Below are 55279 nucleotides of genomic sequence, written 5' to 3'. Positions count from 1 at the left end.
GCCTGCGTTACTACGAGCGGGTTCTGGTCACCGGAGTCGGCAACGACGTCCAGGACGCCGACGGCCGGCTGCTCGTCCGGGCCCAGGAGCTCGGCATCACGGTCTCGGCGTTCGTCCACGTGGCGGTGGAGGGAGGCATGCTTTACACCGAGTTCGTCTCCGCTGTGCTGCCGCCGATCCAGGACCGCTACCAGCTCGGCGACACCCTGCGACCGGAACGGGTCGCGACCCGCGCCCTGCTGGACACCCTCCGGGACTTCCCCGCCGACGTCGCGGCGTCCGGCTGGCGGGCCGGGCGGCTGGCCTGGCGCATGGCGCTCACCCACTGGCGCATGTACCGCTCCCCGCGCACCGAGCGCGACCTGCGCATCCGCGACTACGGTGCGCGGCGCAGCGTCCGGGAGCTGGCGGCCGACCCGCTGATCGTCAAGCACCTGCAGGAGCTCGACGCGGCCAAGTACGCCAAGCTGATCGAGCGGGCGGCCGGCGACGCGGTACTGGGCTTCCTGTCCGAGAACGGCTACGACACCGCCGAGTTCGCGCAGCGCATCGCCCAGGTGCAGAACTTCCACACCACCGTGTTCGGCGGCCAGGTCGCCGTCGCCAGCACCGGCGGCATCTTCCAGCAGCATCAGTCCTGAACAGGAGCGCCCATCGATGACTGAACCCGCACGGCCGCAGCAGGTCTTCCACACCACCGTCCATCCGCACGCGCAGGCCGCCATCGCCAGCACGGGCGGCACGTTCAACCAGTACAACTTCCGAAGCGCCGAGTCGGCGGAAAGGTACCAGGAGCTGCAGGAGCTGCTCCGGAAGATCGAGGAGCGGCTCGACGAGCTGTCCGATCGCGACACCGCGCGCGACGAGCTGGACGCCATCACCGGCGAGCTGGGCAACGGCACTCCGAACCAGGGCCGGGTCCAGCGCGGGCTGGACCGGCTCAAGGCGCTCGTGACCAGCGGCACCGACCTCGCCGAGACGCTGGCCCGCGCCACCGACATCGTGACCCGGTACTGGCCGTTCTGACCGGGTCAGATGTGCTCGCGATCGCGTTGCCGCAATCCGAACCGGTCGGCCACGGGGTTCCACATCGCCAGGAAGTCGGACTTGTGCACGCCCGCCGAGCGGGAGTAGGCGTCGCCCTGCTTGCGGGCGTTATCGTTCGCGCCCGACCCGCACCCGTACCCGACCACCGACTTGCCCCAGACGACGTACTGCTCGTCGGCCTGCAACGACAGTTCCAGCGCCCGGCGCAGCGACTGGCGCAGCCGCGCGCCGTCGGGCAGCTCCGACAGGTCGAGCGCGTCGAGCCGCCGAAGCTGGTCGCGGCGCTCGTCGCCGACTCGGACCAGGTCGTCGACGGCTCGGGCAACCCCGGAGCACCCGCCCACCCGGCCGTTCGCGGAGATGAGGCGGGTGCGGCTGGTCACGCTGTAGTCGAGCAGCCGGTCCAGTTCACGGGCCTGCACGGCGGGGTCGGGACCGGGCATGGGCGCGGGCGGCGGGGAGAAGATGGGCGACGCACTCGCGGCGGCAGACGGGGCGGTGGTCGACTGAGCGTCCGGCGTGCCGCCCCCGTCGCGCCACAGCCACACCGTGGCGACGACGCCGGCCACGACGATGAGCGTCACCAGGACGGGTGTGCGCGCCCGGGAGCGGCGTCCGTTCGGGCCGCCGGCGGACGTCGGCGTCAGCAAGTCGGGGTGCGAGGCGGCGACCGGCAGGGATTCGGCCACCGGCTCGAATTGCCCGGCCGACAGCGGCGCGCCGCAGCGGGCGCACGTGGAACGGGACGGGTCGCTGTTGGTCTGGCCGCAGCTCGCACAACGCATAGACAGATCCTATTGATCCATTTATGAGAGGGAATACCGCCAACAGTGGTCTTCCGTGAACATTGCGGTGGTCCTGGATCGGATGATCGGCAGCAGGCGGGCGGATCACCAGTACAGACACGGAGATCTTTCTGTCAGAACCCCAGCACGGTACGGGCGTCCGAGGTGACCTGCCGGGGAGGCGAGTTCGGCCCACGAGGCGACCAGGCCCCGGAATGAGTTGTTTCAGCGCAAATAACCGGAGAAACGGATAGCTTGGGGCAATGTGGGCGCGGCTCGCTTTCCGTTCATCGACGGCAAGCGGGCTGCGGCTTGGCGGTTGGCGTGAAGGAGTGCGGGATGTATTTGACACCGCGGGAACTGGACAAGTTGACGATCTTGATGGTGGCGCGCGTGGCACAGGACCGCAAGGGCCGCGGTCTCAAGCTCAATCATCCGGAGGCGGTGGCTCTCATCTCGGCCGCGGCTCTGGAGGGTGCCCGCGAGGGCAAGACGGTCGAGCAGGTGATGACCGAAGCCCGTAGCGCGCTGTCCAGGGACGACGTGATGGACGGAGTCGCCGACATGGTGCCGTTCATCCAGGTCGAAGCGGTGTTCGCCGACGGCAGTCGCCTGGTGACCGTGCACAGCCCGATCCAGTGACCGCTCAGCCCGGCCCGTCGACGGCCGGCACTCGCATGGGGGAACGATGGCCAAGGACAAGCCCGTCAAGACGCAGGCGCACCCTGCCGCCGGCGGACATGAGCAGACGCAGCACAAGCGGATACGCCCGATCGGCGGCTATGTGCTCGCCGCCGGTGATCTGGAGCTGAACGCGGGCCGCCCGGTGACCACCGTCGAGGTCTACAACACCGGGGACCGGCCGGTGCAGGTCGGCTCGCACTTTCACTTCTACGAGGCGAACCGGATGCTGGAGTTCGACCGCGCCGCCGCGTACGGCAAGCGGCTGGACATCCCGGCGACCACCGCGGTGCGCTTCGAGCCCGGCGACAAGAAGACCGTCGACCTGGTGCCCTTCGCCGGCAAGCAGCGGGTGTTCGGATTCAACGGCCTGGTGCAGGGCTGGACCGGACACGGACCGACGCCCGGCTACAACCCTGACCAGGCGCTGGCGGGCGAGCGGGCCGCGCTGCGCGGCTTCAAGAACCGGCCCTCCGCCACCACCGGCAAGGACGCGGCCACCGGAACGGCCGCCGCGGCGAAGGACAAGGAGGCGGGCCGATGAGCCGGATCTCGCGCCAGCAGTACACCGACCTGTTCGGCCCGACCGTCGGCGACAAGATCCGCCTCGGCGACACGAACCTGTATGTCGAGGTCGAGCGCGACCTGCGGGTGCTGGGCGACGAGGCCGTCTACGGCGGCGGCAAGACGCTGCGCGACGGTATGGGCCTGGACAACCAGCTCACCAGCAGCGGCGGCGCGCTCGACGTCGTCATCACCAACGTGGTGATCATCGACGCGGTGCAGGGCGTGGTCAAGGCCGACGTCGGCATCAAGGACGGCAAGATCGTCGGAATCGGCAAGGCGGGCAACCCGGCCACCATGGACGGTGTAACGCCGGAACTGGCGGTCGGACCGGCCACCGACGCCATCTCGGGCGAGCACATGATCCTGACCGCGGGCGGTTTCGACGCCCACGTGCACTACGTCTCTCCGCAGCAGGCGTACGCGGCGCTGAGCAACGGGGTCACGACCCTGTGGGGCGGCGGTGTGGGGCCGACCGACGGCACCAACGGCACGACGATCACCTCCGGGGTGTGGAACCTGGAGCGGATGCTGCGCTCGGTCGAGGGCGTGCCGATCAACATGGGCTTCCTCGGCAAGGGCAACTGCTCGGGTCGGGCGCCGCTGGTCGAGCAGATCCTGGCCGGCGCGTCGGGCTTGAAGATCCACGAGGACTGGGGCACGACACCGGCGGCGATCCGCGCCGCGCTGAGCGTGGCCGAGGACTTCGACGTGCAGGTCAGCATCCATACGGACACGCTGAACGAAGCGGGGTTCGTGGAGGACACCATCGCGGCGTTCGAGGGCCGCACCATCCACACCTTCCACACCGAGGGCGCGGGCGGCGGGCACGCCCCCGACATCATGAAGGTCGCCGGCGAGCTGAACGTACTGCCCAGCTCGACCAACCCGACGCTGCCGTTCGGGGTGAACTCGCAGGCCGAACTCTTCGACATGATCATGGTTTGCCACAACCTGAACCCGAAGATCCCCTCGGACGTGTCGTTCGCCGAGAGCCGGGTGCGGGCCGAGACGATCGCGGCCGAGAGCGTGCTGCACGATCTGGGCGTCATCTCGATGATCTCCAGCGATTCACAGGCGATGGGCCGGGTCGGCGAGAACTGGCTGCGGGCGCTGCAGACCGCCAACGCGATGAAGGCCGCCCGGGGCAGCCTGCCCGAGGACGCGGCGGGCAACGACAACTTCAGGGTGCTGCGCTACGTGGCGAAGGTGACCATCAACCCGGCGATCACCCAGGGTGTTTCGCACGTGCTCGGGTCGGTCGAGGCGGGCAAGATGGCCGACCTGGTGCTGTGGGAGCCGGCGTTCTTCGGCGCGAAGCCGAAGATGGTCATCAAGGGCGGCATGATCAGCTGGGCGCTGATGGGCGACCCGAACGCGTCGCTGCCGACGCCGCAGCCGGTCATCTACCGGCCCATGTTCGGTGCGTACGGGGGCGCGCTGACCGACACGTGCGCGACGTTCGTCTCGCAGGCCGGGTTCGACGCCGGCGTCGCCGAGCGGCTGGACCTGCGCCGGCAGGTCATCCCGGTGAAACGGACCCGGACGCTGACCAAACGGGACATGGTCCGCAACGGCAACACCCCCCGGATCGAGGTCGACCCGGAGACGTTCGCGGTCAAGGTCGACGGCGAGCACGCCACCGTGCCGCCGGCCGAGACCGTCTCGCTCGCCCAGATGTACTTCTTCAGCTGATCGGAGCAGCCATGACCACAAGTGACGTGCGCACGGCCCTCATCGAGCAGGTGCTGGGCAATGCCGCGGACCCGCACTGGCGCGAACGGCTGGCCGGGGCGAGCGTGGACACGCTGGCGCTGGACCAGTGGGAGGCGCAGAAGAACCGGCTGCGCAAGGCCACCGTCGGCGGGGTGGAGGTGGCGGTGTCGCTGGACCGGGCCGCCCGGCTGCGCGACGGGGACGTGCTGCGCTGGGATCCCGACCGCAACGCCGCGGTGGTGGCCCGCATCGAGCTCGGCGAGGTGATGGTGATCGACCTCGCCCCGCTGTACGGCCTGGCGCCGCAGGAGCTGGCGCGCACGGCCGTGGAGCTGGGGCACGCGCTGGGCAACCAGCACTGGCCGGCGGTCATCAAGGGCTCGCGGGTGTTCGTGCCGCTGACGGTCGACCGGAAGGTGACATCGGCGGTGATGAAGACGCACAACCTGCCCGGGGTGGTATGCGAGTTCGTGCCCGGTTCGGAGGTGACGCCGTTCCTGGCGCCGCACGAGGCACGGCGACTGTTCGGCGGTGCGGCAGAGGCCTCCCACACCCATGACGACCCTCGCTGAGGGCCCCGAGGGCCTGGCCGCGGTCACGGGGGTGCTGCGGGCGCTGCAGTTCGGCGACTCGATGTTCCCCGTCGGCGGGTTCTCGTTCTCCAACGGCGTCGAGACCGCGCTGGCCGAAGGGACGGTGCACGACGCGGTCACGCTGTCGCGGTGGGTCCGCGCGGCGACCCGCAATGCCGCCACCGGCGACGGGGTCGCCGTACTGCACGCCCACCGGGCAGCCCTGCGTGGCGACCTCGACGGGGTGGCCGCGGCGGACCGGGCCGTGTACGTGCGCAAACTCAACGAGGAGACCCGCACGATGACAGTGCGTACGGGACGCAAACTCGCCGAGGCCGCCGCGCGGATCGTGCCCGGCCCGATGGTCGACGGGTGGCTGGAGCGGATCAGCACCGGGCAGACCGCCGGCTGCTACCCGGCCGGTCTCGGGGTGAGCGGCGTGGCGCTCGGCCTGGCCGAGACCGACGTGTTCGCGATGCACCAGTACAGCCTCGCCGCCACCATGGTCGGCGCCGCCGTGCGGCTCCTGCCGCTGCACCACCTCGCCGCCCAGGAGGTGCTGTTCGAGGTCAACGGGCACTGCGCCGGCGACTACCAGACGGCTCGCGGGCGGGAGCTGGCCGACATGAGCGGCTTCGCGCCGCAGGTCGACGTGCTGGCCGCCGTGCACGTGCGCGCCCACGTCCGCATGTTCATGAACTGACCGGATCACTGGAGGCGACTGTGAAGAAGATCAGCCGTATCGGCATCGGCGGGCCCGTCGGGTCGGGAAAGACCGCGATCATCGAAGCGATCGTGCCGCGCCTGGTCGCCGACGGGACGAAGATCCTCGTGGTGACCAACGACATCGTCACCACCGAGGACGCCAAACACGTCCAGCGCACCCTCAAGGGCGTGCTGCACGAGGACCGCATCCTCGGTGTGGAGACCGGCGCGTGCCCGCACACCGCGGTGCGCGAGGACCCGAGCATGAACCTCGCCGCCGTCGAGGACATGGAGTCGCGGTTCCCCGACACCGACGTGGTGCTCATCGAAAGCGGCGGCGACAACCTCACCCTGACGTTCAGTCCCGCCCTGGTCGACTTCTTCGTCTACGTCATCGACGTCGCCGCCGGCGACAAGATCCCGCGCAAGAACGGGCCCGGCATCGCCAAGTCCGACATCCTCGTCATCAACAAGACCGACCTCGCCCCGCACGTCGGCGCGAGCCTGGCCGTGATGGAGCACGACGCCGCCCTGATGCGCGGGACGAAACCGTTCGTGTTCACCAACTGCAAGACCGGCGAGGGCATCGACGACCTGATCGGGCTGATCCGCCGCGACGCCCTGTTCGACCTGGCGGTCCCCGCGTGAGCACCGCCGCCCCCGCCCCGCCGCGGCATCCGCTCGACGGGCTGCCGCAGCTGGCCGATTACCAGGACCAGCCGGCGCAGCAGCCGGCCGGGGCGGTGGGCAAGGACGCCTACCTGCGGTTGGGCTTCGCCCGCCGGGGCGAGCGCACCGTCCTGGCCGACCTGCACCGGCGCGCACCGCTGCTGGTCCAGCAGGCGCTGTACTTCGACGAGGGCATGCCGGACCTGCCGTGCGTGTTCATGATCTCGACCTCCGGCGGGATCCTGCAGGGCGACCGGTACGCCGTCGACATCACCCTGGACCCGGGGGCGCAGGCGCACGTCACCACCCAGGCCGCCACCAAGATCCAGCAGATGGACGCCAACTACGCGACCATGGTCCAGGACATCACCCTGGCCGCAGGCAGCTACCTGGAGTTCCTGCCCGACCCGATCATTCCGTACCGCGACAGCCGCTACGCCAGCCGCACCCGGCTGTGCGTGGCCGCCGACGCCACCGCCCTGTACGCCGAGATCCTGCTGCCCGGCCGCAAACACCACCGCGACGGCGAGATCTTCGCCTACCGCCTCTACAGCGCCGCCGTCCAGGGCGTACGCCCCGACGGCCGCGAACTGTTCGCCGAGAACCTCGTCATCGAACCCGGCACCTGGCCGGTCGACGCACCCGGGCTCATGGGCGGCTACCACGTGCTGGCCAACGCGATCCTGATGACCCCACCCGAGACCGCGGCCCGCGTCGCGGCACAGGCGCCCGTCGGCCACACCGGAACCGGCGACGACCGCACCGCCACCGGCATCAGCGTGCTGCCCAACGACGCCGGACTGATCTACAAGGTGCTCGGCATGGAGACCGAACCCGTACGCGCCCAGGTCCGCGCGTTCTGGTCGGTGGTCCGCCGCGAGGTGACCGGCAACGAGGTTCCCGACAACTTCCGCTGGCGCTGAGCGACAACCGATCCGACGGGAAGGCACCGGCGATGACGGGCACCACCACAGCAGCCCGGTCGGCACACCCGGCCCGGGCGTTCATCGACACGAACCTGCGCGGCGCCGGGCAGGTCATGTTCATGAACAACCCGATCACGGGCGCTCTCATCCTGCTCGCCGTCGTCTGGGGCGCGATCGCCGCCCGGATGCCGCAGGTCGCGATCGGCGCCGTCGTCGGCCTGATCGCAGGAACGCTGACCGCCATGGCACTGCGCGTCGACACCGCCTCCCTGCGCCAAGGCCTCTACGGGTTCAGCCCCCTGCTCACCGGCGCGGCCGTGCCCACGTTCCTCGACAACACCCCGCTCATGTGGACCTACCTGATCATCGGAGCGGCGACGACGACGGTGGTCACCCTGGCACTGACCACCGTGTTCAACACCTGGCGGGTGCCCGCCCTGACCTTCCCGTTCGTGCTGACCTCCTGGTTTCTGATGCTCGCCGCCTACCAGTTCCGCAAGGTCAGCATCAGCTCGCTGGCCCAGCCCATGCTGCCCAAGCCCGTCTCCGGCGACCGCCTGGACATGTCCGCCGCCGACCTGGCCACCAGCATGCTCAAAGGTGTCGCCCAGGTCTTCCTCATCGACAACTGGGTCAGCGGACTGATCATCCTGGTCGCGCTCGCCGTCAACTCGCGCTGGGCCGCCGCACTGGCCGCCGTCGGCACCATCGTCGCCACGCTGCTGGCCGCCGGGCTCGGCGCCGACGCCACCAGCGTCACCGCCGGGCTGTACGGATTCTCCGCGGTCCTCACCGCCGTCGCGCTCGGCTGCGTCTTCTACCACCCCACCTGGCCCGTCCTGCTGTACGCGCTGCTGGGCACGGTGTTCACCGTGTTCGTCCAGGCCGCGCTCAACACCGCCCTCGCCCCGATCGGCATCCCCAGCTTCACCGCCCCGTTCGTGTTCGCGACCTGGCTGTTCCTGCTCCCCAAACGCGACCTCACGCCCATACCGCACCACCGGCACATCGACGACGGCGTCATCGCCGGGACACACCCGAAAGCCTGAGCCAAAGGAGCATCCGCCATGCCCGCAACCGGCGTCGAACCCGGCGACACCGCGTGGGTGCTCACCTGCGCCGCGCTCGTGCTGTTCATGACACCCGGCCTGGCCCTGTTCTACGCCGGCATGGTCCGCACCCGCACCACCCTGGTCATGCTCCAGCAGAACATCATCCCCCTCGGCGTGGTCAGCATCGTATGGATCCTGCTCGGCTACGCACTGGCCTTCGGCAACGACCAGGGCGGAATCATCGGCGACCTGGAACTGTTCGGGCTGCACGGCGCCCGCGACACCTCCCCCGCCCCCGCGTTCCACATCGTCAGCGGCGCGATCACCATCCCCACCCTGGCGTTCGTCGCGTACCAGATGATGTTCGCGATCATCACCCCCGCGCTGATCACCGGGGCCACCGCCGACCGGCTGAAATTCGGCGGCTGGGTCGCGTTCGTCGCGGTCTGGTCACTGCTCGTCTACTCCCCCATCGCCCACTGGCTCTGGGGCGTCGGCGGCTGGCTGGCCCGGCTCGGCGCCCAGGACTGGGCCGGCGGCATGGTCGTGCACGCCAGCGCCGGAGCCGCCGTGCTCGCCGTACTGCTCGTCATCGGCCGCCGCCGCGGCTGGCCCCACGCCGGCAGCCTGCCGCACAACCTGCCACTGACCATCGCCGGAGCAGGCATCCTGTGGTTCGGCTGGTTCGGCTTCAACGCCGGCGACGGCCTGCAGGCCAACGACGTCGCCGCCCAAGCCCTGCTCAACACGCATATCGCCGCCGCCGCCGGGATGATCGTCTGGCTGATCATCGAAAAGTCCATCGACGGGCACGCCACCGTGCTGGGCGCGGTCACCGGCGCGGTCGCCGGCCTGGCCACCATCACCCCCGCCGCCGGGTACGTCACCACCCTGTCCGCCCTGCTCATCGGTGCGCTCGCCGGACTGGTCTGCCACCTGGCGCTGCGGCTCAAGTTCACGTTCCGCTTCGACGACGCCCTCGACGTGGTAGCCGTGCACTTCGTCGGCGGCGTGCTCGGCACCCTGCTGGTCGGCTTCTTCGCCAGCAGAGCCGTCAACCCGGTCAGCGCCGACGGCCTGCTCACCGGCGGCGGACCCGGACTGCTCGGCGACCAGGCCGTCGCGCTGCTGTCCGTCGTCGTGTTCTCGTTCTGCCTGACCTGGCTCATCGCCACCGGCGTGCAGAAGACCATCGGCCTGCGGGCCGACCCCGCCGACGAGCACAACCTCGACCAGGTCCAGCAGGGCATGGACGCCTACCACCTCGACGGCCCGGCCGCGCTGCCCGGCACCGCCCGGCCCCAGGGAACCAGCGTCGCACCGGCACCGGTGACCGCCGCCAAGGCTCTGCCCACCGGGCGCGTACAACTGGTCACCTGCATGATCGACCCGCAGCACCTGCGAGCCGACGAACTCGAGCAGGCCATGCTCGACGCAGGCGCCTCCACCATCGTGCTATCCGACGCACACGCGCGCACCCCGTCGCGGCGACCGCAGATCTACCGGGGACTGCGGCGGGAACAGGAATTCCCCGACCGGCTCCGCGTGGAGGTCCTCGTCGACGCCGACGGCACCGCCGCCGTGCTGGCCGCCCTGGACCGGCTGGCCGGCACCCGCGACCGCTACGTGCAAGAGGTGCAGCAGGCCATCGTGGACCGCGACGAACCAGCCCGCTGACCGACCCCGGCCGTGCTTGGTTCCCGACAAGGGTCGGAGATCGCCTGAAAGGGCACCAGCGGCGACACCGAACATGCCGGCTGGGTCACCTGCCATCGGCTCGGCGAGGTGGACATCCCGGGACAACTGACGCCTCATCTGAATCTCACGCCGCGGTTCGGCCGACAGGCCGAACCGCGGCTTTGCGCCGCTCTCTCCCGGTCTCCCGCACAGCCTCAGCCTCGCCCGCGCCTCTGTCCGGTCTGCCGGCCGAGACACCGGGCACAGCCACCTGACATTACGTTGGCACAGCTCAGCTAACGTACGGCGGCGCGATGCCCTGCCGATCAGGGCGGCAACCACGCCACGCCAACGGCATCGCGGATGAACGATTCACTCATCCCCCCGCCCCCGTGCTCACCACGCGGATCATCACTTCCGGGGATCGTCCGCGCCTGCGGCCGGAGCGTCTAGTGGATCTGTCCACCCGCCCCGACCGGGAGGTACCCGTGCTGATCCCGAACCGCGTACGCCGCCGCGCCCTGGCCCTGCCGATCGCGGCGGTGCTGGCCGCCCTTCCCTCGACGGCGGCTGCGGCCCCGCCCGTCCCGCAGACCCGGACGGCCCTGGCCTTCGGCGACAACCTGCTCGTCCGGCAGGCCGTCTTCATGTCCACGCACAACTCCTACTCCGGCGACCTCGGCGGCATGCACCGGGGCACCATCGAGCAGCAGTTGAACAACTGGGTGCGCTTCCTGGAGTTCGACGTCTACAACAACGAGTACGCGAAGCACCACGACTTCCGCATCGGCCACTGGGGCCCCGACAGCGAGGTGTACAAGGAGGGAACCAACCCCCGGACCGCCCTGCTGACGCCCTGGCTGAACCAGGTCCGCTCCTGGTCGGACAACAACCCTGGACACGCCCCCATCACGGTCATGCTCGACCTGAAGAGCAACATCTCCGCCGTGGTCAACAGTGCCGACGGCAACCTGAGCACACTCAACCAGAAGGTCACCGCCGCATTCGAGGACAAGCTGGTGTGGGCCGAGGGTCGCGAGACCGAACCCGGCAGGGTGGGCGAACTGCGAAACAAGATCATGGTCGTGTTGTCCGGGAACCAGACGTCACGGGTGTCCTACCTTCGCGACACCGGGGTCGGCCCCGCCGTCTCGGTCAACACCAAGGGCCAGGTCGTCCAGGTCCACGCGGACCGCGACAACAACCTCTGGTACTGGACCGGCCAGGTCAGGGCCGCCGACAAGAAGATCGAATGGCGCGCCCACGGCCGCTACGACAAAGGCAGGAACCCGGCTGTCGCGCTGCGACCGGACGGTCTGCTCATCGAGGTCCACCGATCACAGAACTTCGCGAACCTGTACTACCACGTCGGCGAGATCCTGCCCAGCGGCCAGATCAGTTGGGGGCCGAGCACGAGGTACCAGTCCAGTGCCGAGGACCCGACCATCCGGCTCGACCCGCCCCGCGCGAACGCCTTCCTGGAGATCGACACGCCTGTCGGCGGGACCCAGCGCTACGCGCGCGTCATGACCCTGGACCCGGCGAAGCGTACCGTCACCCTGGGCGGCCAGTCACCGACCAGCGAGCGCATCAGCAAGACCACCAGCATCGTCGCCGGCCAGCCCGAGGTACGCGTGTACACGCGCGGTGACGACCGGTTCCCGGCCGACACCCTGCGGTACACCCTGCGCAACCCCGACGGCTCCGGCCGGATCACCTACCGGCAGGTCATGTACGCCGAGCAGCAGGCCAGCGACTCGGTCGCCGACACCTCCCAGCAGTACTTCTTCGGCGCACCGGTCGGCGACACCACGGCACTGCGCTCGGCCCACGCGGCGCAGAAGGCCACCCGTGGCTGGCAGTTCCGGTCCCCGGCCAACGATGCGATCCCCTGGTACGTCAACTTCCCCGCGACCGACTACCCCGACGAGCGCGAGCTCAGGGCCTACCTGTACCGCACCCGGGCCTGGGTCCACTAACCGGCGCGGCCCGCGCCAGAATCGGTGTCGGCGGTAGGGGACGGCGAGGCGTCTGGCGAGTACTCGCCGAGCAGCGTCACGGTCGGCAGCGGCTACGGGCGGCGGCGGATGGTCGGCTTGATCGGCATCGGCCCGAGGTCGCTCACCAGCCGGACGAAGGCGCGCATCGACGCGGTCTCGGACGCGGTATGCCAGACCAGACCCCAGCTCAGCGGCGCACCATCGGTGATCGGCACGTAGGCGATGTCGGGACGCGAATGGTAACGCGCGGTGTGCGCGCCCAGGCTGTGCACGGCGTCACCGTTGCTGACATGGGTGAACATCTCGTCCAGGCTCGACATCGGCAGCAGCCGCTCGATGGTCCGGCCGGTCCCGGTGGCGAAGGGCAGGAAGGCGTCGACCCAGTAGTCCGGTCCGGGCGCGTCCTTGCCGAGCACCCCGACGTCGGCGAGCGCCTCCAGCGTGACGGAGGTGCGGTCGGCCAGCGGGTGGTCGGCGGCGGCCAGTAGCACCCGGGGCTCGGTGAACAGCACGGGCCCGACGGTGAGGTCCGGTTCCTCGACGGGCAGCCACACCACCAGGAGGTCGAGGTCGCCGCTGCGCAGCCGGTCGAAGCAGTCGTGGAACGGGGCATGGCGCACCTGCAGCGCCCAGTCGTGGTGGCGGTCGCGGAACGCCTGCCAGTACGGGCGCAGGTCGTAGGCGTTGCTGGAGACGACGCCGACACGTAGCGGGGTACTGGTCGTGTGGGCAGCCGCGCTGGCCCGGCGCATACCCTCGTGCAGGCTCTGGAAGGCCGGCGCCAGATCGGCGCGCAGCTGCTCGCCGAGCGGGGTCAGGGTGACGCTGCGGCTGGTGCGGTCGAACAGCGCCGCCCCGACCCGGCGTTCCTGCTTCTTGATCGCCTGGCTGACGCGCGCGGGCGTCACGTGCAGGCGCTCGGCCGTCCGGCCGAAGTGCAGCTCCTGTGCCAGGACCAGGAAGATCTCGATGTCGCGCAGCTCCACCAGGTCCTCCTTCGTTAAGCGCCGGGTTAACGGCCGTTTCGCGTTCGCCCGTTGATCACCGTAGCGCGGTGGCAGAACATGTTCTGAGCAGCCCTTCCCGACAACCCGAAAGCACACATCGATCATGCGTAAGTTGACCTATTACATCTCCGCCACCCTGGACGGCTACATCGCCGGACCAGGCGGCGAATACGACTTCTTCCCGTTCGAGGGCGAACCGGCCGCCGCGATCCTGGCCGAGTACCCGGAGACCATGCCCACCCCCGCCCGGGTGCCGCTGGGGGTGGCCGACCGCCCGGCCCGGCACTTCGACGCCGTCATCATGGGCCGGGGAACCTACGACCCGGGCCTGGCCGTCGGCTTGACCAGCCCGTACGGCCACCTGGAGCAGTACGTCGTCAGCCGCACCCTGACCGGCGTCGACCCGGCTGTCACCTTCGTCGCCGACGACCCGGTCGGCGTCGTCCGCGACCTCAAGCAGCGTGACGGCCTCGGCATCTGGCTGGCCGGCGGCGGCAGGCTGGCCGGCGTACTGCTCGACGAGATCGACGAGCTGATCATCAAACGGCACCCGATCGTGCTCGGCGCCGGCATCGCGCTGTTCGCCGGCCCGCACGCGCCGGTCAGCTTCACCCGGACCGGCGAGGTCTCCTTCGACAACGGGTTCACCATCACCAGCTACGCCAAGGCCGCGGCATGAGCGCCGACGACCTGGTCATCCGGCCGATCACCGGACCGGCCGAGATCGCGCTGTTCAACCGTCTCGACTACACCCTCAACCACGAGCTGGCCGACGACCTCGCCGAAGGCCGCCGCCGACCGGAGTGGATGTGGCTGGCGCAGCGCGGTGACACCGTACTGGCCCGGGTCGCCTGGTGGTCGCGGCCCGGTGGCGACGCGCCGGTGTTCCTGGACATCTTCGACCTCGACGACAGCGAGCCGGACGTCGCCCGGCGACTGCTCGCGGCGGCGTTCGCGGCCGTCGTGCCGACCGGTGGCCAGCCGCCCGAATACGGTCGCTACGTGCCGGGCGACTGGCGCGACGACCCCGCCGCCCGGCGGGCGGTCGAGACCCGGATGGCGCTGCTGTCCGAGACAGGTGCGAAACTCACCGTCGAACGCCTGCGCCTGCAGTGGGGTCCCGGGACCGCGGTGCCACCAGCCGCTTCGCGGTTGGCGTTCCGGCCGGCCGACGACCCGGCCGAGCTGATCGACCTGATGACCCGGGTGCTGGACGGCACGCTCGACCATCACAGCCGGGCAGACCTGGCTACGATGCCGGCCCGCGACACCGCCACCGCGCAGTTGCACGGCGAGTTCGCGAGCTTCACCAGCCCGCGTGACTGGTGGCAGATCGCGCAGCTGCCGGGCACCGGGGAACCGGTCGGGTTCGTCATCGCCGCCCGCAACTCCTACCACCCGATCATCGCGTACCTCGGCGTGCTCCCCGAACATCGTGGCCGCGGCTACGTCGACGCCATCCTCGCCGAAGGCACCCGCGTGCTGGCCGCCCACGGTGCCGCCTACATCAGGGCGGCCACCGATCTGGACAACGAGCCGATGGCCGACGCGTTCGCCCGCGCCGGGTACGCCACCTTCGAACGCGCCATCAACATGGCCTGGCATTGACCACCGGTTACCCGGTGCGGGCGCCTACCGAGGGCGCCACCGGGCCACCCACCGAGCCGTCATCGCTGTACGTTCCGGGGCGCGCTCACCGCCGACCTCCGCTGCCCGGATCAGCGGACCGGCAACGTCAGACGGTGCCGGTGTTGGCGTCGGAGGCGGCGTGCACGAACTCGCGTACCCGGGCGGTGGTGTTGGTCTCCAGCCAGACCAGGCCTCGTTCGATCGGCGGCGCGTCGTGGATGGGCACGTAGCTGACGTCGGCGCGCGGGTAGTACAACCGGGTGTGTTCGCCGACCGGCAGCACCCCTCTGCTCATGGCGACGAGGGTGAGCATCTCCGAGAACGTGTTGCCGGCCGGCCCCTTCGGTATCGGCCTGCCTGACGGGGTGTGGTCGGGCGTGCGGTCGCGTTTGAACACCGCCGAGGTGGCCGCCGGGTACTGTACGACCGGATGGTCGGCGAGAGCCTCCAGCGACACCGATGGCACTTTCGCCAGCGGGTGCGCGGAGGGGACCGCCAGGACCCGGTTCTCGCGCAGCAGCGTCGGGCCGCAGGCCATGCCGTCGAACGGGTACGAGGCGAGGAGCAGGTCGATGGATCCGTCGACCAGGCTGGCTCGCGAGTTGTACAGCTGAACCTCGTGCACGCTCACCTCGCACTCGGGGTGGCGCCGGTTGAACAGGCTGACTGCTTTGAGCAGCGTCGGCGCGGTCCACTCGCCGAGGAACGCGACCCGCAGGCGACCCGTGACGCCGCGGCCGGCTTCGACGGCCCGCCGCAGGGCGTGCTCCAGGCCGGCTACGGCGGGCGTGAGGTCTTCGGCGAACCGGTGTCCGATCGGGGTGAGCCTCACCACGCGGCTGGTGCGTTCGAAAAGTGGAGCGCCGATACGGCGTTCCAGCTTCTTGACCACGTGGCTGATGCGCCCGGTGGTGACGCCGAGCTTCTCGGCGGTACGCCCGAAGTGCAGCTCGACGGCGAGGGTCAGGAAGGTCTCGATCTCGTGCCGTTCCAGCATGTCCCGTCCAGTTCGTTGAATCCAGGTCAACGATCCTAGACCGATCTTGGCTTGGTCGCGGCTGTCGGCTGCCGAAGAGTAGGGGTCGTCACCCGGTGCCGCAGGAGCGCACCGGACCCGCACCCCACCCCTTGGAGCCGTCACACCATGACCGCACAGATCACCGACTACCTGGCCGGTCTCGACCACCCGCTGCGCGACGTCGCCGCCGCGATGCGTCCCGTCATCGAGTCCGCGCTGCCCGGCACGACCGGCGTCCTGTACCACGGCCACCCGGTCTGGGGCCTCGGCGAGCATCCGGGACGCAGACCGGTCTGCCTGCTCAAGGCGTACCCCGCCTACGTCACCTTCGGGCTGTGGCGCGGCCAGGACGTCACCGACCCGTCCGGGCGGCTGACGCCGGGCGCCCGCCGGATGGCATCGGTGAAACTCGCCACGGCGGACGACATCGATCCGGACCTGTTCACCGGCTGGCTGCGCGCCGCCCTCGACCTGGAAAGCCGGTGAACACGATGCGCGTGATCGCCTTCGACCACCTGGTGCTCAACGTCGCCGACGTCGAACGCTCCCTGGAGTTCTACTGCGGGCTCCTCGGTCTGGAACCGGTCCGTGTCGACGAGTGGCGGGCCGGGCAGGTCGGCTTCCCCTCCGTACGGGTCAGCACGGACACCATCATCGATCTGGTCAGCTACCCGCGGGGTGAGTCGAACGTCGACCACATCTGCCTGGTCGTGCAGCCACTGGCCTGGCAGGAAGTCATCGACTCGGGCAGCTTCTCCGTCATCGAGGGGCCTGTCGGCCGGTTCGGTGCGCGAGGTGACGCGACATCGATCTATGTCCGCGACCCGGACGGCAACGTCGTGGAACTGCGCTGGTATCCGCAGGATGCCAGCACCATCTAGGCCCCCATCCATATGCTGACCCACGGAGTAGCCATGACCGTCACCGTTCCCACTCTCCCCGCTCCCACTCCCGCCGCACCGAAGGACACGGTCGCGGCGCCGACCCCGGGCACCCGCGCACTGTTGGCCGGTGGCGTGTTGGCCGGCCCGCTGTTCCTGGCCACCGTCGTGGTGCAGCAGGCTGTCCGAGACGGCGTAGACGCCAGGAGCCAGCCGATGAGCCTGCTGAGCCTGGGTGAGGCCGGGTGGATCCAGATCGTCAACTTCCTCCTGTGCGGTGTGCTGGCCATCGGCTCCGCGTTCGGCATCCGCCGATTGCTGCGAGGTCGGCCCGCGGGCACCTGGGGGCCGATCCTCGTCGCCGCCTACGGCGCAGCGCTGGTCTGGGGCGGGGTCTTCGTCACCGACCCGGCTTCAGGCTTCCCGGCGGGCACGCCACAGGGTGCGCCTGACCCGTCCACGTGGAGCTGGCACGGCACGCTGCACGCCTTCGCGGCTCCGGCGATGGGACTGGCGCTGGTCGGCGTGTGCCTGGTGTTCTCACGCCGCTTCCTACGGCTGCGCCGGCCGGGCTAGGCAGTGCTGGCCTGGGCAGTGGTGGCCGGTTACGTCCTGCTGATGGGTGCCGGGCTCGGCGCAGGCGACTTCCGGCTGGTGGCCGCCGGCGCGGCGCTGCCCATGCTGTGGGTGTCAGCTGCCATCGCCGGCCTGCTCCGCGGCCGGTTCGCGCACTGAAGGCCACCTGGTCCCGGGCGTTGATCACCGCCCGGGACCAGGCGTACCTCTTCCCTTCCATCGACAGACATTGTTTACTGTGTCGTACGACGAATAACGGATGGAGTGGGTACGGATGGGACTGTGGAAACGGATGATCGCCCGGCTCATGTGTGGCCTGGCCGTCATCGTGACGCCACTGGTCGTGGCCCCGACGCCGGCGCAGGCCATCGGGGTACGAGCCGCCGTGGTGGATGCGGCCGAGGCCTACCTGGGGACGCCATACAAGCTCGCATACGGATGGACGTGCGGCACGCAGGCGGTGGACTGCGAATGCCTGAACCGCCACGCGATCTGGGACGGCACCGAGCGCGCGACCGGCCGCGGGCTGCAGTTGAACTACTGGTTGCAGGGCCAGATCAACCAGGGACGACGTGTCACGAATCCGCGGCCAGGTGACCTGGTCTTCTGGGACACCGACCCCGACGACGGCATCCGCTACGGCGGCGACCTGGACCACACGGGCGTCTACATCGGCAACAACCGGGTCGTCGACGCCAACGCCTACTACGGCTATGTCAAACGCGACAGCGTGACTCTCGGCGGCACCGAACCCGACCCCCTGTTCATCGACGTACTCACTCCCCACGGGTACTGAAGACCGCCCGGACCTCCCACCGGGCGCTGCGCACCGGCCGGTCACCGGCCGGTGCGCACCGGCCCTGCGCGGCGGCCTTGCCGTTCGATGAGGGTGATGGTGCCGACCCCGACGCCGGCCACGTCGGTCATCGCGTGTGCGGCCCGGGTTCGCCGGGCAGGTCCAGTCCCGCATGGCGGGCGCGGAGTAAGGCCGCCGATTCTCGTGCACAACGGCAGAGAACACGTCTCGGCGGACCCGGCCGACGGCGGCGGTACGGTGGTGCGCACGCATGCGACGGGAGAGAATGTGGCACGACCCAAGCGGCAGGACGCGCGCCGCGCCTACCTGTTGGCCGCCACCCGGTCTGCGATCATGGCGCGAGGCCTGGCACATGTGCGCGTACGCGACATCGCCGACGCGGCCGGCATGTCGCCCGGCACCGTCACCTACTACTTCCGCGACGTGCAGGACCTGTTCCAAGACGTCTACGACGAGGCCGTCGAACGTTTCTACCTGCACCGCAGTCACGCCGCCACACTCCACGACGACCCCACACGGCGCCTCGCCGCGATGATCGACTCCGGGCTGCCGTCCGGACCCGACGACGAGCTGTGCTGCCTGCTGTACGAATTCTCCCCCCAGGCCAGGATGCGCCACGGCGAGGCCGCCATGCGACGCAGCCTGTTCGACCGCCAAGCCGAACTCTACGAGCACATCCTGCGCGACGGCGCCGACCGGCAGGCCTTCCGGCTCGCGGTGCCCGCGGCCGACGCCGCCCGCAATCTGGTCGCCCTAGAGGACGCCTACGGCTACCACATCATCACCGGCACGTCGGTGAACCGGCATGACGCACTGCGCCTCATGACCGGCTACGCCGCGCAGGTCGTCGGCGTGGAGCTGCCGTCGTAGGCGAGCCGGCAGGCCACAACGCACCATCGCGGCGTGACCGACCAATCCCGAGGTCCGCGAGCGCACGGGGCAGTGAGCCTTTGAGCGAAAGGGCGGGCCGCGTCGAGCGGGATGAGTTTGATTCCACTTACATCGGGTAGACAAGAGTCTTGCGGTGTAGGCGGCCAGTACGCCGTATCCGCAGCTACCAGGCGTCACGGCCGGTATAGCTCGAGCACGGCACTCAGAGCGGTGAACGATGTGAATGTGGTGAGCAGACCTTTCGACCCGCCTCCGGCCGGCGTCCCCGTTCTGGTTTTCGACGTTGCCGGCGACCTCAGCCGAGTCCGGACATTCGCGAGCGAGTGCGCCCAGAGTCTCGGGCTGTGTGCTACACGGCTACCCGCGCTGGGGGTCGCGATCAGTGAGATCGCCACGAACGTTCTGCGCCATACGTCGCAGGGCGGTGCCGTTCGTGTGTGGAGCGAGACGGGCGCACTCATCAGCGAAGTCACCGACAGCGGCACCTTCGCGCCGCCCGGACGCTCCTCCGCATCGCCTGGCGGATGGGGACTGAGGATCGCCGACGAAGTATGCGACCGGGTCGACCTCTACAGCCGACCGGGAACGAACGTATGGCGGCTCGTGATGAACCTGAACGGCTGCGCATCCGCCGTCAGCGCCTGAACCAGGCTCGATCGTTCCATCAGCCACCAAGGACGGCGATGCGGTCACGCAGCGACGCCGGTGCCGGCCGCGCGATGCGCGTCGACGACCCGGTCTTCTCACGTGGCTGGTTGCGGCCTGACCGGTGTCACCCGATCCCCGGCCAGCCGCAGGTCGGAGGCAGGCGACGTCTTCGCCGACGCCCAGTCTTGCGGCAGGCTGTCGCACATGGCGGCAAGCCCGTCCAGGCCTGCCAGTTCGAGGACCTGGCGAGTGATCTCCGTCGATCCGCAGAGCGTTATCGGCACGTCCGGTAGCTGCTCCGAGACGTTGTAGAGGTAATGAATCAAGCCAGATCCGCCGAAGGTGACGCGCGCAAGATCCACGTACAGAACATCGCAGGACATGCCCACCAGCTGACGCTGAGCGACGTCCACATCGACAGGGTCGACCAAGTCGACGTCGCCGGCTATGGACATGCAGGCGATTCGCCCTCCAGGGCTACGAGCGACACTGATGCTCATGGGGTGCTTATCCACGTCCTCGCCTCTGGCTCGTCCAGCAAGCTGCCGAGGTCCGGGGCAGTGGAAGATCAATCAGTCAACGTGAAGATCCTACCCTTACGGCCGCGTGGTGTACCCCAGTCGCTCGACTGGGCACGTCTGACGCGACCTGAAACCGGCGGTCGGTCCACCGGCTCATCGTCGCGATGTGCGCCAGGCGCTCGCTCACAGCTCACGGTGACGGGGCCCGGACGTCCGCCAGGCGTGCCCGCGATTGAGCGGCAGCCGCTCAGACTGCACCCGGCGCAGCAGGTCGGCGTTCCAGGCACCACCGGTCAAAGCACCGGGCTGTTCGGCCAGGCGGAGCAGTTCGGCCGCTTGGCGGCGCTGGCGGGTCGCGGCTGACCTGGCGGTGCGCATCTCGTGCACTGCCGAGGACAGGAAGACGACGGTCGCCAGGGCGCCCAGCGCCAGCGCGACGGCTCCGACCACGAGCAGATCGACGAACGAGAACATTTCTTGGCCCATTGCCAGCCCTTCATTGACGACCGTGCGCCCATTGCCGCGCCGGGGTCGGCGAATCCGAGATGGACTGTGACGCCTGACACGTGGGTCCGGCGGTGCACCGCAGTCGTCGCCGCTTCGTCGGCCGTGGAGCTTCAGCCGACAACCCGGCCGCTTGCTCAGCTTCGATGCGGTCGTGCGGCTTCGATGCCGCAGCTGGCGAGACCCTCGCGATCACCGTCGGCAGGACCGGTTCGCTGGCCTGCGGAAGTACAAGGGTTCCGACGGTCGGCTACGCACCTCGGCACGACACATCGACCCGATCCTGTCTACCGAGGACGTCCCAGCGCACTCCTTCGACCGCGTCGACAAAATCTCCCCCGGCCAGGTCGTCGACATCGAGATCGACCTGCTGCCCATCGGGCTGCGGTTCAACCCCGGCGAGCAACTGCGGTTCGCCATCAGCGTACGCAACCTGCTCGGCACCATGATGGCCGGCATCGGCGAGTACGTCGGCGCCAACACCGGTCGACACGTCATCCACACTGGAGGCTCCACCCCGTCCTACCTGCGGTTGCCAGTCCGGAAGCGCTGAGTGCGGAGCTACGCGGCCAGCAGCGCGCCACACGGCTGCCGATCGTCACGGGTGAGGTGTGTGCGCCCTTCCAGGGGCTGGGTCCTGCCGGTTTAAATATGCGCGAATCGGGTAATAAGCCTTGGCGCGGTCACGATCTTGACCTGATGCCGAGGAGGCGTTCGATGAGCACGGTGACAGAATCCGTCGACGTTCATGTGCCGGTTCGCACGGCGTACAACCAGTGGACCCAGTTCGAGTCCTTCCCGCACTTCATGAAGGGCGTCGAGTCGGTCCGCCAGATCGACGACACCCACAGCCACTGGGTCGTCGACGTAGCCGGGGCAAAGCGGGAGTTCGACACTGAGATCACCGAGCAGCACCCGGACGAGCGGATCGCCTGGAAGAGCACCAGCGGTGAGACCGAACACGCCGGTGTGGTCACCTTCCACCGCCTCGGCGAGTCCGACACCCGGGTGACCGTCCAACTGGACTGGAAGCCCGAAGGGTTCGTGGAGAACGTCGGCAGTGCGATCGGCGCGGACAGCCGCCAGGTCAAGGCCGACGCCCAGCGGTTCAAGGAGTTCATGGAAGAGCGCGGCGCAGAGACCGGCGCATGGCGCGGCGAGGTGGACATCCCGGAAAAACGCGACTGACGCCTCATCTGCGCCTGACCCCGCGGTTCGGCCTGCCGACCGAACCGCGGGTCGCGCCACGCTCTTTCGCCTTCCCTGCGCAGCCGCAGCATCGTCTGCGCGCCGCTGTCAGATCTGCCAGCCGGGGCAGACGTCACTGTCGGGGCAGCTCTGGTCGAGGCCCTCGCGACGCCGCTACCCGCTGGCCCGGCTGACGATCGCCAGGATGTCGTCTCGGATGCCGGGGCTTACCGCGATGGTCGCTGTGTACCTGGTGGTGTGCTCGGTGCCGTCCGCGTCGAGGACCAGGGCTCCGGCTTCCCGGGCGATGACGACCCCTGCTGCCATGTCCCAGGCGTTGTTGCCCATCGTGACGCTCGCGTCGAGGCGGCCCGAGGCCAGCCAGACCAGGTCGATCGCGGCGGACCCGAGCATCCTGACCCGCTGCGCCCTTGCCGCCAGCTCTGCCGTGACCGCCAGCCGTACGCGGTTGTCGTCTGCGGCGTCGGGGCTGACCGAGTAGTCCCCCGTCGCCACTACCGCGCTACCGAGGTCGGACACCTGTGACACGGTCACCGGCATGTCGTTCTCGTACGCGCCGTGGCCTTCGACCGCGGTGAACCGGGCACCCAGGAGCGGTAGCTCGATCACGCCGAGGACCGGGCGGTCACCGTGCAGCAGCGCGAGGGACACCGCGCACAGCGGTAGCCCATGGACGAAGTTCACCGTCCCGTCGATGGGGTCGAGGACCCACATCCACTCCCCCGCGCTGCCGCTGAGCCCGTCCTCCTCGCCGAGGAAACCGATGTCCGGTGTCCGCTCGGCCAGGAAGGCGCGCACGGCGCGTTCGATCGCGTAGTCGGTCTCGGTCGCCATGTCCCGATCGCCCTTGGCGGTGGATCTGCCTCGGGGCACCGACCTGATCAGGTCCAGTGCGATGCCGGTCGCCTGGACGGCAGTGTTCATCAGGTCCGCTGGGTTGATCACCGTTGGTGTCCTCGTTCCCTGTGACGGTGGAGTTCTGGTCGACTACTGGAACCTCTTGACGACGCCGTCGGCGAGCGCGTCGGCAGCTCCGGCGAGGCTCACCCCGGCGGCGTCCAGCCGTCCGAGCAGCAGTGTCGCCTTGAGTGTCTCGGCGGTGAGCGGCTGGTTCAGCAGCTCGGCCAGGGCCAGCTGGTAGTGCAGCCGTACTCCCGGCTTCTTCGCCTGCAGCGCCTGCTGGGCCGCCTGCCGGGGAGCGGCCGCCAGCAGGTGGACCGCCTCGGTGAAGTGGTCCACGCTGGTGGTCAGCGCCTGCAGTATCGCCGAGTAGGACGGCTGGGGCGCGGCGTCGAACAGGTCGAGTTCGCGTACGAAGTCGCGCAGCGCGTCGAGGACGTCGTCGACGGACCGGGACAGCCGGAACAGGTCCTCGCGGTCGATCGGCGAGGTGATGCTCGCCTGCATCCGCAGCACCAGGGCGGCTCGCCGATCGTCTCCGTCGTGCTCGACCACCGTCATCCGGGTCCGGGCCTGCGCGGCGGTGATGTCTCCGCTGGTGGCCGCATGCGCCAGGCGCACGCCCCGCGCAGTCGCCGCCAGTTGCTCCACGACCAGGGCGACGAGCACCCGGTCGGTGCGGCCCGACAGGTCGCGCAGCAGACCGGCCAGCCTTCCGTCGCTCACCGGAACGCGCTTAGGGCTGCGCTTGCCGCGGCGGCGGCCACCAATGCGGTCGGCAGCGTCAGCAGCCATGCCGCGCCAAGACGTAGGACGGACCGCCATCTGACTCTCCTTGTCTTACGTGCCAGTCCGGTGCCGATCATGGCTCCGGACAGCGACTGCGTCATGCTCACCGGCGCGCCCAGGGCGGCTGTGCCCAGGACGACCGCCGCGCCCGACATCTCGGTGACCACCACCGCGTCCTGCTGGGCGCTGGCCAGTCCGCCGCCGATGGACGCGGCGAGCCTGCGTACGCCCAGCAGCGCTCCGGTCAGGAAGCAGCCGCCGATGACGACCTGTGGCCACAGCGCTGTGGCGTAGGACTGGGGGCTGGTCGCGTGCACCGCCGCGTACACCGCGAGCATCTTCTGGCCGTCGTTGGCGCCGTAGGCGACGCAGCAGGCGGCGAATCCGGCGATGTGCAGCCACCGCAGCCGCCGTCCTGCTCCGCGCGGTGCCGGGGTGCGGGCGACCAGCCGGCTGAGCAGCAGGGCGGCGAACCCTCCCACGAAGGGGGCCAGTGCCGCCATGACCAGCACGGTGCCGATCACCACCCAGTCGACGTCGGCGCGGGCCGCGATGCCCGCGCCGGAGATGCCGCCGATCAGGGCCAGTGTCAGGCTGGTGGGCAGCCGCCGCGCGGCCAGGGCCACGGTGACGGCGACCGCTACGGCGATGCCGACCAGCAGCGGTGTGCGATCCGAGCCGAACGACACCAGCCGGGTGGTCAGCGTCGTGGCGACCGCCGCGCCCAGGACCGCGGGCACCGCCACGACGGCGACCGTGAGCATCACCAGTGCGGCCCCCGGCCGCAGGCCCCGGGCGCGTAGTCCGATCCCGACCAGCGCGCCCGCGTCGTTGAAGCCGGTGAACAGTACGAACAGCGCTGCCGCCAGCGCGGCGACCATCAAAACGCCGCTTCCTGGATGCCGGCGAGGCGGTGCATGTGCTCGCGGGTGGCCGGGTACAGCTGCGTGTAGGTGCGGTAGAGCTCGTCGTAGAGCTCCCGGTTGGCCGGGTCGGGCGCGACGGTCGAGCCCGCCCGCGCCCAGTCGGTGTCCGCGGTGACCAGCCCGGCGCCGATCGCGGCCAGCAGCGCGTCGCCGTAGCTGGCGCCGATGGTCTGGTCCGGTACGAGCTGCTCGCGGCCGGTCACATCGGACACGATCTGGGTCCAGAGCCCGCCCTGGGTGCCGCCGCCGACCGCCATGATGCGTGTTGCGGGACCGGCTGCCTGGTCGAGGAAGTCCAGGATCTGCCGGATGCCGAAGGCGATGCCCTCGTAGACGGCCCGGTAGAGGTGGCCCCGCTGGTGCCGCAGGGTCAGCCCCGCGATCACGCCGCGGGCCTGCGGATCGAAGATCGGGGTGCGCTCACCGGCGAAGTAGGGCAGCACCAGCAGCCCGTCCGCGCCGGCCGGGGTGGCCGCCGCCTCGGTGACCAGCTCTGCGAAGCTCGCCCCGCCGGTCAGCTCACGTACCCAGGCGGTCAGGCTGCCCGAGGTGGCCATGCCCGCCGCCAGCGTGTACGACCCCGGATCCACCCCGGCCGTCGTCCACAGCATCGGGTGCGACCGCAGGCGCTGGAGCACCTGTACGAAGAACATCGTCGAGCCGTACATCAGCATCAGGTCGCCGGGGCGGCGGACCCCGGCGCTGAACGCCTCGGCCCACGCGTCGACGGTGCCCGCGGAGATCGGCGTGCCGACCGGCAGCCCCGTCTGTGCCGCCGCTTCGGCGGTGACCGTGCCGACGACGTCGCTCGGCCAGACCAGACGGGGCATCGCCAGGCCCGGGGCGATGTCGTCGGCCCAGTCAGCGGACCATTGCCGGGTGGTGATGTCGTAGAGCGGATCGCACTGGCTGGCCGTGTGGTGATCAAGCACGTACTCGCCGGTGAGTTTGGCGACCGCGTAGGACGACGAGTTGTACCAGCGGGTGGCGCGGGCCCAGGCGTCGGGCTCGTGGCGCCGTACCCACAGCATCTTCGGGCCGACGGCCTGTGTGGAAAGGGCCGTGCCGCCGCGCGCGACGATCCGCTCCGCCCCGTAGCGCCCGGTCAGTTCGGCGATCTCGGCGGTGGCGCGCATGTCGATGCCGTAGAGGATCGCGGGCCGCACCGGGCGCAGCTGCTCGTCGCAGAGCAGCAGGCACGGGCCGACGCCGCTCACGCAGACTCCGGCGATCCGGTGGCCCGCGGCCTGCGGCACCAGCTCCTGGCAGACGGCCACCACGTCGCCCCACCAGAGCGACTCGGCGTCCATCTCCGCCCAGCCGGGTCGGGGCAGCGACATCGCGTGCGTGCGGGAGGCGGTGGCCAGCACGGTGCCGTCGGGGGTGGCCAGCACCGCCTTGGTGCTGGCCGTGCCGATGTCGATGCCGATCAGCAGCTCGCTCATGGCAGCAGCGATACCTTGATCGAGGTGGTGCCGTCGCCGACCAGGTCCAGCCCGGCCTGGAAGTCGGCCAGGGGGAGCTGGTGGGTGCAGATCCGGTCCATCGGCAGCCGGCCGGACTCCAGCATGCGGACCGCGGCGGGCCAGCAGTGCGGGCCCAGGTGCGCGCCCCGGACGTCGAGTTCCTTGTCGTCGCTGATGATGCTCCAGTCGACGGTCACGTCGTCTTTGAAGACGCCGTACTCGACGAAGGTGCCGAGCTTGCGCAGCAGGTTCAGGCCCTGCAGCACGGCGGAAGGGTGGCCGGTGCCCTCGAAGTAGACGTCCGCGCCGTAGCCCTCGGTGAGGTCGCGCACGATCTGCGTCGGGTCCTGCCGGGAGATGTTGACCGTGACGTCGGCGCCGCAGAGTTTGGCCAGCTCCAGCTTCGTGTCGGACAGGTCCAGGGCGATGATCCGGGCGGGGAACTTCGCCGCCGCGCCGGCGATCATGCCGAGCCCGATCGGGCCGCAGCCCGCCACGACCACGACGTCGTCGAAGCGGATGCCACCGCGCTCGACGGCGTGCAGTGCGCAGGACAGCGGCTCCACGAAGGCCGCGTGGGCCGGCGGCAGGTCCTTGGAGATCTTGTGGACGAGGGCGTCCGCCGGGAAGATCATGTATTGGGCCATGGCGCCGGGGGTGCGCCGCTTGAAGCCGTAGATGTCGTGCGGGGCGCACATCCAGTACTGCCCGCGCTGGCAGTAGCGGCACTTCCAGCACGGCACGATCTGCTCCGAGGTGACCCGGTCGCCGACGCCGACCTTCCAGCGCGCGGCCGCCGCGTCGTCGAGCTGCACGATCTCGCCGACGAACTCGTGGCCGGGGATCACCTCGGTCTCGGCCCAGGCCGGGCGGGACGCGTCGCCCCAGAACTTCGTGGCCCCGTGGTAGCACTTCAGGTCGCTGGCGCAGATGCCGACCGCCTCGACCCGTACCAAAGCCTCACCCGGTCCCGGGGTCGGCACGGGCACCTCTTCGAGCCGGTAGTCGTGCGGCCCGTGGGACACCACGGCCTGCATCGTCTCTGACATGGTTCTCTCCTCTTCGCTTATGGCGAGCGGGCAGGGTGAACCCTCGGGTGGGCACCCTGCCCGCTGTGTTCGGCTTGGCCAAATGTGGGGTTACGGCTTGGTCAGCACCAGCGACAGGTTGTCGAAGTAGCCGTCGTTGTTGGTGCCGCTGTCGCGGGTGGACGTCACCACCACCGTGATCGTGCGGGTGCCGACCGGCACCGTTCCCGTGGTGGTGCGCTGGAGCAGACCGGTGACGTTGGCCCGGTCGGCCGGGGAGACCGGGCCGATCTGCGCCGTCCCGAGCGAGGTGCCGCCGCTGTTCTTGAACGTGACGACGACCTTGGCGTTGTCGGTCTGGGTCAGGTAGCCGCCCAGGTAGCCGGCCAGGCTGTAGTTGATGTCGGCGGCGTCGACGTCGGTGGCGAGCGTCGCGATGTTCGCCGTCTGGGTGAGGGTGGCGCTCGCGGCGGTGCCGCCGCTGAAGAACGTCGCACCGCGGGCGGCCGGGCCGGGGCTGGCCGCGGTCGGGTAACCGCCGCCGACGGCGTACCCGATGGTGCTCATGCCGCCGGCGACCGTCCAGCTGGGGATGGCCACGGTGGTGGGGTGGCCGGGTCCGGCGGTGCCGGACTCGGCGTTGGGGTTGGCGATGACGTTCACGCCCAGCGGCGCGGTGAGCACCGGGCTCATCGAGTAGACCCGGCGCGGGTTGTGGAAGCCGAGGTAGAGCTGGTTGCTCTGGGTGTTGATCGCCAGGCCCTCGCCCTCGTTGGTCACCGGCACGTTGATCGAGTAGAGGTTGGTGCCGGTCGCGCTGAACACCGTGATGGTGTTGTAGGCGTAGTTCGGCCCGGAGGTGTAGTAGAGGACCTGGTCTCCGGCGACCTCGATGCCCTGCGGCGTGCCGAGGTTGGGCAGGGTGAAGCTGGAGGTGACGGTGCCGCTGAAGTTCGCGAACGCGATCGTGTACGGGCCTCCGCTGGGCCCGGCGAAGACGACCATCCGGTCGTTCTTGTTGTCGATGCCGACCATGCCGTTGTTGCCCAGCGCGGTGAAGTTGTAGGTCTTCTTGATCACCGGAGTGGCCGGGCGCATGTCGACGACGTTGACGTAGGTCGGGTTGCTGCCGCCGCCGGTGGCCACGTAGAAGTTGCCGTCGGCCTGGCGGAAGCTGATCTCGGCGGCGTGGCCCAGGGCGAGCAGCCCGCTGCGCTTGATCTCGGTGCCGGTGGTGCTGTACTGCACGATCCGGCCCTGGTCGCTGCCCATGTCGAAGCTGACGTAGAGGCTGCCGTCGGCCCAGGCCAGGCCCTGCTGATTCTGCAGGTACGGGGTGTCGAAGATCTTGGTGAAGGTGTAGCTGGTGCCGGGGTCGGCCGCGGCGGGGGCCGCGCCGATCGCGGACAGGAGGAGGGATGCCGAGGTCAGGGCTGAAAGAACGAGCTTGGATCTCACAGCTGCTCCGTTCGGGGTGCGGCGGGGGGCGCCGCTTGGGTGTAGGCCACTGGCCCGGAGTGCACCGGCTGGAACAGGCCGAATGCGGTGTCCGGGTGGATCTCTAGACGGGCGAAGCTCGGCAGCGGCAGGCCCCGGTGCGTGCCCGGGGGCGGGAACGCCTCGGAGGTGTAGGCCACCGCGCCGGCGACCCACACGGGAATGCCGCGCAGGACACCGCCCATCGGCTGGTGGTAGTGCCCGGCCGCGATCAGCCGGACGTCGGTGCCCGCGACCACGTCGCCCAGCGCCGATCGGGAGGCCGGGTCGAGGGTGATCCGGTCGATCAGCGCGGAGGTGCCGGGCAGGGGTGGATGGTGCAGGGCGAGCAGGGTGCCGTGCTCGGCCGGTTCGGCGAGTTCGGCCGCGAGCCAGTCCAGCTGGCCGGCCGTGAGAGCCCCGCCGGTCTGGCCGTCGATCGTGCTGTCCAGCACGATGACGCGCAGCCCCCGGACGCGGTGCACCGCGTCGAAGGCGGACCGGTCACCGCGCAGCAGGGTCTGGGCGAATGCCTCCTTCTCGTCGTGGTTGCCGACGACGTAGATCGCCGGGACGCCGAGCCGGTCGGCGACCGGCTCGACGAGGCTGAGCAGGCGCCGATAGGCCGCGTCGCCGCCGTGTTCGATGAGGTCACCGGTGAGCAGGAGCGCGTCCAGCGGCTGACCGGACTCTTCGATGATCTCCAATGCCCGGGTCAGGTGCGCGGACGTGTCGAGGCTGCCGCGCAGCAGCTCGCCCTCGGGCAGCAGGTGCAGGTCGCTGAGATGAGCCAGCCGGTACGGTTCCCAGTTCTTCATGATTTATCGTCCCAACACGGCCGCAAGAAAGGCGCCGGTGTCGGTCAGGTCGTCCAGCACGGCGTCGGCCCCGGCCGCGCGCAGCTGCTCGGCGGTGATCTCCCCGGTGGCCACCGCCACCACCCGGGCGCCGTTGCGGTGGGCCGCGTCGATGTCGAGCAGCGAGTCGCCGATCAGGACGATCTGCTCGGCGCTGATCGGCAGCGGCTGCGCGGCCTCGGCCCGCTTACGGGCCACCTCCACCAGGGCCGGGCGGTGGGAGTCGTCGGAGCCGTACGCCCCGATGTCCAGGTCCAGGCTGCCCAGCAGCGCGTACGCCCCGAGTTTGGCCTCGGCGCCGGGCCGCTGGTTGCCGGTCAGCACCGACTGCAGCACGTCGGGTCGTCCCGCCAGGACCGCGATCGCCGCCAGCGCGCCCGGCATGGCCCTGCCCCGGCGGCGCAGCTCGTCCCGCCTGGCGGTCAGAAACTCCAGCTCCAGGCGCAGCGCGTCCGGCAGCAGCCGGTCGGCCTCGTCCGGCGTCGCACCGCGCTGGACCAGGATGGCGCGCAGCAGCTGCGGCGCGGTGCTGCCGGGCACCACCTCAGCGGGGGCGACAGGCAGTCCGAGCAGCTGCGCGCAGAGTGCGAACCAGATCTCCCGGTCCACCCCGCCCGTCTCCAGCAGCGTGTGGTCGAGGTCCCACAGCACCAGCACCGGCCTCATCGGTTGCCACCGGCGGTCCGCTTGTTGCGGACGGTGACCTTGCCCGGGCTCGGCCGCAGCGTTATCCGGTCACTGATCGCGGTGGACGAGGGCAGCTCGACGCTCAGCCGCACGTCGCCGCCGAACGGCTCGCCGTGCACGCGCACCACGTCGCCGAGGTACTCGCACTGGCGCACCATCAGCGTCAGCTCGCCGTGCTCGTCGGCGACCAGGTCACGAGGTCGCAGCACGACCTCCAGCTCCCGGTCGAGCCGGACGGTGTCCGCCCCGCCCAGCTCGCGCAGCGGCAGCCGCCATACGTCGGCCACCAGCACAGAACCGTCGCCGGCCGACTCGGCGGGCAGCACGTTGCCCCGGGCGATGAACGCGGCCACGAAGTCGTCGGCCGGGTCCTGCCAGATCTCGGCGGGGGTGGCGCACTGCACCAGCCGGCCGTCGCGCAGGATCGCGATCCGGTCGGCGAGCGCGAGTGCCTCGTGCTGGTCGTGGGTGACCAGCACCGTGGCCCGGCCGGCGGTGCGCAGCAGCTCGGCGAGCTCGGCGCGCAGCTCGTCGCGCAGCTGCGGGTCAAGGGCGGCCAGCGGCTCGTCGAGCAGCAGCACCCGCGGGTCGGTGGCCAGGGCCCGGGCCAGCGCGACCCGCTGGCGCTGCCCGCCGGACAGCTGAGAGGGGCTGCGGTCGGCCAGTTCGGTGACCCGGGCCAGGCGCAGCGCCTCCTGCACGGCGGTCCTGCGCTGGTCGGCGGGCACCCGCCGGGCGCGCAGGCCGTAGCCGACGTTGTCGGCGACGCTCATGTGCGGGAAGAGGCCGTAGCTCTGCGGCACCCAGCCGATCCGGCGGTGCTCCGGGCGGGTGCCGGTGGCGTCGACGCCGTCGAGGTGCAGCGTGCCGCCGTCCAGCGGCTCCAGGCCGGCGATCATCCGCAGGGTGGTCGACTTGCCGCAGCCGGACGGCCCGACCAGGGCGAGCACCTCGCCCTGGCCGACGGTGAACCCGACGTCGCTCACGGCGGGGCGGGCAGCGCCCGGGTAGCGGCGGGTCAGCCCGACCGCGCGCACCGCGGCATGCTGGTCGGCCGCTCCCCCGGTACGCGAGGACTGCTCGACGTTGACGGCTGTTGTCACTTTGACCTCTTTACAGCGAGCTTGCCGAGCAGTTGCAGCGCGACAGCGATAGGGACGACGGCGACGCAGTACCACAGCGTGAGGGCTGCGGCGTTGGAGGTCTGGCCGTAGATGAACGCGCCGAACAGCGACACCGGCAGGGTCGGCTCGGCGGGGTTGACGATGAAGTAGGTGAGGTTGAACTCGCCGAAACTCAGCGTGAAGATCATCAGCGCCGCGCTGAGCAGGCTGGTGCGGATGTGGGGCAGGGTCACCGTGAGGCTGCGCCGGCCGAATCTGGCCCCCAGCGTGGCGGCGGTGTGCTCCAGGTCGACCAGGTCCCGGTCGGCCAGCACCGGGGCGACCGCCGCGGTGAGGAACGGCAGGGTCACCACCACGTGGCCGGCGATCAGCAGCATGCCCGAGCTCTGCAGCTGCGGGTAGGTGGCCACCAGCGCCAGACCCACCGCGATGCCCGGCACCGCCAGCGGCAGCCCGGTCAGCCAGCGCAGCACGCCCAGTCCGGGCAGCCTCGTGCGGGCGAACGCCCACGCCAGCGGCAACCCGATGACCAGATCGATGGCCAGCGTGTAGAGGGCCACCTCGACGCTGGTGGACAGCCCGATGGTGAACTCGGCGAAGGACTCGCCGACCCACCGCAGGGTGACGCCGCCGCCCAGCGGGCCGTCGTTCCAGTTGTCGGTCAGCGCGGCCAGCAGGGTGACCAGGATCGGCGCGACGGCCAGTCCGACGGCCAGCCATGCCGCGCCGGCGGTCAGCCAGGGCCGCTCCCGCCGCGGGCGTCGGCGGGCCGCAGCGGGCTCGGCGGGGCCCGGCGAGGCGGGACGTTGCGCGATGAGCGTCATGAGGTGCGACCTCCTGTCGCGGCGGCGACCGCGGTGGCGGCGGCCGGCTTGGCACCGCGGCGCATGTGCCGCTCGGCGGCGTCGTTGAGCAGGGTCGAGATCAGACTGACCAGCGCGAGGACGATCGACATGGCACCGGCCAGCCGGGTGTTCTGCAGCATGGTGCCCTGCTCGGCGATGTCCAGCGGCAGCACCCGGAATCCCTCCGACAGTGCGGCGACCGTGCCGTAGGCGCCCAGCGAGCTGGCGATCGCCAGTGCCGTGGCGGCGAAGATGGCCGGTTTGAGGGCCGGCAGCACCACGGTGAAGGTGACGCGGGTGCGCGACGCGCCCAGCGTGCGGGCCACCGTCACCAGGTCGGGGTCCAGCGCCTCGGCTGCGCCGCGCAGGGTGCCCAGCACCCGGGGAAGCTGGAAGTAGAGGTAGGCCAGCAGCAGGCCGGGCATCGCGTAGGCCAGCACCAGTCCCGGTTCGCCGGTCAGCGCGGTCATCGCCGCCTGGGCGAGTCCGGAGCGGCCGAACATCACGATGATGAAGAAGCCGATGACCACTCCCGGCAGGGACAGCGGGAAGGTGAGCACCGCGTCCACGACGGTGCGGGTGCGTCCGCGCAGCCGGGCCAGGTGCAGGGCCGCGGGCAGCGCGATCAGCAGGGCCAGTGCGGTGGAGGCGATCGCCAGCCACACCGAGTTGAACAGCGCGGTGCGGTAGCGGGGCTCGGTGAAGATCTCCTGGTAGCTGCCCCAGGAGAACTCGCCGTCGATGCCGGTGAGGCTGCGGATGACGAAGGAGCACAGCGGCACCACCATCAGCAGCACCAGCAGCGCGATGGCGGGGATCGCCGCCAGGAGGGGGATCGTGGGTGCGAATCGGCGGCGCTGCCGCCGGCTCGGGCTGATCGCCTGAGCTGACATGAGCCACCCTTTCTGGTGGACGCGAGGGAGTGGAGAGGTGCCGGGAGCGGTCGTCGCAGGGTCGCCGCTCCCGGCGGCCGGTGCCGGACGGCTCAGCCGGCGACCTCTTTCTTGTAGAGCTCGTTGAAGCCGGCCTGCGCCTGGGAGAGCTTGACGAAGTCGACGCTGCGCGCGCCGTCGTACGCCGCCTGCGGAGCGATCTTCGCCGTCACCTCGGCGGGCATGGTGCCGCGCACCGGGTGCACGAAGAACTGCGCGAACATCTGCTGCCCCTTGTCGGAGAGCAGGAAGTCGATCCACTTCTTGGCGCCGACCGGGTTGGGGCCGCCCTTGACCAGGCCCACGGTGTAGACGACCTTCACGGTGCCGTCGGAGGGGATGACGACCTCGATCGGGGCGTTGTTGTTGTACTTCTGGTTGTAGCCGTTGAAGTCGGTGTCGATGAGGATCGGGTACTCACCGGACGCCGCCTTGGCGGGCGAGGTGTTGGTGGGAGCCTTGGCGCCGTTCTTCTTCAGGTCCTGGAAGTACTTGATGCCGGGCGCCCAGTTGTCCTCGGTGCCGCCGTTGGCGACGTTGACCGCGACCGCGGTGGAGTAGCCGATGGCCGCGCTGGCCGGGTCGGCGTAGAAGACCTTGTCCTTGTAGTCGGGCTTGAGCAGGTCGGCCCAGCTCTGCGGGACCGGCGCGCCCTTGAGCGCCTTGGTGTTGACCAGCATCGCCACGACGCCGTAGTGCACGCCGACCCAGCTGCCGTCGGTGGCCTTGAGGTCCGCGGGGACGTCGCCGACCCCGACCGGCTGGTAGGACTCCACCAGGCCCTTCGTCGCGGCCTGAATGCCGAAGGTGACACCCCAGTAGCCGACGTCGGCCTGCGGGTGCGCCTTCTGCTCCTCGATCGCGGTGATCGCCTGGCCGCTGTTCTTGATGTCGGCGGGCACCGTGATGCCCGACTCGGCCTTGAACGCGGCCCGGATCGCCTTGTAGTTGGCCCAGGCGTCGGCACTGTTGTACTGCACTACCGTGGTTCCCGCAGCGCCGTCGCCGGTGGCGCCTGCACCGTCGGTCGCGCCACAGGCCGAGACGGTGCCGAGCACCGCTACCGCGGCGACGAAGCTAAGCCGGAGCTTCATTCCGTTCATCTATGCACTTCCTGTCAACTGAGCGGTTCTGCGGACTCGGCGGAGCCCAAGTGTGAGGTATGCCGAGGTCAGAGCGGAATCCAGGTGATCGACACCGGTCCGGAGCCCGAGCGGTGGGTTCCGCTGACCAGGTTTCGGCGAGGTTACCGAGCGCCGCTAATGTAATCAGGATCGCGTTCTAATGACAAGATGTCGCACTGGATGTTTTTTTCAGTAGTCATATGTCCAGTTTTAGCAACATCTGACAGTGGAACATGTCGAAAACAACGGCTGTACAGACTGGACCGCATCGGCGGAGATGGCGTAGCGTGCGCCGATGACGAGACCGATCGGCAGCGACCCTTCGCTTGGCCACCGGCGTCGAACTCAGCCGACGAGGAGACCTGAACCCATGGCCAAGAAGGCCGGCGCGCGCGACCCGTCATCGCGCCAGCAGATGATCGCCGACCACGTGATGAGCGAGGGCACTGCCGTCGCCCAGGAACTCGCCGAGCAGTTCGGCGTGAGCCTGGTGACCATGCACCGCGATCTCGACGAGCTGGTCCGGCGCGGCATCGTGCGCAAGTACCGCGGCGGCGTCACCGCGCTGCCGTCGAGCGTGTTCGAGAGCAACGTGACCTTCCGGCTCAACACGGCCGTACCCGAGAAGCAAGCCATCGCCCAGCTGACCCGCAGCCTGGTCGAGCCGGGCATGTCGGTGCTGCTCGACGACTCGACCACCACCCTGGCCATCGCCGAGGCGCTGCGCGACATCAGCCCGCTGATCATCATCACCAACTTCATGCCGATCATCCGGCTCGTGGTGGGATGGGACGACGTGCACCTGATCTCGCTGGGCGGGGAGTACAACCCGATGCACGACTCGTTCATCGGCGTCCCCTGCGCCCAGGCCGCCCAGTCGCTGCGGGCCGACGTCGGCTTCTTCTCCTTCTCCGGCATCGACAATGCCGGCGTCTACCACCAGGAGCAGGAGGTCGTCTTCACGAAGCGGGCCATGATCGGCGCCGCCGCCCGGCGGATCGTGGTGGTCGACCACACCAAACTCAACCGGACCGCCCTGCACCGCGTCGCCCCGCTCACCGACTTCGAACAGGTCGTCACCGACGACAAGGCGCCCAGCACCGTCGTCGAGGGCCTACGCCGGCAGATCAACGTCCTCGTGGCGAGTCCGCCACACAGCTGACCCGCGCCGAAGGCAGGCGCGCAGCTCGGGGCGCTACCTGGGCTCGCTCCCCTGTGGTCCACCGCGCCCTCGCCGACGCCGCCTGCGCCACGCGTGGCGTGCTGATGGCGTACGCGCGCGAGGAGTCGGCCCGGTCCCACCCCGACCATCGGAACCGAACCGGCCTGAGCCACGCGACCCGCGGCATAAAGTGAGCTGGTGGTCGATGCGGGCATGCGGGACTTCCTGGCAGCGCTCGCAGCGACCGCGGGTGCCCTGACGGGTCTGCTGTTCGTCGCGTTGTCGGTGTCGCCCTCCGCGCCCCCCGGCCCCCTGGCACGCCTCGTCCGCCAGGTCCGGGCCGGGGCCGCACTGATCGCCTTCACCAACGCGCTGGCCGTCTCGCTCTACGGGCTGGTGCCCGGCACCAACCTCGGCCATCCGGCCGTGGTGCTCGGCGTGATCGGCATCCTGTTCTGCGCGGCCGGCGTCAAGTCGATGCGCGCCGTACTGCGCACAGCCGGACAGTGGTCACGTCAGGTCGGGCTGATCGTCCTCCTCATGGCGATCTTCGGAGTCGAGCTGGCGGCGGGGCTCGCGGCCATCGCAGGCGCACGCACCGCCACGCCCCTGCACCTCATCGGATACACCCTGGTCACATCCTTGATCGTCGGGGTGGCCCGGGCCTGGGAACTCGTCGGCGAGCGGGACACGGGCCTGTTCGCCTCACTGGCCGTGCTCCTCGGCCGCACTCCCCCGCCGCCGTACCCACTTGAGGACGCCCCCGGGGGCGACGACCCACACTGACCGGCCAGGCGGCTGCGGGCGGGCGGAACCCGACCGTGAGGCTCTCTGACGGAGGCTCGCGCCGGTTGGCGCGGGGCGACGGTCTGCGTGAGCAGATGTGCCCGGTGCGCCAGCTCGAGTCCATCGTGCCAGGCGAAGAGGTTGTACTGATGAGGGCGCGTCGGCTCGTGGGAGGCGACCCGCCCGAGTGTCCGACCTTCTTGCCCACTCGTGATAACTTGGCCCGTGCGCCGCTCGGGTTTCGTCGACACCGTCGACGGCTCAGTCTGCCATGATCACATCTGCTGGGTGTTCGACACACCTGAGGAGTTCCGGCAGCTGTCCGCGCGGTTCCTGATCGAAGGCCTCGCCGCTGGCCAGCAGGTTCTCTACCTGGAAGACGCGGCTCGGAAAACCGAACTCGACCATATCGACGGATTCGGGTCCGCGCGGCGCCGCGGCGCCGCCGACGTACAGGACCTGGCCATCTACGAAGCCGAGCTGCCGGCTGATCCCGCCGCACCGGCACGGGCCTTCGTACGGGCATGTCAACAGGCGGTCGCCGACGGCTACACCGGTCTACGGGTCGCCGCTGATGTCACCTCGCTGGTACGCGACCCCGGCAGGGCTGCCTCCTTCGCGCGCTACGAGCACCTGATCGACACGCACATGGCCCGCCACCCGCTGACCGGCATGTGCGGCTTTCACCGGGGCCGGTTGAACGCCACGACCATCGCCGAGTTGGCCTGCCTGCATCCGCTGGCCAGTAACGGATCGACTCCCCTGCGGCTGTTCTCCACGGCCCAGGCCGGTATCTCCGCCGTGCTGGCCGGTGAGGTCGACTTCTACGGCCGCAGCCTGTTGCACTCCGCATTGACCCGGGTCGACCTGACACCCGTCGGCGGTGAGGTGATCATTGACGCGCGGGAACTGAGCTTCATAGACCATCAAGGCCTGCTCGAGTGCGTCGAGCACATCCGCGGCAAGGGCGCGGCAACCGTGCTGCATCTTGCCGCCGACAGCTCCACCCGGCTGCTTCTGGAGTTGCTGCACCTGCCCGACGTGCGGGTGGTGATGTCGTGAGATCAGGTGTTCCCAACGGGCACGTGGGCGTCTTCCATGAGGCCACGTTCTACGACTCCGACGAGCAGTTCCTCGCAGTCGTTCTGCCGTTCCTGCGGCAAGGTGTAGCTGCGGGCGAACCGACGGTTTCCCTTTTCACCGCACACAACCAGCGATTGCTCCGCGATGCGGTGGGCCCGAACAGCGGCGTGGAGTTCATCGACGGCGACCCGCACTACTCACGGCCGGCTGTGGCGATCCACCGACACCGGCAGATGCTGGCAGGGTATGTGGCAGACGGCGCGACGCAGATCCGTATCGCCAGCGAGGTGCCGCATCCGGGCACCGGGGTCCCGTGGGAGTGGTGGGCCCGCTACGAGGCCGCCGTCAACGACGTCTACAACGACTACCCGATGTACGGACTATGCCCCTACGACCTGCGCATAACCCCTGACCAGGTCCTCCGTGACGCACGACGCACGCACCCCCACATCGTCGCGTCCGACGGCACCCGCGAGCGTTGCGGCACCTACCAACAGCCCGCAGATTTCCTGGCCGATGCGGTGATGGCCTGGGTCGAGCCGCTGGAAGCCGAGCCGCCCATGGTCGAGGTCGCCAACCCACAGCCTCACCAGGCCCGTCAGGCGGTCACCGCCCTGCAACCAGTGGCACGGCTGTCCACCGACGATCTGAACGGCCTGCTGCTGAGCACCAGTGAAGCGGTCACCAACGCATTGGTACACGGTCGCGCTCCGGTGCTGCTGCGGGCATGGGCCGTACCCGGCCGGATCGTGGTCACAGTCTTCGACCACGGGCCCGGCCCAGCCAACGTCGTGGCCGGCCTGGTGCCCGCGGCCGCCCCTGGCGGGCTGGGGCTGTGGCTGGCCCACCAGATGTGCGCGTACGTCTCTCTGCGCCGCAGCGCAGAAGGCTTCAGCATCCGCCTGGTGGCCGGCTGGCCGGTTGGGGTGTAGATCCAGTTGCGGCTGATGGCTGACCGGTTGAGTGCACACCGGCCCGGGACGATCAGGCCATAGCGGCTTGCGTCCCGGCCTCAGCTTCCGAGGCGCGAGAATGCTCCACTAGGCTGCGATCATGGTTCACGTTGCGCCCCCGACTCCTGAGCAAGCCTTCGAACTGCTGCTGGCAGGCAACCACCGCTTCGTTGTCGGCGCCCCAGAGCATCCGAACCAGGACGCCGCCCGCCGTACCGAGATCGCGCCCGGCCAGCGCCCGTTCGCTGTGGTGTTCGGATGCTCAGACTCCCGGCTGGCAGCAGAGATCATTTTTGATCGTGGTCTCGGTGATCTGTTCGTGGTCCGCACAGCCGGGCACGTGATGGGCCCGGAGGTGCTGGGCAGCATCGAGTACGGGGCGGACGTGCTCGACTGCCCGCTGGTGCTGGTCCTCGGCCACGACTCTTGCGGCGCGGTGGCGGCGGCGTGCGCCGCGCTGGAGAGCGGGATGCCCCCTGCTGGATATGTTCGCGACGTCGTCGAGCGGGTGACACCCAGCGTGCTCGCCGCACGGGCGGCCGGGCTCGTGGAGCCCGACGAGATCCTGGCCGAGCATGTCAGGCATACGGTCGAGCTGCTTCTGGACCGCTCGCGGGTGCTGGCAGAGCGGGTCGAAACCGGCCGTACCGCGGTCGTGGGTCTGTGCTATCGGCTGGCTGACGGCAGCGCGCAGGTGGTAGCAGCCCGCGGCCTAGAGGTGGTCGCCGACTCCACACGCTGAGCACCGCTCAGGTGCGGTCACCGGCAGGACGTGAACCGCACCAGTGTGCCGTGGTCGCCGCGCCCGATGAAACCGGCCCTGGTCAGCGGGCGCCCGCCCCGGCGGCGATCAGGTCCGACGCGACGGTCCAGGCGGCAAGCGGCGGAGGAGGGCTTCCTCAGCCGCCTGGACATCCGCGGCCTCCGCTGACCGCCTGACAATGCGGCTGCGCAGGCTCGACGGGCGCGTGGCTGCGAGGTGCCGCCGTGGTGGCCAGGGCGACGACCGCAGTGAGCCCGAGGCCTATCGCCGCCGCGGCGCAGTGGTGGGCCGTCCACTGTCGATCACCGCGCCGCCTGGCGAGCACGAGGCCGATTACCGGCAGGGCGACTGCGCCGGTCAGCGCGATGGCGAGCATGATCGGGCCCGCCGGCCCGTGGGGCGGCTGCAGGTTGCCGCGGTCATCGAGGTAGCGGGCGACGGCGGGCAGCAGGATCAGCGGCACGCCGTAGAACCAGATGTAGAACAACGCTCTCACAGCAGCCACACTCCGATGGCCACGATTGCCGTGGCCAGCCATGAGCTGGTGACTCCGAGCCACAGGCCCGAAGCAGTCCAGTGGCGTAGCGCCATGGTGATGAGCACCCCGACCACCAGCACGGCGAAGCTTGCCGGCAGCACGTAGGTGAACCCGATCACGAACGCCAGCAGTGACATCTCCGGGCTGGCCGGCAGCGACAGCAGCGCCAACAAGTACGCGCAGGGCAGCATGGCCGCCCAGCCGAGGACCATCCGGACCGCCAACGACGTCGATGGGCCGGCTTGCCGCACTTGTCTTACCTGATCTTCAGTGGCTAGGTGGGACACATGATCAGATTTGCCGACAGCCGCGCCCGTGTCCAACATCAAGTTCGTCTGGCGCGATAGCGGATCCGATATCGCCGCTGCTCAGCGTGGCTTTCCCGGCGTCGAAACCCCTGGTTCCCGATCTTGGTTCACGACTGCGTCGATCCCGAACCACCACCACCCACAGCGCAGTTCAGAGCTCGCAACCACCCGGGCGGTTGACCCACAGCCCCATCATTCGCGGCCCCGCTCGGCGGGACCGGTGCGCCCGTTCTGCCGTGCACGGCGATCGATTAAGGCGTGACCGACGGTGACGGAACCAGCGATGGTGACGGGACCAAGGTCGGCGAGGGCACCATGGTCGGAGAAGGCGTCGGAGCTGGTGCCGGGCTGTTGTTGCCACATGAGGCCAGCAGCCACCACAGCAGCCCCAGCACGACCAGCGCCAGGATCAGTGGAAGCAGCCAACGCGGCAGACCCTGCTTGGCAGGGGGCGTGACCGGAGTCCGCCGGACCTGGTCACCGGTGCCCGTCACGTCTCTTCCGTACTCGTTGCCCTTCGCGGACGCCTGCTCGCGCATCCGGCGCGCGCGTTCCTCGGGGTCGAGCGGACCGTCGTACCCGCTGCTGTTGCTCATCGGCACTCCCAGGTCAGGTGGCGGACAAAATTCACCATATGCGACCGAATGACTTGGCGAACCTCCTTCTCACACGCTCAGTCCCCCGGTACAGCCACGCCCGGTTGCAGCAGCCAAGAGCTCTCCTCATCATGTCGGCGTATGTGACCTGGATCTATCGTTAAACGGAGTCGACTCCGCTTAGTATCACGTAACGGAGCCGGATCCGCCTACTTCCTGACGGTGCCGCCCGGCACACCCATCCAGCAGGAGGAATACGTATGAGCGACCACATCACCACACCGTTCGGGGCCACGTCGACAGCAGCCGAAGTCATCGCCGGCGTCGACCTGACCGGCCATCGGGCGATCGTGACTGGCGGATCGTCCGGCCTCGGCGTCGAAACCGCCCGCGCGCTTGCCGATGCCGGTGCGGCGGTCACCCTCGCGGTGCGCGACGTGGCGGCCGGCGAACGGGTTGCCCGGGACCTGACCGCGGCGACAGGCAACAGGCAGGTCCTGGTTTCGCCATTGGACTTGGCGGACCAGGGATCGGTGGCCGCGTTCGTGTCGGCCTGGACCGGACCGCTGCACATGCTGGTCAACAACGCCGGGATCATGGCTCCCCCGCTGTCGCGGACACCGCAGGGATGGGAGGCGCAGTTCGCGACCAACCACCTCGGCCACTTCGCCCTGGCGGTCGGCTTGCACGATGCCCTGGCAGCCGCTGGCGGCGCCCGGATCGTGGCGGTCAGCTCGGTCGGACACGTCAACAGCGATGTCGACTTCGACGACATCAACTTCGACCACCGGCCCTACGACCCCTGGTTGGCATACGGGCAGTCGAAGACGGCCAACATCCTGTTCGCCGTCGAGGCCGCCAAACAGTGGGCAGCCGACGGAATCACGGCGAACGCGCTGAACCCCGGCCGGATCATCGGCACGAACCTGGGCCGTCACATCGGTGACATCGCGAACGCCCCTGCGTCGTTCGATCCGGCCAGCACCGACGTGTCCTGGAAGAACATCGAGCAGGGTGCCGCGACGTCGGTCCTGCTCGCCGGATCTCCGCTGGTGAACAGCGTCAGCGGACGCTACTTCGAAGACTGCCAGGAGGCTGGGCCGCACCAGCCGGGGGTACGCCGCGGAGTGGCCGGGTACGCACTCGACCCCGTGGCAGCCGCCCGACTCTGGCGGGTCTCCTCTGACATGATCGCCGCTGCGACGCGTTGAGACCGGCCCTGGCGGCCCAGGGTCCACGGTCACCTCTCCGGCGCTGCGAGTAGACGCTCGCCGATACGATCAAGCAAGATCGTGGTCCGCCCGCGGCGCCAGGTGATGTCCGTTCGGCAGTGCCGTCTGGAGGAAGCGACGGGCGACCGCGCCAAGAGGACGTTCGGCAGCCGCGAGTGCGATCTCGTAGGTCGGCGCATCGTTTCGTACTCGCAGGAATCGCAGGTCAGCGGAGTCGGTGGCGAGTGAGGTCGGGACGAAGGCGACTCCGAGGCCGAGCCGGACGAGGTCGAGGATCGTCGACAGATCGTTCATCTGTACGGTGATCCGCCGCCGCAGGCCCGCCGCCCTGAACGCGTGGTCCACGGCCCAGCGCATCCCCCAGCCGGGCGGGAAGTCGATGAACGGCTCATCGATGAGTTCGGCCAGTTCCACGCCGTCCCGGCCGGCGAGGACGTGGCCGGGGGCTGACGCGACCCGTTGACCGGCGCGCCCGTACGCTGGCCGCCCTGTTCATCACCGGCTACAGCGGCCTGGCCATCCCGGTGATCGGGCTCGGCTCCGCCAGCCAGCTCGCCGGCCCGCGCGGTGCGCTGGCCGGGTTCGCCGTCCTGACTGCGATCGGTCTCGCGGCGATCACTGCCGTACGTCTGCGCAACGAGCCGAGAGCGCACGCCCTGGCAACTTAGCAGCCCGTGACACTAATGCGCAGGCCAGCGCACCTGTCACCGCCTACGCTCGTACTGACCACCAACCGGGGGACGGTCGCGGCACCTCCGACCCCGGCAAGCTGTCGTCAGGTTCGGGAGAGGGGAAGGATGCGATGGATGCCGACGCCCGGATCCGGGCTGCCATCGAGGAACATTGGCGGGCCTCGGAGTCCGGTGAGACCGATGCGGAGCACGCCATCTACGCCGACGACGCGACCCTCAGCTATCCCCAGTCGGGAGAACGATTCCGGGGCCGAGCCACGATCCAGGCGCAACGCGGCGGGCACCCTGCCGATCGGCACTTCACCGTCGTTCGGATAACCGGCAGTCGAAACCTGTGGGTGAGCGAATGCATCATCACCTACGACGGCTCACCCACACACGCGGTGAGCATCATGGAATTCGACGGCGAGCGGGTGGTGCGCGAAACGCAGTACTTCGCCGACCCCTTCGTCGCTCCCGCCTGGCGAGCCGCGCTCGCCGAGCGAGGCCCGTGACGGGCTCGGTCGTCAGCTGCCTCGTCGTTGCGACGGCCGTCGGCGAATCACGCCGGCTCCATCATGCTGTGCCGTTCCGTCGTCGCTGTCACCAGCAAGTACCGGTTGGACAGGCCCACGGGTTGAACGGCGGAGCCACTCTCCCGTTCATGCCCGTCAACGGGTGATGCGCTGCCGCTCGTACAGGTCACGTAGGGTCGGGTCGTGATCGAGCCTTTGCCGATGCGCTGGCAGCTCCTTGATGAGTACAGCGGCAGCGCAGGCGACCCGGACCGCATTGTCGCCCACTGCGTTGACGTGCAGGGACTCTTCGCCGATCCACCTTCCCTGCCGTACGAGAGATACACGCTGCACGGCTGTCAGCCCACGGGCCGACTGGCGGCGGCGATCGACCGGAACGACCATCGGTACTGGCTGGGCAACGTCATAGTGGACAGCAAGCACGATCCTGACCGGCCGCCGCCGCCCGGCTGCGACTGCGCAACGATCCGGTGCAGCTGCATGGAGGAACTTGTCGACGTCACCGTGCTGGGCTGCCGTCCCTCTGCGCACGGTGACGGCCTGGTCGACATCGACCTGGAGGGCGGGGTCCGCCTCGACTCAGGGTATACCGACCGCACACCGGCCCGACGTCCGGACGCGATCGGCTTCCACCTGACCGGCCCCGACGATGACGGGGACCTGGGTGAGTGCCTCGACATCAGTGGCCTGTTCGTCGAGCGGCCCGGCGCTTCGTATCCCCCGGCGATCCTGGTGGGCTGCCGTCCCGAACCGCCGCTGCACGCCGCCCTGGCCGCCCTTGCCGGCGGCGGCTCCGCCCGGCGCCGCCTGGTTAGGGCGTCGCTGCTGGCCGTGGAGGCAGACGGAACCGTCGTTTCGGCGCTCTATCGCAGCATCTGCGCCACGGTGACGGGAGTCCAGCCGTCGTCCATCGGCAGCGGCCTGGTGGACGTCATGTTCGATGGTCCGGTCGGCGAGCCGCTGCCGGCCCGTGCGCGAGAAATCTGGGATCTCTGGTACACGGGCGGCCCCGCCGAGCGCAACGCCTGGGCGGGTTACGACGCTGCGTTGCGGCACGAGTGGGCCGGTGCCGCCCTCGCGCACCACCGCCACGGCGCGTCAGACCTTGACGCACGGCAGGTGTACCACCTCGACGGGCGGTTCGTCACCGACCTCGACGGCTTCTACTGCGCGATCGGCGAGGCGGTCAACGGCCCTGGCGGCTACTTCGGCTGGAACCTCAGCGCACTGCACGACTGCTTAACCGGTGGGTGGGGCGCGCGAACGCCGTTCACCCTCGTGTGGCACGACGCGCACGTCGCCGAGCAACACCTGGTGCCCGGCTACGACCGGCGGCGGTGGGCCACCGCAACGACCATGGCGTATCTGCTGGGAATGCTCAGCGAGCACGGAGTCGAGGTGGAGCTGCGCTGATGCGGCTCGGATGACCAGCGGTTGGTCCACCGGCTCCGCAGGTGGGCTTGGTCCGCAGCTTGGGGTCGGCGAAGGTGGACTCGACGGGGCCCGTGGTCCGCGCCGCGCTGCCCGCGCGGCCGGAGGCTCAGCGCGGCTCGGTCGGCCGCCACGCAGAACGTCACCGGCACCACCGCCACCATCGCGGGGCTGACCGTCCCGACCCGCACGAAAAGCGGGAGGCGCAGACCACGGCTGGCCGTCTAACCGGAGACGACCGTCGGCGGGACCACCCAGCCGCACTGGTGCGATCGGTACACCTGGGCCATCACCCATGGGTGCACCGTTCCCGCGCGACGCCGCAGATCGTCGTCCCACACCCAGAACGGTGCGGACAGGTCGAGGAAGCTGTCGTATTCGGCCCTGGGATCCCACGCCGACGTCTGCGGGATTTCGATGTGGTCCCGCCGATGGCTCTTGTCCTGGCTGGTGATCTTCAGAGCCTCGACATGGTCGGCGTGGGTGCGGATCACCAGGCAGGGCCGAACCTTGCCGCCGGAGCCGTCTTCGTAGGCCACGTATGCCCACCAGACCTCGCCCGGATGCGGTCGAGCCGCCCAGACCGCATCCGGGGGCTGCGGCACGATCTTCGGCCGAGCAGCCGACCGGCGTACAGCCGCCCACACACCGATGGCGACAGCGGCGAGCAGTGCCACCACGACCAGCAGGCAAACTGCCCCAGCGACCAGCTCTCCCAGCAGACTCGACCGCGTCCCCGGTTCCATCCTCGACTCCGATACGCCTCGTCGACAGTGACGAAGAACTATATGACGACATCGCCCGGAGCAGTGCCCCGGACGCCGCCCGGGCGGACCGCCGACCGGTGCGCGACCACCTGACAGCATCGCTCATATCGGTGGACGTTATATATCGTCGCCCGATATACTTGTCGGCATGGCGAGGCGAGGAGCGACGATGCGGCGACATGTCCTGGCGAGGCTGGCTGCGGCGCTGTGGGGGCTGGCGGTGGCGCTGAGCGGCTGCGACTCCGGGCAGCCGGGTGGCGGCGGCCTGGTGACGCCGCCGCCACCCGTGTCGCCGTCGCCGAATCCGAGCGCACCGCCGATCGGCGACCCGATCCGCACCGGTGTCACGATCGCGGGCAGTGAGCTGGTCGTCTACTTCTGGGGCAGCGCGCAGCCGTACCTCGACGAGTTCTGGTACGGCCCGAACGGCGCCGAGGACGGCCCTTACTCGACGGTGTTCGCCGGCGCGCACGGGCAGCCGTTCCTCGACATGCGCGAGATCATCGTGGGCGACGGCACACTGATCGACTACGGCTCGGTGCGCGGCCCGGTCGGGCGCCTGCATTGCGAAGCCGAGGGCGAGACGGTCGCGGCCAGCTTCACCCCGTGGAGCGCGGACCGGTCGGTGTACGTCTTCTGGCTCGTGCGCCACGGCAGGCCACTGCCTGCACCGACCCTCGTCCGGGAAGGTCTCTGGCTACCGCTGGCCGACGAGGACTACCCGCTCTGCACCGCGTACGACGCCGACGGGAAGGCTCTGGGCAACTCGCGGATCAAGCCGCCGGGAGCCGAGCAGAAGGGCGGGTGATCATCGTGCTCGACCGGACGGCGCAGGACCACCACATGGCGGTAGGTACCGATGACCCGCCGGGCAGGGCGTCGCCGGCCGCGCCTCCTCCGCTGTCAGCTCGTCCACATGCGGCTGGACGCCGCGCCACAGCTGCATGAACACGCCCAGCCGCGCCCACCCCCGGCCGGTTATCGCGTGGTGTCCCTGGTGCTCTCCTGCGGACGGAGTGCGGTCAGGAGGCGGTCGAGTTGGCCCCAGGCCCGCGCGCTGGCGACGTGGTCAATGTAGTCTCGGGACTCGACGATGAGCCCGTCGCGGATACGCATCACGAAGACGCAGGGCACCGTGAACGCCTCCCCAGTCTCGGCGACGCGCCCCTGATAGGCGAACTCGGCGACGATCACCTCCGGGTCCGCGGTTTCGTGAATCGTCACGTCGACCGGTTTACGGTTCAGTGTCCGGGCCACCGGAGGCGGCGAGGTGAAGTGCTCGTGCAGTTCGCTACGGCTCCGCAGCGGTGGCGGGTCGAGCGGGTGGAACGGATGCGTGACATGGGTCTGTTCGGCGTACAGGTCTGCCAGGTCTTCGTACGGACCGTCGCAGACACCGTTCACCAGCCGGAGGAAAGTCTCGCGTGGGCTGCTCATCCCGGGTCTCTCCGTTTTGGTAGACGTCACGTGGGGCTGACCGAGGACTAACCACGGCCGGTGCCCCATCGACGGCACCTTACCGAACGCGGCCTCGATGTGACTGCCCCGAAGTCATGGGGCTGTCCAGCACCCGCACCGATGCGCCGTCATCGATACAGAGTCGAGGCGCCGACCCACGAGCAGAGGTGAGCGGCGTCGAAACCTCAGCCGGAACCGGCAGCACGCCGGTCCCGGCTGAGCCGAAGCGTCTACGGCGTCAGCCGAGGGGCTCCCAGACGGCCAGCCAGGTGTCGTTGGGAGCGCCGAGCGGCTGGCAGGCGAACTGGATGATCCAGTTCCCGGCGCCGGTGCCGCCGCTGACGTTGACGCAGGAGCCGCCCTGCACACCGACGAGCTGGTAGCCGCTGCCCTTGGCGTTGAACGTCCACTGCGAATTGGCGAAACTGCCGCAGGTGAACTGCACGATCGCGGCTCCATTGGCGGAGCCGCCGCCGGCGACGTTCATGCACAGGCCGCTGTTGACGTTCTCGAACGCGTACGCTCCGGCCTGGTAGACCCGGGGCTTCCACTTGTAGTGCGGCTGGTCCTGCACCGGCCACTGGATGAGCCGCGCGCCGTTGGCCGTCGACGCTCCGCCGACGACGGCGACCTGCTGCGGGTCGGTGTTCAGGCGCAGCGTTACGGTGCCGGGAAGTTTCGGGTCACTGGTGCCCCGGTGTTCCCACACGGGCAGCCATACGTCGTCGGGGTTGCCGACACTGCTGCAGGCAGAGGTGACGGCAGCGCCGTTGGCCGCGGTCAGGCACCCGCCGTAGCGGCGGTCGACGAGCTGGTAACCGATGCTCTGGCGGACGAACGTCCAGCCGTCCTGCCAGGCGCAGTCGCCGCCCCCGACGGGGCTGGCGGCGCCGCGGCCGGTGTGTTCGCACAGGCCGTCGTGCGCGGACTTGAGCTTGACGAACTCGCCGTCGAGCAGGGGTTGCCAGAGCTCGTGTTCGCTGCCGGTCCACGGGCCGACGGCCCACGGGGTGCCGTATCTGGAGCCGTCCGGCACTCGCAGCACCTGTTGCGGGTCGCTGGCCAGTCGCAGTGTGATGCGCGCCGGTACCTCGTTCGGGTTGATGGCGGCTGCTGCGGGGCTGGAGTTGCCCGCTACAAGTGCGGCGATTACCGCCGCGGAGAGAAGTAGATGCCTGACCATGGCCAAAAGGCCCCTTTCATCCGGTTTGCCCTGGTCAAGGTAGCAACCGAGTTCCCTCCACGCTCACGGAACGCCTTACGTGAACAGCCTTCATCGGTGAGCTCCAGCGCCTGCATCTATGCGCCGCTCTACCACCCCCGATGGCGGCGAAGCAGGCGCTGGGCGACGATCGCGCCCCGCTCCAACGGTGACCGCACCCGACCCCCGGTCCGCCGCCCGGCTCCCACTGCCCCATCTGACCGTTGCCGTCGACTGCCAGGCTTACGCCAGTGACCCGCCTACGGTTCGGAGCGGCCAGGACGTCTTGCTCACCCAGCTGGGCCCGAACAGCTCAGCTGACGAACAGCGTCCAGTACCCCGCAGTGGCGGGCTTCTGGAGACAGTTGAACTGGCTCCACTGACCCTCGGCCTGCCCGGCCTGCCCGGCGGCCACACACTCCGCGCGACTCCCGTAATCCGCCCAACTCTCCCCGAGCGGCCACGCCTGGGCCGGGGCCGCGGCCGCACCGACCGCCGTCGCAACGACGAAACTTACGAGTAGCAGCTGACGTGTCCTCATGTCACTCCCCATCGATCGTCGAATGTCTATGTCTGACAGTAGTGTGCGAATCCAGATCCTTCAACCGGCTGATGTCGTCGGGCGTGGAGGGTTACATGCGGTGCCCCTTGGCGATAGAGCGGAGGGTAGCTCGATCAGCGAAGGAGACGATCATGGAACGTACGGTGTATCGGGTAGAGGCTGCAGGCGAGCAGTGGGAGCTGCGCGAGGGCGACAAGGTCGTGGCCTCCGACGCGCGCAAGGAGGATCTCGTCCACCGGGCGCGTCAGACCGCGCGTGACAACAAGCCCAGCCAGTTGATGATCCACGACAGTCAGGGACGGATCGAGGACGAGTCGACCTACCAGGACGACCCTTTCCCGCCCGCCGGCTGACAGAGCGGCCTGCCGCATTCGTTCGGCAGCTCCGGTTGCCCGCGAGGGGGCGTACCGACGGGATGCCGTCGCTTTCCACGGCATGGGGCCGGTGGTTGGTGCGGACAGATGCGAATTGAACGTGTACACCGCAGGCAGGCGGCTCGACCGTGATGGTCGGGCCGCCTGCCTGCGGTGGTGATGGTCAGCGGGAGCGTCGGGTTTTGACGCCGGAGGCTTCGAAGTCGTGGATGGTGTCGTTGATCCGCAGGCCGTCGACCGCGCCGACCCAGTTGAAGTCGCGACCCTTGCCCACCGCCGCGGTGTAGATCGTCGCGGCTTCGCCGCCGTCTACGTCGAGCGCGGCCTTGACCGCGGCGAAGGTGCAGGGAGTGGCCAGGGCGCGGCCGGTCGCGGAAGTCGACCTCGTTGCCGAAGTCGACTTTCTCGCTCGGCGGGGTCAGGGTGGTCGAGTCGTCGGCGACTTCGATGCCGAGGCTGCCCTCGCCGTACGGGGGCCGGGCCGCGGGGCCCGTGACGCCGAACGAGCCGAGCCGCCTTCCCGCCCGCAGCGCCGTGGAGCCGTATCGCTTCCTGCTGCGGTCAGCCGCGGGCAGCGCGCCAGGTCCAGGTCGTCCGGCGGGGACGGTCCGGCAGGTCGCCACGGCCGGTGCACCACAGGAGCACGGCGGCGGGTGCGCCGTCGGGGGCGTCGGGGAACAGCCTGTGCAGGATGAGTGCGGCCTGGTCGGCGGGCGGCTGCCAGGCCGGGTTCAGGGTGCGGGTGATGTCGTGGGTGTGCAGCAGCGTCTCGGCCATGCCCATGGCGGCGAAGCCGCTCGGGTCGCACGGACCCCAGTGCCAGGCGCGCAGGGCAGGGTCGGCGGCGGCGAGCGCGGTGGCCAGCAGCCCGCCCGCAGCGGTGATGATCTGCAGGAGCTGGGTCGTGGTGGCGTCGGGCCGCACGGTCAGGTCGTAGGGCAGGTAGGCGTCGTCGGGGGCGGCGGCGAGTTGTCCGGCGTACGCGATCAGGTCGTGGGCGATGTGGGCGGCGGTGTCGCGGCAGCTCCAGTCGAGCGTGCCCGCGGGCGCGGCCCAGTCGGCGGCGGTGTGCGGGCCGAGGGCGGCTTGCAGGGCTTGCAGTGCCTGGCGGAGGTCGTCGTGGCCGGGGTCGCGCATGGGTGCACTGTGTCACCTTCGCCGGGCCCGGCGACACCGGGTTTGCCCGACCTGCTGAAACTGTTAGCAAGGTCTGCCAATTGATTTCAGTAGATCGCGGACTGTGAACACGGTCACGCAGGCATTTGATATGGGTTTGCCGGGTTTGTGGACGCCTTTCGGTAACGGGATTGCAGGAAAAGACGCAAGGACTTTCTGAATCCGAAACTTCTTGCTAACGTCCCGCGCTGGAAGGACAGGCATACCCCCGAGGAGCGAATAATGCGTCGCACCGCCAGAGGGATCGCCGTTCTTGCCTCCGCTGCCATCGCACTCGCGGTGACGGCCTGTGGCAACGACGCGACCGAGGCACCCACCAAGACCGACCCCGCGGCCCTGTCGGCCGAGCTGACGTGGTGGGACACGTCGGACCCCGCCAACGAGGGCCCGGCGTTCAAGGAGCTCATCACCGAGTTCAACAAGACCTATCCGAACGTGAAGATCAACTATCAGTCGGTCCCGTTCGGTGAGGCGCAGAACAAGTTCAAGACCGCCGCCGCGGCCAAGTCCGGCGCTCCGGACATCCTGCGCGCCGAGGTGGCGTGGGTGCCGGAGTTCGCGTCCCTGGGCTACCTGTACAACCTCGACGGCAGCGAGCTGCTGGCCGACGAGTCGGACTACTTCGCCACCCCCATGTCGGCGAACAAGTTCGACGGCAAGACCTACGGCGTCCCGCAGGTCACCGACTCGCTCGCGCTGATGTACAACAAGAAGATCTTCACCGACGCGGGTGTCACCGAGGCCCCGAAGACGTGGGCCGACGTGAAGACCGCCGCGGCCGCGATCAAGGCCAAGACCGGCAAGGACGGCCTGTTCATCAACGCCGGTGGCTACTTCCTGCTGCCGTTCATCTACGGCGAGGGCGGCGACCTGGTCGACACCACCGCCAAGAAGATCACCGTGAACTCCGCGGCCAACGTCGCGGGCATCTCGGTGGCCGCTGACCTGATCAAGTCGGGCGCCGCGGTCAAGCCGCCGGCCAACGACTCCTACGGCACCATGATGACCCTGTTCAAGGAGCAGAAGGTCGCCATGATCATCAACGGCCCGTGGGAGGTCAACAACGTCCGCAAGGCCGAGACCTTCGGCGGCATCGAGAACCTCGGCGTCGCCGCGGTTCCGGCGGGCTCGGCCAAGGCCGGCGCTCCGGTCGGTGGCCACAACTACGTGCTGTACTCCGGCATGGCGCAGGACAAGGCCGCCGCGGCGATCGCGTTCGTGAAGTTCATGTCCTCGGCGAACTCGCAGGCGTTCCTGGCCGACAAGCTCGGCGTGCTGCCGACCCGCAAGTCGGCGTACGACATCGACAAGGTGAAGAACAACGCGGTCATCGCGGCGTTCCAGCCGGTCGTGGCGTCGGCCGTGGCGCGTCCGTGGATCCCCGAGGGCGGCCAGTTCTTCGGCCCGCTCGACACGATGGCCACCGAGGTCCTGATCCAGGGCAAGGACGTCAAGACCTCCCTCGACGGGGTCGCCGACAAGTACAAGACCGAGGTCGTCACCGCCTACACGGCGGGCTGACCCTCGACCCTGAGGCCGGTCCCCGCGCGGGGACCGGCCTCGGCCCCTTCCCCACTCCCCCTCGGAGCACGCCCGTGAGCACAGACACCGCCACGCCGGCCCGGACCAGCCCCCCGCCGCGTGAGACCCGACGACCCGGCCGGCTGCGGCGCAGCTGGGACAAGCACTGGTACGCCTGGGTGATGGTCACCCCCGTCGTGCTCGTGCTCGGCGTCCTGATCTTCTATCCGCTCGGCCGCGGCATCCTGCTGTCGTTCACGAACCTGACCGAGGCCAACCAGCTCGCCGAGATCTGCAGCAAGTCGATCACCGGCACCGAGGTGTGCAAGCCGAACCCGAACGCGTGGGAGATCGTCGGCGTCGACAACTACGTCAACATCCTCACCGGCAAGGTCGGCGAGTTCTGGCAGCAGTTCGGCGTCACGCTCATCTGGACCGTGACCTGCGTGGTGTTCCACTACGCGATCGGGCTGGGCCTGGCCGTGCTGCTCAACCGGCCGATGCGCGGGCGCGGGCTGTACCGGGTGCTGCTGATCCTGCCGTGGGCGGTGCCGGCGTTCGTGTCGGCGTTCGCGTGGCGGTTCATGTTCAACGAGAACTTCGGTCTGATCAACTCGGTGTTCGAGTCCGTCGGCCTGGACCGGGTCGCGTGGTTCGCCGACTGGAAGACCGCGCTGCTGACCGCGATCGTGGCCAACATCTGGCTGGGCGTGCCGTTCATGATGGTGACCCTGCTCGGGGGGATGCAGACCATCCCCGGGGAGCAGTACGAGGCCGCCGAGATCGACGGGGCCACGCCGTGGCAGCGGTTCGTCAACATCACGCTGCCGGGGCTGCGCTCGGTCAGCATGACGGTGCTGCTGCTGGGCACCATCTGGACGTTCAACATGTTCCCGATCATCTTCCTGGTCACCGGCGGCGAACCGGCGGGACAGACCGAGATCCTGGTGACCGGCGCGTTCCGGTCGGCGTTCGAGGGCATCCGCAACTACTCGCTGTCCTCGACGTACGGCGTGCTGATCCTGTCGATTCTGCTCGTGTTCTCGGTGTTCTACCGGCGCGCGCTGCGTAAGCAAGGCGAGGTGTGGTGACGATGACGATGACGATGGCCCCCGGCACGGCGGCACCGTCCGCGGTCACGCCGAACAAGCAGAGCCGGGCCAGGCGCAGCCCGCTGGCGTCGTTCGGGCTGCACGCCACGCTGATCGGGGCGTCGCTGATCGCGGTGTTCCCGATCGCGTGGGTGGTGCTGAGCTCGTTCAAGCCCAAGCAGTGGGTGCAGAGCAGCGAACTGTCGCTGGTCAAGGAACCGACGCTCGGCAACTACTCCTACGTGCTGTTCGAGACGAACTTCCCGACGTGGATGCTCAACTCGGTGATCATCGCGCTGTGCACGATGGTGATCGGCATCCTGATGTCGGCGACGACCGGGTACGCGCTGTCGCGGTTCAACTTCCCGGGGCGGCGCAAGCTGATGATGGTGTTCCTGGTGACGCAGATGTTCCCGGTCGCCATCCTGATCGTGCCGATCTACCAGATCATGGCGACGCTGGGGCTGATCAACACACACGCGTCGCTGGTGATCGCGTACCTGACGATCGCGGTGCCGTTCTGCTCGTGGATGCTGAAGGGGTACTTCGACTCGATCCCGACGTCGCTGGACGAGGCGGCGTCGATCGACGGGTGCGGGCCGTTCCAGACGTTCTGGCGGGTGATCATGCCGCTGGCGCGGCCGGGGATCGCGGTGACGGCGTTCTACACGTTCCTGACGGCGTGGGGCGAGGTGGCGTACGCGTCGGCGTTCATCCAGACCGACGACCGGTTCACGCTGGCGTACGGCATGCAGCAGTTCGTGCCGCAGTTCAACGCGCAGTGGGAGTACCTGACGGCGGCGGCGGTGCTGGTGACGGTGCCCGCGGGGCTGGTGTTCCTGTACGCCCAGCGCCACCTGGTGTCCGGCCTGACCGCCGGTGGGACGAAGGGCTGATGGCGGCGCAGACGCGGGCGCGGCTGGCCGACATCGCCGCGCAGGCGCAGGTCAGCCAGGCGACCGTGTCCCGGGTGCTCAACGACCGCCCCGGCGCGTCGGCGAGCACCCGGCAGGCGGTGCTGACGGCGCTGGACGTGCTCGGCTACGAGCGGCCGGGGCACCTGCACCGAACCGGGGCGGGGCTGGTCGGGCTGATCCTGCCGGAGCTGGACAACCCGATCTTCCCGGCGTTCGCGCAGATCGCGGAGTCGACGCTGGCGCAGCAGGGGTACACGTCGATGCTGTGCACGCAGACGCCGGGCACGGTCAGCGAGGACGAGTACGTCGACATGATGCGCGAGCGCGACGTCGCGGGGATCGTGTTCATGTCCGGCATGCATGCCGCCGCCGACGGCGATCCGGGGCGCTACCACCGGCTGACCACCGACGGGGTGCCGTTCGTGCTGGTCAACGGGTTCCTGCCGGGGGTGGCGGCGCCGTTCGTGTCGTGTGACGAGCACGGGGCGGCGGAGCTGGCGGTGGCGCACCTGGCCTCGCTCGGGCACCGGCGGATCGGACTGGTGTGCGGGCCGCGCCGGTACACCCCGACGCGGCGCAAGGTCGCCGGGTATCAGGCGGCGATGGCCGGGCTGTACGACGGTGACCTGGAGGAGCTGATCGAGATCGCGCCGTTCGGCGTCGAGGGCGGGCACGGTGCCGCGCTGCGGCTGCTGGAGCGGGGCGTGACGGCGATGCTGTGCGGGTCGGACCTGATGGCGCTCGGCGCGATCCGGGCGGTGCGGGCCAACGGGCTGTCGGTGCCGGGGGACGTGTCGGTGGTCGGGTTCGACGACTCGCTGCTGATGGCGTACACCGATCCGCCGCTGACCACGCTGCGCCAGCCGGTGCGGGCGATGGCCCAGGCCGCCGTGCGCGCTCTGCTGGACGAGATCGGCGGGTACGCCGCCCCGCACAGCGAGTACATGTTCCGGCCGGAACTGGTCGTGCGGGGCTCGACCGCGGCGCTGCGCTGACGGTGGGCCGTACGCCCCGCCTAGGATGGCATCATGACCTTGAGCAAACCGACTGTGGAGTTCCCCGGGGGCGAGGCCCCGACCGATCTGGTGATCACTGACCTGGTCGTCGGCGACGGCGACGAGGCGGTGCCCGGCCGCCAGGTGGTCGTGCACTACGTGGGCGTGACGTTCGACGGTGGCGAGGAGTTCGACGCCTCCTGGAACCGTGGCTCCCCGTTCACGTTCCCGCTCGGCGGCGGGCGCGTCATCCAGGGCTGGGACGAGGGCGTGGCCGGCATGAAGGTCGGCGGCCGCCGTCAGCTGATCGTCCCGGCCAAGCTCGCGTACGGCAACCGAGGCGCGGGCGGCGTCATCAAGCCGGGCGACACCCTGGTCTTCGTGGTGGACCTCCTCGAGGTCCGCTGACCCACTGCCCCGACGATCTTGCGCGTACGGCGGTGACGGCACGCCCGTGTCGACATCGATTCGCGCAAGATCGTCGGGATCGCCGCAGGGCGGCGCGGTGGGATCTTGCGGGTTAGACTCCCGCGATGCCGCTGCTGAGTGTCGATGATCTGCTGCCGTGGACGCCGCGGCGTGTCCTGGTCACCGGCACCTCGGGCGCGGGCAAGACCACGCTGAGCACGGCGGTCGCGCAGGCGCTGGGGCTGCCGAGGGTGGAGCTCGACGCGCTGCACCACGGGCCGGGCTGGGTGCCCCGAGTGAGTTTCGCCGAGGAGGTCGCGGCGTTCGTGGCGCAGCCGCGGTGGGTGACCGAGTGGCAGTACACCGACAAGCTCGGGCAGCTGCTGTCCGGGCGGGCCGACACCGTGATCTGGCTGGATCATCCTCGGCCGCTGGTCATGTGGCAGGTGACCAGGCGTACGCTGCGCCGGCGCTGGCGGCGCGAGCTGCTGTGGAACGGCA

The 55279-nt window shown here is 69.6% G+C and carries 63 protein-coding genes and 1 pseudogene (2 of these 64 only partly in view); 39 read left to right on the top strand and 25 right to left on the bottom strand.

The annotated features are described in order from the left end of the window. Together HAV40_RS26960 and HAV40_RS26955 are read left to right on the top strand one after the other, a co-directional pair. Positions 1-641: the 3' portion of a hypothetical protein gene (locus tag HAV40_RS26960; RefSeq protein ID WP_166385998.1), read on the top strand. It extends 1141 nt beyond the left edge of the window; only the last 641 of its 1782 coding nucleotides appear in the window; its start codon lies beyond the left edge, outside the window; the stop codon is at positions 639-641. A gap of 16 nt (positions 642-657) precedes the next feature. Beyond that, positions 658-1026 (top strand): DUF5955 family protein, encoded by a 369-nt coding sequence (locus HAV40_RS26955; protein WP_166385996.1) that lies wholly within the window; start codon positions 658-660, stop codon positions 1024-1026. 5 nt (positions 1027-1031) lie between these two features. On the opposite strand, the gene HAV40_RS26950 is transcribed toward HAV40_RS26955, so the two are convergent. Beyond that, entirely contained in the window at positions 1032-1832 is an 801-nt protein-coding gene (locus HAV40_RS26950) for a hypothetical protein (RefSeq protein ID WP_166385994.1), read from the bottom strand. Positions 1833-2171: 339 nt separating this feature from the next. On the opposite strand from HAV40_RS26950, the gene HAV40_RS26945 reads away from it, so the two are divergent. The 10 genes from HAV40_RS26945 (at position 2172) to HAV40_RS26900 (ending at position 12373) form a co-directional block, all read left to right on the top strand. Further along, a complete protein-coding gene (locus tag HAV40_RS26945) occupies positions 2172-2474 on the top strand; it encodes an urease subunit gamma (protein WP_166385992.1) in 303 nt (100 codons plus the stop codon). Between the two features lie 46 nt (positions 2475-2520). After that, positions 2521-3057, top strand: a complete 537-nt coding sequence (locus HAV40_RS39285; protein ID WP_166385990.1) for an urease subunit beta — start codon at positions 2521-2523, stop codon at positions 3055-3057. After that, complete coding sequence (locus HAV40_RS26935; RefSeq protein ID WP_166385988.1) at positions 3054-4772, top strand: urease subunit alpha; 1719 nt, start codon at positions 3054-3056, stop codon at positions 4770-4772. Before HAV40_RS39285 ends, HAV40_RS26935 begins: the two co-directional genes overlap by 4 nt. Before the next feature lie 11 nt (positions 4773-4783). Continuing rightward, the gene (locus HAV40_RS26930) at positions 4784-5365 is read left to right on the top strand and encodes an urease accessory protein UreE (protein ID WP_166385986.1); all 582 of its coding nucleotides are present in this window, start codon (positions 4784-4786) and stop codon (positions 5363-5365) included. Then, positions 5349-6068: an urease accessory protein UreF gene (locus HAV40_RS26925; protein ID WP_239086957.1), complete on the top strand. Its 720-nt coding sequence runs from the start codon at positions 5349-5351 to the stop codon at positions 6066-6068. The genes HAV40_RS26930 and HAV40_RS26925 overlap by 17 nt, the downstream gene beginning before the upstream one ends. Positions 6069-6088: 20 nt before the next feature. Continuing rightward, positions 6089-6718 (top strand): urease accessory protein UreG, encoded by a 630-nt coding sequence (gene ureG / locus HAV40_RS26920; RefSeq protein ID WP_166385984.1) that lies wholly within the window; start codon positions 6089-6091, stop codon positions 6716-6718. After that, positions 6715-7662, top strand: a complete 948-nt coding sequence (locus HAV40_RS26915; RefSeq protein ID WP_166385982.1) for an urease accessory protein UreD — start codon at positions 6715-6717, stop codon at positions 7660-7662. The genes ureG and HAV40_RS26915 overlap by 4 nt, the downstream gene beginning before the upstream one ends. A gap of 32 nt (positions 7663-7694) precedes the next feature. After that, a complete protein-coding gene (gene yut / locus HAV40_RS26910; protein ID WP_166385980.1) occupies positions 7695-8714 on the top strand; it encodes an urea transporter in 1020 nt (339 codons plus the stop codon). 18 nt (positions 8715-8732) lie between these two features. Beyond that, a complete protein-coding gene (locus tag HAV40_RS26905) occupies positions 8733-10394 on the top strand; it encodes an ammonium transporter (RefSeq protein ID WP_166385978.1) in 1662 nt (553 codons plus the stop codon). A 488-nt stretch (positions 10395-10882) separates the two neighbouring features. Beyond that, complete coding sequence (locus HAV40_RS26900; RefSeq protein ID WP_166385976.1) at positions 10883-12373, top strand: PI-PLC domain-containing protein; 1491 nt, start codon at positions 10883-10885, stop codon at positions 12371-12373. 92 nt (positions 12374-12465) lie between these two features. Here the strand turns inward: HAV40_RS26900 and HAV40_RS26895 are convergent, their stop codons facing one another. Further along, positions 12466-13380: a LysR family transcriptional regulator gene (locus HAV40_RS26895; protein ID WP_166385974.1), complete on the bottom strand. Its 915-nt coding sequence runs from the start codon at positions 13378-13380 to the stop codon at positions 12466-12468. Between the two features lie 124 nt (positions 13381-13504). Between HAV40_RS26895 and HAV40_RS26890 the strand changes: the two genes are divergently transcribed. Together HAV40_RS26890 and HAV40_RS26885 are read left to right on the top strand one after the other, a co-directional pair. Continuing rightward, positions 13505-14080 carry a dihydrofolate reductase family protein gene (locus HAV40_RS26890; protein WP_166385972.1) on the top strand — a complete coding sequence of 192 codons (576 nt, stop codon included), beginning with the start codon at positions 13505-13507 and terminating at the stop codon, positions 14078-14080. Next, entirely contained in the window at positions 14077-15009 is a 933-nt protein-coding gene (locus HAV40_RS26885) for a GNAT family N-acetyltransferase (protein WP_166385970.1), read from the top strand. The genes HAV40_RS26890 and HAV40_RS26885 overlap by 4 nt, the downstream gene beginning before the upstream one ends. A 127-nt stretch (positions 15010-15136) precedes the next feature. Here the strand turns inward: HAV40_RS26885 and HAV40_RS26880 are convergent, their stop codons facing one another. Then, positions 15137-16027, bottom strand: coding sequence for a LysR family transcriptional regulator (locus HAV40_RS26880; RefSeq protein ID WP_166385968.1), 891 nt, complete (start codon positions 16025-16027; stop codon positions 15137-15139). Positions 16028-16174: 147 nt separating this feature from the next. Here HAV40_RS26880 and HAV40_RS26875 point away from each other — a divergent pair, with 147 nt between their 5' ends. From HAV40_RS26875 to HAV40_RS26850, 7 genes are all read left to right on the top strand, one after another. Beyond that, positions 16175-16534, top strand: coding sequence for a DUF1801 domain-containing protein (locus HAV40_RS26875; RefSeq protein ID WP_166385966.1), 360 nt, complete (start codon positions 16175-16177; stop codon positions 16532-16534). Positions 16535-16539: 5 nt separating this feature from the next. Further along, positions 16540-16929: a VOC family protein gene (locus HAV40_RS26870; RefSeq protein WP_166386095.1), complete on the top strand. Its 390-nt coding sequence runs from the start codon at positions 16540-16542 to the stop codon at positions 16927-16929. A 33-nt stretch (positions 16930-16962) separates the two neighbouring features. Next, positions 16963-17505 carry a DUF998 domain-containing protein gene (locus tag HAV40_RS26865; protein WP_239086956.1) on the top strand — a complete coding sequence of 181 codons (543 nt, stop codon included), beginning with the start codon at positions 16963-16965 and terminating at the stop codon, positions 17503-17505. A 3-nt stretch (positions 17506-17508) separates the two neighbouring features. Then, complete coding sequence (locus tag HAV40_RS38655) at positions 17509-17664, top strand: hypothetical protein (RefSeq protein WP_239086955.1); 156 nt, start codon at positions 17509-17511, stop codon at positions 17662-17664. Positions 17665-17779: 115 nt separating this feature from the next. After that, complete coding sequence (locus tag HAV40_RS26860) at positions 17780-18301, top strand: C40 family peptidase (RefSeq protein ID WP_203671939.1); 522 nt, start codon at positions 17780-17782, stop codon at positions 18299-18301. 288 nt (positions 18302-18589) lie between these two features. Then, the gene (locus tag HAV40_RS26855; RefSeq protein WP_166385962.1) at positions 18590-19192 is read left to right on the top strand and encodes a TetR/AcrR family transcriptional regulator; all 603 of its coding nucleotides are present in this window, start codon (positions 18590-18592) and stop codon (positions 19190-19192) included. A gap of 231 nt (positions 19193-19423) precedes the next feature. Continuing rightward, positions 19424-19858 carry an ATP-binding protein gene (locus tag HAV40_RS26850; RefSeq protein WP_166385960.1) on the top strand — a complete coding sequence of 145 codons (435 nt, stop codon included), beginning with the start codon at positions 19424-19426 and terminating at the stop codon, positions 19856-19858. A gap of 98 nt (positions 19859-19956) precedes the next feature. Here the strand turns inward: HAV40_RS26850 and HAV40_RS26845 are convergent, their stop codons facing one another. After that, positions 19957-20361 (bottom strand): STAS domain-containing protein, encoded by a 405-nt coding sequence (locus HAV40_RS26845; protein ID WP_166385958.1) that lies wholly within the window; start codon positions 20359-20361, stop codon positions 19957-19959. Between the two features lie 204 nt (positions 20362-20565). Further along, complete coding sequence (locus HAV40_RS26840) at positions 20566-20868, bottom strand: hypothetical protein (RefSeq protein ID WP_166385956.1); 303 nt, start codon at positions 20866-20868, stop codon at positions 20566-20568. 172 nt (positions 20869-21040) lie between these two features. Between HAV40_RS26840 and HAV40_RS26835 the strand changes: the two genes are divergently transcribed. After that, positions 21041-21439 carry a CocE/NonD family hydrolase C-terminal non-catalytic domain-containing protein gene (locus tag HAV40_RS26835; protein ID WP_203671936.1) on the top strand — a complete coding sequence of 133 codons (399 nt, stop codon included), beginning with the start codon at positions 21041-21043 and terminating at the stop codon, positions 21437-21439. A gap of 164 nt (positions 21440-21603) precedes the next feature. Then, positions 21604-22074, top strand: coding sequence for an SRPBCC family protein (locus tag HAV40_RS26830; RefSeq protein ID WP_166385954.1), 471 nt, complete (start codon positions 21604-21606; stop codon positions 22072-22074). A 174-nt stretch (positions 22075-22248) separates the two neighbouring features. Here HAV40_RS26830 and HAV40_RS26825 read toward each other — a convergent pair whose 3' ends face one another. The 12 genes from HAV40_RS26825 to HAV40_RS26775 all read right to left on the bottom strand — a co-directional run bounded on the left by HAV40_RS26825 (position 22249) and on the right by HAV40_RS26775 (position 34219). Beyond that, positions 22249-23040 (bottom strand): inositol monophosphatase family protein, encoded by a 792-nt coding sequence (locus tag HAV40_RS26825; RefSeq protein ID WP_239086954.1) that lies wholly within the window; start codon positions 23038-23040, stop codon positions 22249-22251. A gap of 42 nt (positions 23041-23082) precedes the next feature. After that, complete coding sequence (locus HAV40_RS26820) at positions 23083-23721, bottom strand: DUF47 domain-containing protein (RefSeq protein WP_166385952.1); 639 nt, start codon at positions 23719-23721, stop codon at positions 23083-23085. Continuing rightward, positions 23718-24665 carry an inorganic phosphate transporter gene (locus HAV40_RS26815; protein WP_166385950.1) on the bottom strand — a complete coding sequence of 316 codons (948 nt, stop codon included), beginning with the start codon at positions 24663-24665 and terminating at the stop codon, positions 23718-23720. The genes HAV40_RS26820 and HAV40_RS26815 overlap by 4 nt, the downstream gene beginning before the upstream one ends. Beyond that, a complete protein-coding gene (locus tag HAV40_RS26810; RefSeq protein WP_166385948.1) occupies positions 24665-26155 on the bottom strand; it encodes an FGGY-family carbohydrate kinase in 1491 nt (496 codons plus the stop codon). The genes HAV40_RS26815 and HAV40_RS26810 overlap by 1 nt, the downstream gene beginning before the upstream one ends. Continuing rightward, complete coding sequence (locus HAV40_RS26805; RefSeq protein ID WP_166385946.1) at positions 26152-27225, bottom strand: alcohol dehydrogenase catalytic domain-containing protein; 1074 nt, start codon at positions 27223-27225, stop codon at positions 26152-26154. Before HAV40_RS26805 ends, HAV40_RS26810 begins: the two co-directional genes overlap by 4 nt. 90 nt (positions 27226-27315) lie before the next feature. After that, positions 27316-28662 (bottom strand): hypothetical protein, encoded by a 1347-nt coding sequence (locus HAV40_RS26800; protein WP_166385944.1) that lies wholly within the window; start codon positions 28660-28662, stop codon positions 27316-27318. Continuing rightward, on the bottom strand, positions 28659-29498 hold the full coding sequence (locus HAV40_RS26795; protein WP_166385942.1) for a metallophosphoesterase: 840 nt from the start codon (positions 29496-29498) through the stop codon (positions 28659-28661). The genes HAV40_RS26800 and HAV40_RS26795 overlap by 4 nt, the downstream gene beginning before the upstream one ends. 3 nt (positions 29499-29501) lie before the next feature. Beyond that, positions 29502-30203, bottom strand: coding sequence for an HAD family hydrolase (locus HAV40_RS26790; RefSeq protein WP_166385940.1), 702 nt, complete (start codon positions 30201-30203; stop codon positions 29502-29504). Next, positions 30200-31327 carry an ABC transporter ATP-binding protein gene (locus tag HAV40_RS38120; RefSeq protein WP_203671933.1) on the bottom strand — a complete coding sequence of 376 codons (1128 nt, stop codon included), beginning with the start codon at positions 31325-31327 and terminating at the stop codon, positions 30200-30202. Before HAV40_RS38120 ends, HAV40_RS26790 begins: the two co-directional genes overlap by 4 nt. Then, entirely contained in the window at positions 31324-32172 is an 849-nt protein-coding gene (locus HAV40_RS38115; RefSeq protein ID WP_203671930.1) for an ABC transporter permease, read from the bottom strand. The genes HAV40_RS38120 and HAV40_RS38115 overlap by 4 nt, the downstream gene beginning before the upstream one ends. Then, positions 32169-33086: an ABC transporter permease gene (locus HAV40_RS26780; RefSeq protein ID WP_166385939.1), complete on the bottom strand. Its 918-nt coding sequence runs from the start codon at positions 33084-33086 to the stop codon at positions 32169-32171. Before HAV40_RS26780 ends, HAV40_RS38115 begins: the two co-directional genes overlap by 4 nt. Before the next feature lie 92 nt (positions 33087-33178). Next, positions 33179-34219: an extracellular solute-binding protein gene (locus HAV40_RS26775; protein ID WP_166385938.1), complete on the bottom strand. Its 1041-nt coding sequence runs from the start codon at positions 34217-34219 to the stop codon at positions 33179-33181. A gap of 400 nt (positions 34220-34619) precedes the next feature. Here HAV40_RS26775 and HAV40_RS26770 point away from each other — a divergent pair, with 400 nt between their 5' ends. The 5 genes from HAV40_RS26770 (at position 34620) to HAV40_RS26750 (ending at position 38975) form a co-directional block, all read left to right on the top strand. After that, positions 34620-35411, top strand: a complete 792-nt coding sequence (locus HAV40_RS26770) for a DeoR/GlpR family DNA-binding transcription regulator (protein WP_166385937.1) — start codon at positions 34620-34622, stop codon at positions 35409-35411. A 198-nt stretch (positions 35412-35609) separates the two neighbouring features. Beyond that, a complete protein-coding gene (locus HAV40_RS26765) occupies positions 35610-36197 on the top strand; it encodes a hypothetical protein (RefSeq protein WP_166385936.1) in 588 nt (195 codons plus the stop codon). A gap of 225 nt (positions 36198-36422) precedes the next feature. Continuing rightward, positions 36423-37259 (top strand): MEDS domain-containing protein, encoded by an 837-nt coding sequence (locus HAV40_RS26760; protein ID WP_166385935.1) that lies wholly within the window; start codon positions 36423-36425, stop codon positions 37257-37259. Positions 37260-37282: 23 nt separating this feature from the next. Next, positions 37283-38212: a sensor histidine kinase gene (locus tag HAV40_RS26755; protein WP_239086953.1), complete on the top strand. Its 930-nt coding sequence runs from the start codon at positions 37283-37285 to the stop codon at positions 38210-38212. A 121-nt stretch (positions 38213-38333) separates the two neighbouring features. Next, entirely contained in the window at positions 38334-38975 is a 642-nt protein-coding gene (locus HAV40_RS26750; RefSeq protein WP_166385933.1) for a carbonic anhydrase, read from the top strand. 157 nt (positions 38976-39132) lie between these two features. Here the strand turns inward: HAV40_RS26750 and HAV40_RS26745 are convergent, their stop codons facing one another. The 3 genes from HAV40_RS26745 to HAV40_RS26735 form a co-directional block, all read right to left on the bottom strand. Beyond that, positions 39133-39492 carry a hypothetical protein gene (locus HAV40_RS26745; RefSeq protein WP_166385932.1) on the bottom strand — a complete coding sequence of 120 codons (360 nt, stop codon included), beginning with the start codon at positions 39490-39492 and terminating at the stop codon, positions 39133-39135. Continuing rightward, positions 39489-39746 carry a hypothetical protein gene (locus HAV40_RS26740; protein WP_166385931.1) on the bottom strand — a complete coding sequence of 86 codons (258 nt, stop codon included), beginning with the start codon at positions 39744-39746 and terminating at the stop codon, positions 39489-39491. The genes HAV40_RS26745 and HAV40_RS26740 overlap by 4 nt, the downstream gene beginning before the upstream one ends. A 347-nt stretch (positions 39747-40093) precedes the next feature. Then, positions 40094-40438, bottom strand: coding sequence for a hypothetical protein (locus tag HAV40_RS26735; protein WP_166385930.1), 345 nt, complete (start codon positions 40436-40438; stop codon positions 40094-40096). A 260-nt stretch (positions 40439-40698) separates the two neighbouring features. Between HAV40_RS26735 and HAV40_RS26730 the strand changes: the two genes are divergently transcribed. After that, the gene (locus tag HAV40_RS26730) at positions 40699-41649 is read left to right on the top strand and encodes an SDR family NAD(P)-dependent oxidoreductase (protein ID WP_166385929.1); all 951 of its coding nucleotides are present in this window, start codon (positions 40699-40701) and stop codon (positions 41647-41649) included. 69 nt (positions 41650-41718) lie between these two features. Here the strand turns inward: HAV40_RS26730 and HAV40_RS26725 are convergent. Next, positions 41719-42114, bottom strand: a pseudogene (locus HAV40_RS26725) (LysR substrate-binding domain-containing protein); the annotation flags it as partial. 358 nt (positions 42115-42472) lie between these two features. Between HAV40_RS26725 and HAV40_RS26720 the strand changes: the two are divergent. Next, positions 42473-42856 carry a nuclear transport factor 2 family protein gene (locus HAV40_RS26720; protein WP_166385928.1) on the top strand — a complete coding sequence of 128 codons (384 nt, stop codon included), beginning with the start codon at positions 42473-42475 and terminating at the stop codon, positions 42854-42856. A gap of 204 nt (positions 42857-43060) precedes the next feature. Further along, positions 43061-44290, top strand: coding sequence for a barstar family protein (locus HAV40_RS26715; RefSeq protein ID WP_239086952.1), 1230 nt, complete (start codon positions 43061-43063; stop codon positions 44288-44290). A gap of 242 nt (positions 44291-44532) precedes the next feature. Here the strand turns inward: HAV40_RS26715 and HAV40_RS26710 are convergent, their stop codons facing one another. After that, positions 44533-44988 (bottom strand): type II toxin-antitoxin system PemK/MazF family toxin, encoded by a 456-nt coding sequence (locus HAV40_RS26710; RefSeq protein WP_239086951.1) that lies wholly within the window; start codon positions 44986-44988, stop codon positions 44533-44535. 256 nt (positions 44989-45244) lie between these two features. Between HAV40_RS26710 and HAV40_RS26705 the strand changes: the two genes are divergently transcribed. Further along, on the top strand, positions 45245-45883 hold the full coding sequence (locus tag HAV40_RS26705) for a hypothetical protein (protein ID WP_166385924.1): 639 nt from the start codon (positions 45245-45247) through the stop codon (positions 45881-45883). Positions 45884-46053: 170 nt separating this feature from the next. Here HAV40_RS26705 and HAV40_RS26700 read toward each other — a convergent pair whose 3' ends face one another. Then, positions 46054-46512, bottom strand: coding sequence for a nuclear transport factor 2 family protein (locus HAV40_RS26700; RefSeq protein ID WP_166385922.1), 459 nt, complete (start codon positions 46510-46512; stop codon positions 46054-46056). 259 nt (positions 46513-46771) lie between these two features. Next, positions 46772-47569, bottom strand: a complete 798-nt coding sequence (locus HAV40_RS26695; RefSeq protein WP_166385920.1) for an RICIN domain-containing protein — start codon at positions 47567-47569, stop codon at positions 46772-46774. An 858-nt stretch (positions 47570-48427) separates the two neighbouring features. Here HAV40_RS26695 and HAV40_RS26690 point away from each other — a divergent pair. After that, the gene (locus HAV40_RS26690; RefSeq protein ID WP_166385918.1) at positions 48428-48649 is read left to right on the top strand and encodes a DUF2188 domain-containing protein; all 222 of its coding nucleotides are present in this window, start codon (positions 48428-48430) and stop codon (positions 48647-48649) included. 582 nt (positions 48650-49231) lie between these two features. On the opposite strand, the gene HAV40_RS26680 is transcribed toward HAV40_RS26690, so the two are convergent. Then, positions 49232-49807: a maleylpyruvate isomerase N-terminal domain-containing protein gene (locus HAV40_RS26680; RefSeq protein WP_166385916.1), complete on the bottom strand. Its 576-nt coding sequence runs from the start codon at positions 49805-49807 to the stop codon at positions 49232-49234. 261 nt (positions 49808-50068) lie between these two features. Between HAV40_RS26680 and HAV40_RS26675 the strand changes: the two genes are divergently transcribed. The 6 genes from HAV40_RS26675 to HAV40_RS26650 form a co-directional block, all read left to right on the top strand. Continuing rightward, on the top strand, positions 50069-51367 hold the full coding sequence (locus HAV40_RS26675) for an extracellular solute-binding protein (RefSeq protein WP_166385914.1): 1299 nt from the start codon (positions 50069-50071) through the stop codon (positions 51365-51367). 74 nt (positions 51368-51441) lie between these two features. Further along, on the top strand, positions 51442-52458 hold the full coding sequence (locus tag HAV40_RS26670; RefSeq protein WP_166385911.1) for a carbohydrate ABC transporter permease: 1017 nt from the start codon (positions 51442-51444) through the stop codon (positions 52456-52458). Between the two features lie 8 nt (positions 52459-52466). Beyond that, on the top strand, positions 52467-53354 hold the full coding sequence (locus tag HAV40_RS26665) for a sugar ABC transporter permease (RefSeq protein ID WP_239086959.1): 888 nt from the start codon (positions 52467-52469) through the stop codon (positions 53352-53354). Then, positions 53354-54370 (top strand): LacI family DNA-binding transcriptional regulator, encoded by a 1017-nt coding sequence (locus HAV40_RS26660; protein ID WP_166385907.1) that lies wholly within the window; start codon positions 53354-53356, stop codon positions 54368-54370. Before HAV40_RS26665 ends, HAV40_RS26660 begins: the two co-directional genes overlap by 1 nt. A gap of 30 nt (positions 54371-54400) precedes the next feature. Further along, the gene (locus tag HAV40_RS26655) at positions 54401-54778 is read left to right on the top strand and encodes an FKBP-type peptidyl-prolyl cis-trans isomerase (RefSeq protein WP_409365013.1); all 378 of its coding nucleotides are present in this window, start codon (positions 54401-54403) and stop codon (positions 54776-54778) included. A gap of 125 nt (positions 54779-54903) precedes the next feature. Further along, positions 54904-55279, top strand: the 5' portion of a protein-coding gene (locus tag HAV40_RS26650; RefSeq protein WP_166385903.1) for a P-loop NTPase family protein. It continues 203 nt past the right edge of the window; only the first 376 of its 579 coding nucleotides appear in the window; it begins with the start codon at positions 54904-54906; its stop codon lies off the right edge, out of view.

Source organism: Catellatospora methionotrophica (assembly GCF_011297335.1).
In the GTDB taxonomy this organism is placed as follows: domain Bacteria; phylum Actinomycetota; class Actinomycetes; order Mycobacteriales; family Micromonosporaceae; genus Catellatospora; species Catellatospora methionotrophica.
Note: the sequence above shows the minus strand (reverse complement) of the source record. Positions and strands in the feature narration are given on the sequence as shown.

Excerpts from the sequence above, each read along its gene's own strand:
- HAV40_RS26780 (WP_166385939.1), bottom strand. The coding sequence starts at position 33,086 with ATGTCAGCTCAGGCGATCAGCCCGAGCCGGCGGCAGCGCCGCCGATTC.
- HAV40_RS26840 (WP_166385956.1), bottom strand. The coding sequence starts at position 20,868 with ATGGGCCAAGAAATGTTCTCGTTCGTCGATCTGCTCGTGGTCGGAGCC.
- HAV40_RS38115 (WP_203671930.1), bottom strand. The coding sequence starts at position 32,172 with ATGACGCTCATCGCGCAACGTCCCGCCTCGCCGGGCCCCGCCGAGCCC.
- HAV40_RS26890 (WP_166385972.1), top strand. The coding sequence starts at position 13,505 with ATGCGTAAGTTGACCTATTACATCTCCGCCACCCTGGACGGCTACATC.
- HAV40_RS26720 (WP_166385928.1), top strand. The coding sequence starts at position 42,473 with ATGGATGCCGACGCCCGGATCCGGGCTGCCATCGAGGAACATTGGCGG.
- HAV40_RS26805 (WP_166385946.1), bottom strand. The coding sequence starts at position 27,225 with ATGTCAGAGACGATGCAGGCCGTGGTGTCCCACGGGCCGCACGACTAC.
- HAV40_RS26950 (WP_166385994.1), bottom strand. The coding sequence starts at position 1,832 with ATGCGTTGTGCGAGCTGCGGCCAGACCAACAGCGACCCGTCCCGTTCC.
- HAV40_RS26740 (WP_166385931.1), bottom strand. The coding sequence starts at position 39,746 with ATGGTCCTCGGCTGGGCGGCCATGCTGCCCTGCGCGTACTTGTTGGCG.
- HAV40_RS26775 (WP_166385938.1), bottom strand. The coding sequence starts at position 34,219 with ATGAAGCTCCGGCTTAGCTTCGTCGCCGCGGTAGCGGTGCTCGGCACC.
- HAV40_RS26955 (WP_166385996.1), top strand. The coding sequence starts at position 658 with ATGACTGAACCCGCACGGCCGCAGCAGGTCTTCCACACCACCGTCCAT.
- HAV40_RS26790 (WP_166385940.1), bottom strand. The coding sequence starts at position 30,203 with ATGAGGCCGGTGCTGGTGCTGTGGGACCTCGACCACACGCTGCTGGAG.
- HAV40_RS26700 (WP_166385922.1), bottom strand. The coding sequence starts at position 46,512 with ATGAGCAGCCCACGCGAGACTTTCCTCCGGCTGGTGAACGGTGTCTGC.
- HAV40_RS26665 (WP_239086959.1), top strand. The coding sequence starts at position 52,467 with ATGACGATGGCCCCCGGCACGGCGGCACCGTCCGCGGTCACGCCGAAC.
- HAV40_RS26815 (WP_166385950.1), bottom strand. The coding sequence starts at position 24,665 with ATGGTCGCCGCGCTGGCGGCAGCGCTGTTCGTACTGTTCACCGGCTTC.
- HAV40_RS26795 (WP_166385942.1), bottom strand. The coding sequence starts at position 29,498 with ATGAAGAACTGGGAACCGTACCGGCTGGCTCATCTCAGCGACCTGCAC.
- HAV40_RS26860 (WP_203671939.1), top strand. The coding sequence starts at position 17,780 with ATGGGACTGTGGAAACGGATGATCGCCCGGCTCATGTGTGGCCTGGCC.
- HAV40_RS26880 (WP_166385968.1), bottom strand. The coding sequence starts at position 16,027 with ATGCTGGAACGGCACGAGATCGAGACCTTCCTGACCCTCGCCGTCGAG.
- HAV40_RS26870 (WP_166386095.1), top strand. The coding sequence starts at position 16,540 with ATGCGCGTGATCGCCTTCGACCACCTGGTGCTCAACGTCGCCGACGTC.
- HAV40_RS26750 (WP_166385933.1), top strand. The coding sequence starts at position 38,334 with ATGGTTCACGTTGCGCCCCCGACTCCTGAGCAAGCCTTCGAACTGCTG.
- HAV40_RS26875 (WP_166385966.1), top strand. The coding sequence starts at position 16,175 with ATGACCGCACAGATCACCGACTACCTGGCCGGTCTCGACCACCCGCTG.
- HAV40_RS26735 (WP_166385930.1), bottom strand. The coding sequence starts at position 40,438 with ATGAGCAACAGCAGCGGGTACGACGGTCCGCTCGACCCCGAGGAACGC.
- HAV40_RS26905 (WP_166385978.1), top strand. The coding sequence starts at position 8,733 with ATGCCCGCAACCGGCGTCGAACCCGGCGACACCGCGTGGGTGCTCACC.
- HAV40_RS26885 (WP_166385970.1), top strand. The coding sequence starts at position 14,077 with ATGAGCGCCGACGACCTGGTCATCCGGCCGATCACCGGACCGGCCGAG.
- HAV40_RS26660 (WP_166385907.1), top strand. The coding sequence starts at position 53,354 with ATGGCGGCGCAGACGCGGGCGCGGCTGGCCGACATCGCCGCGCAGGCG.
- HAV40_RS26935 (WP_166385988.1), top strand. The coding sequence starts at position 3,054 with ATGAGCCGGATCTCGCGCCAGCAGTACACCGACCTGTTCGGCCCGACC.
- HAV40_RS26810 (WP_166385948.1), bottom strand. The coding sequence starts at position 26,155 with ATGAGCGAGCTGCTGATCGGCATCGACATCGGCACGGCCAGCACCAAG.
- HAV40_RS26925 (WP_239086957.1), top strand. The coding sequence starts at position 5,349 with ATGACGACCCTCGCTGAGGGCCCCGAGGGCCTGGCCGCGGTCACGGGG.
- HAV40_RS39285 (WP_166385990.1), top strand. The coding sequence starts at position 2,521 with ATGGCCAAGGACAAGCCCGTCAAGACGCAGGCGCACCCTGCCGCCGGC.
- HAV40_RS26845 (WP_166385958.1), bottom strand. The coding sequence starts at position 20,361 with ATGAGCATCAGTGTCGCTCGTAGCCCTGGAGGGCGAATCGCCTGCATG.
- HAV40_RS26770 (WP_166385937.1), top strand. The coding sequence starts at position 34,620 with ATGGCCAAGAAGGCCGGCGCGCGCGACCCGTCATCGCGCCAGCAGATG.
- HAV40_RS26680 (WP_166385916.1), bottom strand. The coding sequence starts at position 49,807 with ATGCGCGACCCCGGCCACGACGACCTCCGCCAGGCACTGCAAGCCCTG.
- HAV40_RS26865 (WP_239086956.1), top strand. The coding sequence starts at position 16,963 with ATGACCGTCACCGTTCCCACTCTCCCCGCTCCCACTCCCGCCGCACCG.
- HAV40_RS26930 (WP_166385986.1), top strand. The coding sequence starts at position 4,784 with ATGACCACAAGTGACGTGCGCACGGCCCTCATCGAGCAGGTGCTGGGC.
- HAV40_RS26675 (WP_166385914.1), top strand. The coding sequence starts at position 50,069 with ATGCGTCGCACCGCCAGAGGGATCGCCGTTCTTGCCTCCGCTGCCATC.
- yut (WP_166385980.1), top strand. The coding sequence starts at position 7,695 with ATGACGGGCACCACCACAGCAGCCCGGTCGGCACACCCGGCCCGGGCG.
- HAV40_RS26705 (WP_166385924.1), top strand. The coding sequence starts at position 45,245 with ATGCGGCGACATGTCCTGGCGAGGCTGGCTGCGGCGCTGTGGGGGCTG.
- HAV40_RS26945 (WP_166385992.1), top strand. The coding sequence starts at position 2,172 with ATGTATTTGACACCGCGGGAACTGGACAAGTTGACGATCTTGATGGTG.
- HAV40_RS26830 (WP_166385954.1), top strand. The coding sequence starts at position 21,604 with ATGAGCACGGTGACAGAATCCGTCGACGTTCATGTGCCGGTTCGCACG.
- HAV40_RS26730 (WP_166385929.1), top strand. The coding sequence starts at position 40,699 with ATGAGCGACCACATCACCACACCGTTCGGGGCCACGTCGACAGCAGCC.
- HAV40_RS26690 (WP_166385918.1), top strand. The coding sequence starts at position 48,428 with ATGGAACGTACGGTGTATCGGGTAGAGGCTGCAGGCGAGCAGTGGGAG.